Genomic DNA, 55371 nt, shown 5'->3' on the forward strand with positions numbered 1-55371 from the left:
ATCGCCGCGTCATCAACCGCAACAATCGTTTGAAGCGTTTGATGGAGTTGCGCGCGCCGGAAATTATCACCCGCAATGAAAAGCGGATGTTACAGGAAGCAGTCGATTCCTTGCTGGATAACGGCCGTCGTGGCAAAGCGATGACTGGCGCCAACAAGCGACCGCTGAAATCGCTAGCTGAAATGATTAAGGGCAAGGGCGGTCGCTTCCGTCAGAACTTGCTGGGCAAACGCGTCGATTACTCCGGTCGCTCCGTTATCGTGGTGGGACCGCAGCTGAAATTGCATCAGTGCGGCTTGCCGAAACTGATGGCACTGGAACTGTTCAAACCGTTCATTTTTAATAAGCTTGAACTCATGGGCTTGGCGACCACGATCAAGGCGGCTAAAAAACTGGTTGAAATTCAAGAGCCTGTGGTATGGGACATCCTTGAAGACGTAATTCGTGAACATCCGGTGATGCTGAACCGTGCACCGACACTACATCGTCTGGGTATTCAGGCGTTCGAGCCGGTGTTGATCGAAGGTAAGGCGATTCAATTGCATCCGCTGGTGTGTGCGGCGTTTAACGCCGACTTCGACGGCGATCAGATGGCGGTCCACGTGCCATTGTCGATCGAAGCGCAGATGGAGGCGCGCACGTTGATGCTGGCTTCCAACAACATCCTGTTCCCATCGAATGGCGAACCGTCTATCGTGCCTTCGCAGGATATCGTGTTGGGCTTGTATTACGCGACTCGTGAACAGATCAACGGCAAGAATGAAGGCATGATGTTCCCGGACGTGTCTGAAGTGATTCGTGCCTACGATAACAAGGAAGTCGAACTGACATCTCGCGTTACCGTGCGCATTACCGAATATCCGAAAGATGCGACTACCGGCGAATTTGTCAAAACGGTAACACGTTATGAAACCACGATTGGTCGTGCGATCCTGTCGGAAATTTTACCGAAGGGCTTGCCGTTCTCAGTGCTGAATCGTGCGCTGAAGAAGAAAGAAATTTCGAAACTGATCAACACTTCATTCCGCAAGTGCGGGTTGCGCGCTACCGTTGTGTTTGCTGACCAGTTGATGCAGTCAGGTTTCCGTTTGGCAACGCGCGCCGGTATTTCGATTTGTATCGATGACATGTTGGTGCCGCCACAAAAAGCAACCTTGATTGCCGCTGCAGAGCATGAAGTCAAGCAGATCGAGCAACAGTATTCGTCAGGCTTGGTGACGTCCGGCGAGCGCTACAACAAAGTCGTGGATATTTGGGGCAAGACCGGTGACGAAGTCGGCAAGGCCATGATGGACCAACTCAAAGTTGAAGATGTCATTAGGCGCGATGGCACCAAGTCGACTCAGGAATCCTTCAATGCGATTTACATGATGGCGGACTCGGGTGCACGTGGTTCCGCAGCACAGATTCGCCAGTTGGCGGGTATGCGTGGCCTGATGGCCAAACCGGATGGCTCGATTATCGAGACGCCGATTACTGCCAACTTCCGCGAAGGCTTGAATGTTCTTCAATACTTCATCTCCACGCACGGTGCTCGTAAAGGCTTGGCGGATACAGCTCTGAAGACGGCGAACTCCGGTTACCTGACACGCCGCTTAGTCGATGTGACGCAGGATCTGGTTGTGATTGAAGATGACTGCGGTACTTCGAATGGCGCAGTCATAAAGGCCTTGGTAGAAGGCGGTGAAGTCATTGAAGCATTGCGCGATCGTATTCTGGGTCGGGTGGCTGTAATCGACATTATCAATCCGGAAACACAGGCTACCCTGTATGAATCAGGCACTTTGCTTGACGAAGACATGGTGGAAGAGATTGAGCGCCTGGGTATTGATGAAGTCAAGGTTCGCACGCCACTGACATGCGATACCCGTTTCGGCTTGTGCGGAAAGTGTTATGGCCGCGACCTAGGGCGTGGTGTGCTGGTCAACGCAGGCGAAGCAGTCGGCGTGATTGCTGCACAATCGATCGGTGAGCCAGGCACGCAGTTGACGATGCGTACGTTCCATATCGGCGGTGCGGCATCCCGTGCAGCTGTTGCATCCGGTGTCGAGGCCAAATCCAGCGGCACCATCCGCTTCACTGCAACAATGCGTTATGTCACCAATGGTAAGGGCGACCAGATCGTCATTTCCCGTTCCGGTGAAGTTTTGATTACCGACGATCATGGCCGCGAACGTGAGCGCCATAAGGTTCCGTATGGCGCCACGCTTGCAGTCAAGGATGGCATGGATATCAAGGCCGGTGTTTTGTTGGCGACCTGGGATCCACTGACGCGTCCTATCATCACCGAATATGCCGGTACTGTGCGTTTCGAGAATGTTGAAGAAGGCGTGACGGTAGCCAAGCAAGTCGATGAAGTGACAGGTCTTTCCACCCTGGTTGCAATTGACGGGAAGCGACGCTCCGTCATGAAGACGCTACGTCCGCAAGTCAAGCTGTTGAATGAGCAGGGCGAAGAAGTGAAGATCGCTGGTACCGAACATGCGGTGACGATTGGCTTCCCAAATGGCGCGCTGATCATGGTAAAAGATGGCCAGCAAGCGACAGTGGGTGAAGTGCTGGCACGTATTCCGACTGAATCGCAGAAAACGCGCGATATCACGGGTGGTTTGCCACGTGTAGCGGAACTGTTTGAAGCCCGTTCGCCGAAAGATGCCGGTATGTTGGCGGAAGTCACAGGTACCGTTGCGTTTGGTAAAGAAACCAAGGGCAAACAGCGTCTTGAAATTACCGACATGGATGGAAATAAGCACGAATTCTTGATTGTCAAGGAAAAGCAAGTGCTGGTTCATGATGGTCAAGTCGTGAACAAGGGCGAGATGATTGTCGACGGCCCACGCGACCCGCAAGACATTTTGCGCCTGCTGGGAATTGAAGAGTTGGCGCGTTATATCGTCGACGAAGTGCAGGACGTATACCGCCTGCAAGGTGTGAAGATCAACGACAAGCACATTGAAGTGATCGTCCGTCAGATGCTGCGACGGGTGCAAATAGTCGATCCAGGCGATGCCAACTACATCGTGGGTGAGCAGGTTGAACGATCCGAATTGCTGGATGAGAATGATCGGGTAGTGGCGGCAGGCAAGATCCCGGCAACATATGAAAATATTCTGCTCGGGATTACTAAAGCATCGCTCTCGACTGATTCCTTCATTTCGGCTGCTTCCTTCCAGGAAACTACGCGTGTGCTTACTGAAGCTGCCATCATGGGCAAGCGTGACGGCCTGCGCGGGTTGAAAGAAAACGTAATTGTTGGTCGTTTGATTCCGGCAGGTACAGGTTTAGCGTTTCACCGTGCACGCAAACTGAAAGAAACTTGGGAAGCTGAAGAGCGTACTGCACTTTTGCAATCTGAAAAGGCCGCGCGTATCAGCGAGGCCGAAAATGATATTACAGAAGTGAGCGACAGCGCAGACGGCGAAGCATAGTCTTGCGCATGCGTAATTAGGAGACGGCACTTGAGTTAAGCTCCGGTGCCGTTTTTATCATTAGGCCAAATTCTATTTACTTTTAAATGAAACGATCGAAACGGGATTGTATTTAACGGTATTTTTTGGCTTTGGAGAGTACTTCATTTCTGGGTTACACACACTGTAAGTGTCTAGTGCGTTTATTCGATATTGTAGATAAAGAAAACTCTAGCTAGTATTATATTTACCGCACAGTATATATGCGGTAAATGGCAATATTTTCATGATACTCCCTGCTATTTAGTTATTGATGCTTTGCGTTTCCGTTAAACACGCGGATGCATTCAATCTCAAGCTTACTTAAATTGATTGCGTGAAGCGTGGAATAAGTTGAAAGCACTAACGGAAATTATCGCGCGAAAATAATGCATTTGTTGACTAGCGTTTTACACTGGTTTACACTAGGCAGTTCTCGATTTTAGGCTGAGTGTATTTTGTCTTTGCCCACGCCTGCATTTTTGAGGTTATGAAATCAAGTGGCGTATTGCATGCGCTGTTGTACCAAGTATGCGTCCCTTAATTATAGATTTTGGGGTCATGTTATTAACGTTGTAATTTTGTTGGATTTATAACGATGCCAACCATCAATCAATTGATTCGCCAGCCACGCGTTTCTACGCGTGTCAAGAGCAAATCGCCGGCGCTGGAAAACAGCCCGCAAAAACGCGGAGTATGCACTCGCGTTTATACAACAACGCCAAAAAAACCAAACTCGGCGTTGCGTAAAGTAGCAAAAGTACGCCTCACCAATGGCTTCGAGGTTATCTCGTACATCGGTGGTGAAGGCCATAATCTGCAAGAGCACAGTGTTGTCCTGCTGCGCGGCGGCCGTGTCAAGGATTTGCCTGGTGTTCGCTATCACATGGTGCGCGGCGCACTGGATACGCAAGGCGTTAAGGATCGTAAGCAGTCACGGTCTAAATACGGTACTAAGCGCGCTAAAGCTGCCAAGAAGTAATTATTTCCGCAATGCTTGTTATTTGCGGAGTTGTTGTCGGTCCCGAATGGGCCGAGTAAGTGGGTGGTTATGATGGCCATTCGCGAATGCGCCTAGAGTGCATTCAACTGAAGAGATAAAGGAATCGAAATGCCACGTCGTCGTGAAGTCCCCAAGCGCGAAATCCTGCCGGATCCAAAATTCGGTAATGTTGATGTCGCAAAATTTGTAAATGTTTTAATGCTTTCCGGCAAAAAATCTGTTGCTGAAAATATCATCTACGGTGCTTTTGAGCATATTCAGAGCAAGTCTGGAAAAGACCCATTGGAAGTATTCGCTGCTGCGATTGGTAATTGCAAGCCGATGGTTGAAGTAAAATCCCGTCGGGTTGGTGGTGCTAACTATCAAGTCCCAGTAGAAGTGCGTCCAGTTCGTCGGATGGCGTTGTCTATGCGCTGGTTGCGTGAGGCGGCTAACAAGCGTAGTGAAAAATCCATGCCGCAACGTCTGGGTGGTGAGTTGCTTGAGGCTGCAGAAGGTCGCGGCGGCGCAATGAAAAAACGCGATGAAGTACATCGTATGGCTGATGCGAACAAGGCATTCTCGCATTTCCGCTTTTAACTGATTGAGCAATCGCTCCTTCAGGTGTGTGAAGGTTGCTATCTGCGTGTTTAATTTATTCGAAGCCGGGCACATTTTTTCAGAAAATGGCGCTCGGTTTTGTACATTAAAAATTTAGGATTGAATATGGCTCGCAAGACCCCCATAGAGCGTTACCGCAATATCGGTATATCAGCTCATATTGATGCTGGCAAAACAACTACGACTGAACGCGTTTTGTTCTATACCGGTGTGAATCACAAAATTGGTGAAGTGCATGATGGCGCTGCCACCATGGACTGGATGGAGCAAGAGCAAGAGCGTGGAATTACAATCACATCTGCTGCTACCACATGTTTCTGGAAGGGAATGGGCAATAATTTCCCAGAGCACCATATCAATATTATTGATACCCCAGGTCACGTTGATTTCACTATCGAGGTTGAGCGTTCGATGCGTGTACTTGATGGTGCCTGCATGGTGTACTGTGCCGTTGGTGGTGTGCAGCCGCAGTCTGAGACGGTATGGCGCCAAGCCAACAAGTACAAAGTGCCGCGTTTGGCGTTCGTCAACAAGATGGATCGCACCGGTGCAAATTTCTTCAAAGTCTACGAGCAGATGCGTGCACGCTTGAAGGCTAACCCAATTCCATTGCAAATCCCGATCGGCGCAGAAGAGAACTTTTTGGGTGTAGTCGATCTGGTCAAGATGAAGGCAATCTATTGGGATGATGCTTCGCAAGGTATGAAATTTGATTATCGCGAAATCCCGGCTGAACTCATGGAGTCAGCAAAAGAATGGCGCGAGAAGCTCGTGGAAGCAGCAGCGGAAGCTACCGAGGAGTTGATGAATAAATACCTGGATGAGGGTGATTTATCCGAATCCGATATTAAAGCTGCCCTGCGTCAACGCACCATTGCGAGTGAAATAGTGCCAATGATGTGCGGTACGGCCTTTAAAAACAAGGGCGTGCAAGCCATGCTGGATGGCGTAATTGAATATCTGCCGTCACCAGTGGATATTCCACCTGTCGGCGGGCTGGACGAAGACGATGAACCTACTACGCGCAGAGCTGCGGATGATGAGAAATTTTCAGCGCTTGCGTTTAAGATCATGACGGATCCGTTTGTCGGTCAACTGATTTTCTTCCGCGTATATTCAGGCATGGTGAAGTCGGGCGATACCGTATTCAATCCGGTTAAAAACAAGAAAGAACGACTTGGCCGCATCCTCCAGATGCACGCCAACCAGCGTGAAGAAATCAAAGAAGTGCACGCCGGTGATATCGCAGCAGCAGTAGGTTTGAAAGAAGCTACTACTGGCGAAACCTTGTGCGATCCAAGTGCGATCATTACACTGGAACGCATGGTGTTCCCTGAGCCCGTGATTTCACAAGCCGTGGAGCCAAAGACCAAGCAGGATCAGGAAAAAATGGGTCTGGCACTCAACCGCCTCGCGCAAGAAGATCCATCCTTCCGCGTCAAAACAGATGAGGAATCTGGACAGACCATAATCTCAGGCATGGGCGAGTTGCACCTTGATATTATCGTTGATCGTATGCGACGTGAATTTAACGTTGAGGCAACAGTGGGCAAGCCGCAAGTTGCTTATCGCGAAACGATTCGTAAAACTTGCGAGGAGATAGAAGGCAAGTTTGTAAAGCAGTCCGGTGGTCGCGGTCAATACGGACACGTTGTATTGAAGCTCGAGCCGCAAGAGCCAGGCAAAGGATTTGAGTTCGTTGATGCGATCAAGGGTGGTACCGTTCCGCGCGAATATATTCCGGCAGTCGAAAAAGGCGTCAGAGAAACATTAACTTCAGGTGTCATGGCCGGATATCCGGTCGTGGACGTGAAAGTGACATTGTTTTTCGGTTCATATCACGATGTTGACTCGAATGAAAATGCCTTCCGTATGGCGGCCTCTATGGCTTTCAAAGATGGTTGTCGTAAGGCGAGCCCAGTGATCCTTGAGCCAATGATGGCGGTGGAAGTGGAAACGCCAGAAGATTACGCCGGTACTGTGATGGGTGATTTATCTTCCCGTCGGGGTATGGTTCAAGGGATGGATGAAATTGCTGGTGGTGGCGGTAAAGTAATACGCGCAGAAGTTCCGCTTTCAGAAATGTTTGGTTACTCGACATCGTTGCGATCTGCAACACAAGGGCGCGCAACTTACACGATGGAATTCAAACATTACGCTGAAGCGCCAAAGAATGTAGCTGACGCAATCGTTACTGCTAAAAGCAAATAAGTATTTAATTGCATCTCTCACTCCACAAGGAGTGAGTTTCTAAACAAATATATAAATCGTTCTTTTTGAAGGAAAATTTGAAATGGCAAAAAGCAAATATGAGCGGACCAAGCCGCACGTGAATGTGGGCACGATTGGACACGTTGATCACGGCAAGACCACGTTGACGGCGGCGATTGCAACCGTATTGTCGAAGAAATTTGGTGGCGAAGCCAAAGGCTACGACCAGATTGACAATGCGCCGGAAGAAAAGGCCCGCGGCATCACCATCAACACCTCGCACGTTGAATACGAAACAGAAGCGCGCCACTACGCCCACGTAGACTGCCCAGGCCACGCCGACTATGTCAAAAACATGATCACCGGCGCGGCACAAATGGACGGAGCAATCCTGGTGTGTTCCGCAGCCGACGGCCCAATGCCGCAAACGCGCGAACACATCCTGCTGGCACGTCAAGTCGGCGTACCCTACATCATCGTGTTCCTGAACAAATGCGACATGGTTGACGACGAAGAATTGCTCGAACTCGTCGAAATGGAAGTGCGCGAACTGCTCGTCAAATACGAATTTCCTGGCGACGACCTGCCCATCATCAAAGGCTCCGCCAAGCTCGCACTCGAAGGCGACAAAGGCCCGCTGGGCGAAGAAGCCATCCTTGCCCTCGCCAATGCCCTCGACACCTACATTCCGACCCCGGAACGCGCGATCGACGGCGCCTTCCTGCTGCCGGTAGAAGACGTATTTTCCATCTCTGGTCGCGGCACCGTAGTCACCGGACGTATCGAACGCGGCGTCGTTAAAGTTGGTGAAGAAATTGAAATCATCGGCATCAAAGACACCGTCAAAAGCACTTGCACCGGCGTTGAAATGTTCCACAAGCTGCTCGACCAAGGTCAAGCCGGCGACAACGTAGGCGTACTCCTGCGTGGCACTAAGCGCGAAGACGTAGAGCGCGGCCAAGTACTGGCCAAGCCAGGCTCCATCAAGCCGCACAATCACTTTACTGGTGAAATCTACGTATTGTCCAAAGACGAAGGTGGCCGTCACACGCCGTTCTTCAACAACTACCGTCCGCAGTTCTACTTCCGTACTACCGACGTAACTGGCTCGATCGAATTGCCAAAAGACAAAGAGATGGTCATGCCGGGCGACAACGTCTCCATTACAGTCAAATTGATCAACCCGATTGCGATGGAAGAAGGCTTGCGCTTCGCTATTCGCGAAGGCGGCCGTACTGTAGGTGCTGGCGTCGTTGCAAAAATTCTTGAGTAAATAGCACTCTAGATTTGACGGGAATCGTCAAATCATATCGCCGCGAATGCAGTAGCTTTCGCGGCTCGTTCTTTTAAGGAATAATCATGCAAAATCAAAAAATCCGTATCCGCCTGAAATCGTTTGACTATAAATTAATTGATCAGTCTGCGCTTGAAATTGTTGAAACAGCAAAACGAACTGGCGCGGTAGTTAAGGGACCGGTACCATTGCCAACGCGGATTCAACGCTTTGATGTACTGCGTTCACCGCACGTCAACAAAACTTCCCGCGATCAATTTGAAATCCGTACGCACCAGCGATTAATGGATATCGTGGACCCAACAGATAAGACTGTAGATGCATTGATGAAACTGGATTTGCCTGCTGGTGTGGATGTTGAAATTAAATTACAGTAATTAAAGGCGGACATAACATAACTCGTTGTAAAAATAAAGTTATTGAGTTAAAATAATCGGCTTCAGTGTGAGTTCGCAGTTTTGCGTACTCACACATTATCAGTAGTACAAACAGTCAGCCCTGCCCAATCGTAGGTGGGAATGGAGAAAACAATGAGCCTAGGCCTTGTTGGTCGTAAGGTTGGTATGATGCGTATTTTTACGGATGATGGGAATTCAGTTCCTGTAACCGTTCTGGACGTATCAAACAATCGAGTAACACAAATTAAAACGCCTGCTATAGATGGTTATTCCGCAGTGCAAGTTGCATTCGGTCAGCGCCGTGCTTCCAGGGTTAATAAGGCAACTGCTGGTCATCACGCCAAAGCTGGTGTTGAGGCTGGTTCCTTCCTCAAAGAATTTCGTGTCGATTCTGCTAAGGCTTCAGAAATGAAGTCTGGCGATGTGGTGGCCGCTAGCTTGTTTGAGGTTGGCCAAAAAGTTGATGTGCAGGGCGTGACTATAGGTAAGGGTTATGCTGGTGTTATCAAGCGCTATCATTTCTCTTCAGGGCGCGCAACGCACGGTAACTCGCGTTCGCATAATGTGCCGGGATCAATTGGTATGGCACAGGACCCAGGTCGTGTATTTCCTGGTAAGCGCATGACAGGACATCTGGGTGATGCAACGCGCACAGTGCAGAATCTTGAAATTACGCGTATTGACGCTGAACGCCAACTACTGTTGGTTAAGGGTGCTATACCCGGTGCGAAAAATGGTCAGGTCGTTGTAACACCTGCTATTAAAGCGCAAGCTAAGAAGGGGGCGTAATCAATGGAACTTAAGCTCCTAAATGATCAAGGACAGGCTGGCTCAAATGTTGCTGCTCCAGATGCGGTATTTGGGCGTGACTACAATGAAGCCTTGATACATCAAGTCGTAGTTGCATATCAAGCGAATGCTCGTAGCGGCAATCGCAAACAAAAAGACCGTCAAGAAGTTCATCACTCGACTAAAAAACCTTGGCGTCAAAAAGGTACTGGGCGCGCACGTGCTGGTATGTCATCGTCGCCTTTGTGGCGTGGCGGTGGCCGTATTTTCCCAAATTCACCAGATGAAAACTTCACACACAAAGTTAATAAGAAAATGTATCGCGCGGGTGTTTGCTCGATACTTTCTCAGTTGGCACGTGAAGATCGTTTGCTCGTCATCGAAAATTTGACCTTGGAGGCACCGAAAACGAAACTTCTGTCTCAAAAGCTGAAAGCTATGGGTCTGGATTCGGTGTTGGTAATTACTGATTCTCTGGATGAAAATCTATTGTTGGCATCGCGCAACCTGCCGCATGTTTTGGTGGTTGAGCCGCACCAAGCTGATCCAGTTTCTTTGGTTCACTACAAGAAGATCGTGATCACAAAGTCGGCATTGGTCAAGATTGAGGAGATGCTGGCATGAACACGACAGTAAAACATAGCGAAGAGCGTTTATTGAAGGTGTTGTTGGCGCCTGTAATTTCTGAAAAAGCTACTTTCGTCGCAGAGAAAAACGAGCAAGTCATTTTTCTCGTAATGCCTGATGCTACTAAGCCAGAAATCAGAGCTGCAGTTGAATTGCTTTTCAAGGTTCAAGTGGAATCTGTGCAGGTCGCCAATCGCATTGGTAAGCAAAAACGCTCAGGTAAATTTAATGGCCGTCGCAATCATACCAAGCGAGCATTCGTATGCTTGAAGCCGGGCCAAGAAATCAACTTCTCCGAGGAGGCTAAATAATGGCGCTCGTTAAGGTAAAGCCAACCTCGCCTGGTCGTCGTGGCATGGTTAAAGTTGTAAATGCCGATTTATATAAAGGTCGGCCGTTTGCAGCGCTTATAGAAAAAAAATCGAAGAGTGCGGGCCGAAATAATAATGGTCACATTACGACTCGTCACATCGGAGGCGGTCATAAACAGCATTACCGCGTAATCGATTTTCGTCGTAACAAAGATGGGATCGTGGCAAAAGTAGAGCGTATTGAATACGATCCTAATCGTACGGCAAATATTGCGTTGTTATGCTACGCAGATGGTGAGCGTCATTACATCATCGCACCAAAGGGATTGTCAGTTGGTGATCAATTGATGAATGGCCCGCAGGCATCCATTAAATCGGGGAACTGCCTTCCCATTCGCAATATTCCTGTCGGTACAACCATGCATTGCGTTGAGATGCTGCCTGGTAAAGGTGCTCAGATGGCACGTACTGCAGGTGCAGGCGTTGTGCTAATGGCTCGCGACGGTACTTATGCTCAAGTGCGTTTGCGATCTGGTGAAGTGCGGCGCGTTCATATTGAATGCAGAGCTACTGTCGGAGAAGTCGGTAACGGCGAGCACAATTTGCGTAAGATTGGTAAGGCCGGTGCAATGCGCTGGCGTGGTGTTCGTCCTACAGTTCGTGGTGTTGTTATGAACCCTGTAGATCACCCGCACGGTGGTGGTGAAGGTAAAACTGCAGCCGGACGTCATCCAGTGTCGCCATGGGGTCAGCAGACCAAAGGTAAGAAGACGCGTCGCAATAAGCGCACGACTTCTATGATTATCTCGCGCCGTGGCAAGAAATAAGGGGTAGCACATGACACGTTCATTGAAAAAAGGGCCTTTCTGTGACGCCCACTTGGTTAAAAAAGTCGAGACAGCGCAAGCTAACAAAGACAAAAAACCAATTAAGACATGGTCTCGTAGATCAACCATCATGCCTGATTTTATTGGCTTGACAATTGCGGTGCATAACGGCAGGCAGCATGTACCTGTTTATGTTTCCGAAAATATGGTTGGCCATAAACTTGGTGAGTTTGCGTTGACACGCACGTTCAAAGGCCATGCTGCCGATAGAAAGGCTAAGAGATAAGGTCCATGATGGAAACTAAAGCAACCCTCCGTGGTGTGCGCTTGTCGGCCCAAAAAGGCCGCCTTGTTGCTGACCTAATCCGCGGCAAAAAAATTGACAACGCACTCAATATTTTGACTTTCAGCCCGAAAAAAGGTGCTGTAATCATCAAAAAAGTACTTGAATCGGCAATCGCAAATGCTGAGCACAATGATGGTGCAGACATTGATGAGTTGACAGTGAAAACTATCTTCGTCGAAAAAGGCTCGGTCCTAAAACGTTTTACTGCGCGCGCTAAAGGCCGTGGTGATCGAATTTCCAAGCAATCCTGTCACATATACGTGACTGTCGGCAACTAAGGAGTCACGATGGGACAGAAGATTCACCCTACCGGTTTTCGTCTTTCGGTTACCCGTAACTGGGGATCGCGTTGGTATGCTGGCAATAGCAATTTTGCCGCTATGCTCAGTGAAGATCTCAAGGCACGTGCCTACCTGAAGAGGAAATTGAAGAACGCGTCTGTTAGTCGTGTTTTGATCGAGCGACCTGCAAAAAATGCGCGTTTCACTATTTTTAGCTCACGTCCAGGTGTCGTAATTGGTAAAAAGGGCGAGGACATTGAAGTTCTCAAAACTGAATTGACCAAGATTATGGGCGTGCCTGTCCATGTGAATATCGAAGAAATTCGTAAGCCAGAAACAGATGCGCAATTGATTGCGGATTCAATTGCTCAGCAATTGGAAAAACGTATCATGTTCCGCCGTGCCATGAAGCGCGCAATGCAAAATGCTATGCGTTTAGGTGCTCTTGGCATCAAAATCATGTCATCCGGCCGTTTGAATGGTATCGAAATTGCACGTAAAGAGTGGTATCGCGAAGGGCGTGTACCTCTGCATACATTGCGCGCAGATATCGATTACGGCTTTGGTGAGGCACAGACAACTTACGGCATTATTGGTATCAAAGTATGGGTATACAAAGGCGATCGTTTACCTAGCGGTGAAACGCCTGTAATAGAAACTCCATTCGATGATGAGAAAAAACGCCGCGGCCCACGTCGCGATGACGGTAAGCCAGCAGGCCGACCACGTGCCAAGAGGGTTGACGGGCCAGTTGCTACAACAGCACCTTCCTCCGTAGCTAAGCGTGTTCACACCAAGAAGCCAGATGGCCTCGTTGATAGTGCAGTAGCGGTATCAGCTGAGAAACCAGGAGAATAATCATGCTGCAACCAGCGCGCAGAAAATATCGTAAAGAGCAAAAAGGCCGAAATACAGGAATCTCCCACTCGCGTGGTACAGCTGTATCTTTCGGTGAATTTGGATTAAAGGCAGTCGCACGCGGACGCATCACAGCGCGTCAAATTGAAGCTGCCCGTCGTGCCATGACTCGTCATATCAAGCGTGGCGGCCGTATTTGGATTCGTATTTTTCCGGATAAGCCAATTTCGCAGAAACCGGCGGAAGTTCGTATGGGTAACGGAAAAGGTAATCCGGAGTATTACGTTGCTGAAATCCAGCCGGGAAAAATGCTGTATGAGATGGATGGTGTAGACGAAGCGTTGGCCCGAGAAGCATTTCGTCTGGCAGCGTCTAAATTGCCGTTATTGACTACGTTTGTCGTGCGTCAAGTCGGCCAATAATAGGAGTGAAACATGAATTTATCTGAGCTCCGTGGCAAAGATCAAGCAGCGCTAACGAAAGAGCTGAACGACCTGCTGAAAGCGCAGTTTAGTCTGCGTATGCAAATCGCTACACAGCAATTAAACAATACTTCACAGCTAAAAAAGGTGCGCCGTGACGTTGCTCGCGTGAAGACTGTCATGAATCTGAAGGACGCCAAGTAATGAACGATCAAGTGAAGCAAACGCTTAAGCGTACTCTGATTGGCAAAGTTGTATCAGACAAGATGGATAAAACTGTCACCGTCCAGATTGAGCGCCACGTCAAGCACCCTTTGTATGGCAAGATCATTATGCGTTCGAACAAGTATCATGCGCATGATGAATCAAACCAGGCTAAAGAAGGTGATACTGTTGAGATACAAGAGGGGCGTCCAATTTCCAAAACTAAGGCTTGGACGGTTACTCGTGTCATACAAGTAGCACAATTAGTATAATTATCTCTTGCAGGCCAAGCAGTTAAATGTAATAATGCTTGGCTTCATTCATGAACTTGAATGAATTTTGCAAAGCCTAATATGGGTTTCGCAATTCAGCCAGTTTTTCTATAACGTCCACCCAAGCAGTGCGCTTAATAAGTGTTCTGGCGGGACCAAGACTGACCGTTTATGCGCTTGCGCTTTAACCGGGTTAAGTTGGAAAAGAGAATATTATGATTCAAACAGAAAGCCGTCTGGAAGTGGCCGACAATACTGGCGCAAAAGAAGTTTTGTGCATTAAGGTGTTGGGTGGTTCAAAACGTCGCTATGCAGGTATTGGTGATGTGATTAAGGTGACAGTTAAAGTTGCGGCCCCGCGCGGTCGTGTGAAAAAGGGTGAAATATACAATGCAGTAGTGGTACGTACTGCTAAAGGCGTTCGTCGTCAAGATGGTTCTTTGGTTAAGTTTGATAGCAATGCAGCTGTGTTGCTTAATGCAAAGCTGGAGCCAATTGGCACGCGTATTTTTGGGCCGGTAACACGTGAGTTGCGCACTGAGCGCTTCATGAAAATCGTGTCGCTTGCGCCTGAAGTCCTGTAAGGAGTCGTTATGGATAAGATTCGAAAAAGCGACGAAGTCATCGTCTTGACTGGTAAAGATAAAGGCAAGCGTGGAGTTGTTCAGCGTCGTGTGGATGCTGAGCATGTAGTTGTTGATGGTATTAACGTAGCTAAAAAAGCAGTTAAGCCTAACCCAATGACTGGCGCAACAGGTGGCATCGTTGATAAGTTGATGCCGATTCATGTGTCCAATATTGCTTTGTTTAATGTGGCAACTGGCAAGGCAGATCGTGTTGGCTTTAAAGATGTGGATGGTGTTAAGGTCCGTGTTTTCAAATCCAGTGGCGAAGTTGTTAAGGTTTAAGAGATCATGGCTCGACTCCAAGAATTCTATAAAGAAAAAATTGTCGCTGGATTGACGGAAAAGTTTTCATATAAATCCGCCATGGAAGTTCCGCGCATTCTTAAGATCACTCTGAACATGGGTTTGTCAGAGGCGGTGGCTGATAAGAAAATTATCGAACACGCGGTTGGTGATTTGACTAAAATTTCAGGTCAGAAGCCAGTTGTCACTAAAGCGCGTAAAGCTATTGCAGGTTTCAAAATTCGCGAAGGTTATCCAATCGGCTGTATGGTGACTTTGCGGGGGGCTCGTATGTATGAGTTTTTGGACCGTTTTATTACAGTTGCAATGCCGCGAGTGCGTGACTTCCGGGGTATTTCCGGTCGCGCATTTGATGGGCGTGGGAACTACAATATTGGCGTCAAAGAACAAATTATTTTCCCCGAAATAGAGTACGACAAGATTGACGCATTGCGTGGTATGAACATCAGTATCACGACTACAGCTAAGAACGACGAAGAAGCTAAAGCACTTCTGGTCGCCTTTAAATTTCCGTTCAGAAACTGAGGACGACATGGCAAAATTGTCACTGATTAACCGTGAGCAGAAACGTGCTGACTTGGTAAAGAAATTTGCCGGTAAGCGCGCAGAATTAAAGGCCATAGTTGATGATCAATCGAAGTCGGAAGAGGAGCGTTATGAGGCGCGTCTCAAGTTGCAAGCGCTTCCGCGCAATGCAAATCCGACGCGTCAGCGTAATCGCTGCTCGTTAACAGGTCGTCCACGTGGTACCTACCGTAAATTCGGTTTGGGCCGTATTAAGCTCCGTGAAATAGCCATGCGCGGCGAAATTCCCGGTATGACTAAAGCTAGCTGGTAATAGGAGTAGATGCAATGAGTATGAGCGATCCTATCGCCGATATGCTGACCCGCATTCGCAACGCACAAGGTGTGAGTAAGCCAACGGTATCAATGCCGTCATCCAAGGTTAAAGTTGCGATTGCTAGTGTCCTAAAGGACGAGGGTTACATTGAGGATTTCGCTGTATCCGAAACTGCGGGTAAAGCTGAACTCAAAATCGGTTTGAAATATTATGTAAATCGTCCCGTCATTGAACGTTTGGAGCGCGTTTCCCGTCCAGGGTTGCGCGTTTATAAAGGTAAAGACGAGATCCCTAGTGTAATGAATGGCCTGGGTGTGGCAATTGTTTCTACGCCAAAGGGCGTCATGACAGACCGCAAAGCACGCGCAACCGGTGTCGGTGGCGAAGTAATTTGCTACGTGGCCTAAGGAGTTTAAGATGTCTCGTGTAGGTAAAATGCCGATTGCTCTGACGGCCGGTGCTGAAGTCACCATTTCTTCAGACAAAATCGTAGTAAAAGGTCCTTTAGGGATGCTTTCTCAGCCTTTGACAGGTTTGGTAAAGGTTACCAACGACAATGGAGCATTGAAGTTTGATGTTTCGAACGATAGTCGAGAGGCAAATGCGATGTCCGGAACTCTGCGCGCTTTGGTCAATAACATGGTTAATGGTGTGACTAAAGGGTTCGAGCGGAAATTAAGCTTGGTGGGTGTTGGCTATCGTGCGCAAGCACAAGGAGATAAGTTAAACCTTTCACTAGGTTTTTCGCATCCGGTAGTGCATCAGATGCCAGAGGGCATTAAATGTGAAACACCAACTCAAACTGAGATTTTGATCAAAGGTGTCGATAAGCAGCGTGTAGGGCAGGTTGCTGCTGAAGTTCGCGCTTACCGCAGTCCTGAGCCTTATAAAGGCAAGGGCGTCCGTTATGCGGATGAAGTGGTAAAGCTTAAAGAAACCAAGAAGAAGTAATAGAGGCTGACGATGGACAAGAAAGAATCACGGCTGCGCCGCGGACGTCAAACTCGTGCCAAGATCGCAGAGTTAAAAGTAAACCGTTTATCCGTGCACCGTACCAATCTGCATATCTACGCGAACCTGATTGGCCCAGATGCAAAAATTCTTGCTTCAGCTTCTACTATGGAAGCAGAAGTGCGGCAAGAACTGTCTGGACAGTCTGGCAGAGGTGGTAATGCAGCAGCTGCGACTTTGGTCGGTAAGCGCGTGGCGGAAAAGGCACTTAAAGTAGGAATTACCGAAGTTGCGTTTGATCGCTCCGGTTTCCGTTACCATGGCCGTGTAAAGGCGTTGGCTGAAGCCGCGCGTGAAGCTGGTCTGAAGTTCTAAGGAAGAATCGTCATGGCAAAAATGCAGGCAAAAATGCAAAGCGACAAGCCCGATGATGGCATGCGCGAAAAAATGATTGCGATTAACCGTGTAACTAAAGTGGTTAAGGGTGGTCGTATCATGGGTTTCGCTGCGTTGACAGTAGTGGGTGACGGCGATGGCCGTATCGGTATGGGCAAAGGTAAATCGAAAGAAGTGCCAGTTGCTGTTCAAAAGGCGATGGAAGAAGCGCGCCGGAATATGATCAAGGTTAGCCTTAAAGACGGTACGCTGCAGCACACTATTACTGGTAAGCATGGCGCATCCAAAGTTCTTATGGCGCCGGCTAAAGAGGGTACTGGTGTTATCGCCGGCGGTGCGATGCGCGCAATCTTTGAAGTCATGGGCGTAACTAACGTTGTGGCAAAGTCTAACGGCTCAAGCAATCCATACAATTTAGTTCGCGCAACTCTTAACGGCTTGGCTAAGATGAGTACGCCATCTGAAATTGCTGCCAAGCGCGGCAAGTCAGTTGAAGAAATCCTAGGCTAAGGAAACTCTGATGACAAACACAGTAAAAGTGCAATTAGTCAAAGGCCTGATTGGTACGCGTGAATCTCACCGTGCGACAGTGCGAGGTCTTGGCTTACGCCGTATTAATTCGATTTCTGAGTTGCAGGACACGCCATCTGTGCGTGGCATGATCAACAAAGTATCGTATCTTGTAAAAGTTGTTGCATAAGGCGTGCAGCCTTACGAACGGAGTAAATCATGGAATTAAATACAATTCAACCTGCCGATGGAGCGAAACACGCAAAGCGTCGTGTTGGCCGCGGTATTGGTTCGGGTCTTGGGAAAACTTCCGGACGTGGGCATAAAGGTCAAAAATCACGCTCTGGTGGATTCCATAAAGTCGGTTTTGAGGGGGGGCAAATGCCACTTCAAAGACGGCTGCCAAAACGTGGTTTTAAATCTACAGCTACGCCATTTAAGGCCGAAGTGCGATTATCTGATTTAGAAGCATTGCCATTAGCTGAAATTGACATGTTATCGTTAAAACAGGCTGGTGTAATTGGACAGCTAGCAAAAGTAGTCAGAGTAATTTTTTGCGGTGAACTTACCAAAAAGATTACCACTAAAGGCTTAATTGTGACTAAGGGTGCAAAAGTTGCAATTGAAGCTCTTGGCGGCTCAGTAGCTTAAGTAGTTGGAGTAATCGGAGCATTATATTGGCGACTAGTCCAGCAATAGCTAAAGGAGCATCCGGAGGGTTCCCCTGGGGCCGTCTTTGGTTTCTTCTTTCGGCCTTAGTGGTTTACCGTGTTGGGTCTCATATTCCAGTTCCTGGCATTGATCCTACCCAGTTGGCGCAACTATTTAAACAAAACCAGGGTGGCATTCTTGGTATGTTTAATATGTTTTCTGGGGGGTCTCTTTCTCGCTTTACCGTATTTGCACTTGGTATCATGCCGTATATTTCGGCCTCGATTATTATGCAACTCATGGCGATTGTGTCGCCACAGTTAGAGGCTCTCAAGAAAGAGGGGGAGTCAGGTAGACGCAAGATTACACAATATACGCGTTACGGAACCTTGGTATTGGCCCTTTTTCAAGGTTTGGGAATCGCAGTTGCACTTGAGTCGCAAGCTGGGTTAGTAATTGATCCTGGCATGGCGTTCAGGTTCACCTCTGTGGTAACGCTGCTCACAGGCACAATGTTTTTAATGTGGTTGGGTGAGCAAATTACTGAGCGCGGCTTGGGTAATGGCATCTCGATAATTATTTTTGCCGGTATAGCGGCAGGATTGCCAGGAGCAGTTGCTGGCCTGTTTGAGTTGGTTCGTACGGGCTCCATGAATGCTTTGTCTGCAATATTTATTTGTTTAGTTGCAGTTGGTGTCACTTTTGTGGTTGTCTTCATTGAACAAGGGCAGCGCAAGATTTTGGTCAATTATGCAAAGAGACAAGTTGGTAACAAAATTTATGGAGGGCAAAGTAGTCATTTGCCGTTAAAACTTAATATGGCGGGTGTAATCCCACCAATTTTTGCTTCATCAATAATTTTGTTTCCCGCTACAATCACCAGTTGGTTTACGTCTGGGGATACTTCAAGCGGATTTGTTCGTTTTTTAAAAGATTTGGCGGCATCAATGGCGCCCGGCGAGCCAATCCACGCGTTATTGTATTCAGGCGCAATTATATTCTTTTGCTTCTTTTACACTGCTCTGGTTTTTAATAGTAAGGAAACAGCAGATAACTTGAAAAAGAGCGGTGCATTTGTGCCAGGAATAAGACCAGGCGATCAAACTGCTCGTTATATTGATAAAATCTTGATGAGATTGACTCTGGCGGGTGCTGTCTATATAACACTTGTGTGTTTATTGCCAGAATTTCTCATCGCAAGATGGAAAGTGCCATTTTATTTTGGTGGTACATCGCTATTGATCATTGTTGTAGTAACGATGGATTTTATGGCGCAGGTACAGAATTACGTCATGTCTCAGCAATATGAATCGTTGCTTCGTAAAGCGAATTTCAAGGGCTGAATTCCTTAGAGATAACCGCCCATTAGAAAGAGCAGACCGAATGGCAAAAGATGATGTTATACAGTTGCAGGGAGAAGTTCTTGAAAATCTTCCAAATGCAACATTTAGAGTTAAATTAGAAAATGGTCATGTGGTTCTAGGTCATATTTCCGGCAAGATGCGCATGAATTACATTCGTATATTACCGGGGGATAAGGTGACTGTGGAGTTGACGCCATATGATCTAAGCAGGGCACGGATTGTTTTCCGTACAAAATAGTTTTTAAGACAATCGAACCTAGAAGTGAAAGAAGAGGGCAAAAATGAAAGTTCTCGCATCAGTCAAGCGGATCTGCCGCAATTGCAAGATTATTAAGCGCAAAGGCGTTGTTCGTGTTATTTGCACAGAACCGCGCCATAAACAGCGCCAAGGTTAATTAACGTTATTGATCGAGGAATAACGAATGGCACGTATTGCAGGGGTTAATATCCCAAACCATCAGCACACTATCATCGGCTTAACTGCTATTTATGGTGTGGGTCGCCCACGGGCACAAAAAATTTGTGATAAAACAGGTGTCTTGACGACTAAAAAGGTCAAGGATCTGGATGATAACGAATTGGAAAAACTTCGCGACGAAATAGGTAAATTTATCGTTGAGGGTGATCTGCGTCGTGAAATATCGATGAACATCAAGCGCCTTATGGATCTTGGTTGTTATCGTGGTATGCGCCATCGCAAAGGCTTGCCTTGCCGTGGTCAGCGTACTCGTACCAACGCTCGTACCCGCAAGGGTCCGCGCAAAGCCGCTCAGTCGCTGAAAAAATAATCCGGCGTCAGCTTGATTAGTCTTCGGATTCAAGGAAATTATTATGGCAAAAGCACAGAATAGCGCCGCAGCAGCACGTGTGCGCAAGAAGGTTAAGAAAAACGTTGCTGAAGGTATCGCACATGTGCATGCCTCTTTCAATAACACCATCATCACTATTACAGATCGCCAAGGCAATGCGCTTTCATGGGCTACTTCTGGTGGCGCCGGTTTCAAAGGCTCGCGTAAATCGACGCCATTTGCGGCGCAGGTAGCAGCTGAAGCTGCAGGTAAGGTGGCGGTTGAATGTGGCGTTAAAAATCTGGAGGTTCGTATCAAGGGACCTGGTCCTGGTCGCGAATCAGCAGTGCGCGCATTGAATAATTTGGGGATTAAGATTACTCAGATTCAAGATGTGACACCCGTGCCGCATAATGGATGCCGGCCACCTAAGCGTCGCCGCATTTAATCTGCTGTTAATTTTTAAAGCAGATGCAATTACCCGCCAAATAATTTGGCGGTATTTTTTTAAGACCACCGTGTGATTGCAGAGTAATCATACTAGCGCTCGGCTAATCGAAGTTCGATTATGCTTTTGGAGCGTCAATAATTAAAAGGAAATTCCGTGGCACGTTATATTGGACCTAAAGCCAAGCTTTCACGTCGTGAAGGCACTGATCTGTTCCTCAAGAGCGCTCGTCGCTCATTGGATTCAAAATGCAAACTGGATGTGAAGCCTGGTCAACATGGCATCAAATCTGGCGCTCGCACCTCTGACTATGGCAATCAGTTGCGCGAGAAGCAAAAAGTTAAGCGCATGTACGGTATTCTGGAACGCCAGTTCCGTCGCTATTTTGCGGAAGCAGACCGTCGTAAGGGTAATACCGGCGAGAGTCTACTAACGTTGCTCGAATCGCGCTTGGATAATGTTGCGTATCGTATGGGTTTTGGCTCTACCCGCGCAGAAGCGCGCCAATTGGTCAGCCATAAAGCTTTTACGGTAAATGATATCGTTGTTAATATCGCCTCTTATCAAGTTAAGCCAGGTGATGTGATTGCTGTACGTGAGAAATCCAAGAAGCAAGTGCGCATTTTGGAAGCACTTTCTCTGGCAGAGCAAATCGGCATGCCGTTGTGGGTTTCTGTCGATAGCAAAAAAATGGAAGGCACTTTCAAGTCCGTTCCTGATCGTAGCGATATCGCTAAAGATGTCAATGAATCCTTGATCGTCGAACTGTACTCACGTTAATTAACAATTTGGTCGCATTTATCGCCTACCGGTTCACCGGTAGGTATTCTTCATTGTGCCATCAGCCTTATTGGTGTAACGAGCCGAGGGTATTGAAAAGGTCATTTCATGCAAAACAGTTTACTAAAGCCCCGTATTATTGATGTTGAAACCTTGGGTGCGAGTCATGCCAAGGTGGTGATGGAGCCATTCGAGCGGGGTTACGGCCATACACTTGGCAATGCATTGCGTCGTGTATTGCTTTCTTCCATGGTTGGCTTTGCACCAACGGAAGTAACGATAGCGGGTGTTGTGCATGAATATTCTTCCCTTGATGGTGTGCAGGAAGACGTTGTTGATTTATTGCTGAACTTGAAGGGGGTTGTATTCAAGGTTCATAACCGCGATGAAGTCACTCTGACTCTTAAAAAAGAGGGTGAAGGCGCTGTTCTGGCTTCGGATATCGATTTGCCGCACGACGTTGAACTCATTAACCCAGATCACGAAATTGCGCATCTTACTGCAGGTGGCAAACTGGACATGCAGATCAAGATTGAAAAAGGTCGTGGCTACGTACCTGGCAACGTTCGTCGATTGGCCGAAGATACAAATAAGACAATTGGCCGAATCATTTTGGATGCCTCTTTCTCGCCAGTGCGTCGGGTGTCATATTCAGTTGAATCGGCGCGCGTTGAGCAGCGCACGGATCTGGATAAATTAGTCATCAATATTGAAACCAATGGTGTAATTTCACCTGAGGAAGCGATTCGTCAATCTGCACGAGTACTGGTTGAGCAGTTGAATGTATTTGCCGCACTGGAAGGCACAGAAACTGCTGCAGAAGCGCCATCACGTACGCCTGCAGTCGATCCGATTTTGCTGCGTCCTGTTGATGATCTGGAGTTGACAGTGCGTTCCGCCAACTGCCTCAAAGCCGAAAACATTTACTATATTGGCGATCTGATACAACGTAGTGAAAATGAACTGCTCAAAACTCCGAATCTGGGTCGCAAATCCTTGAATGAAATTAAGGAAGTGCTCGCTTCGCGCGGTTTGACTTTGGGCATGAAACTTGAAAACTGGCCACCTGTCGGTTTGGAAAAGTAATAGTTGACGTAAAAATTAACGTAAATAATATTTAATTTATTTACGACTTGTTAGTATAATTACGCACTTAATTTTACCGGCCCGCGTAGTGGCGGATCAATGTCACTACGATAGAAGAGCTGGGATCAAACTTAACTAGAAAGGAATTACCATGCGTCATCGTCACGGTCTTCGCAAGCTCAATCGCACTTCTTCACATCGTTTGGCTATGCTGCGCAACATGACAGTATCTCTGCTGCGTCATGAAGCGATTAAAACAACACTGCCTAAAGCCAAGGAATTGCGCCGCGTTATTGAACCAATTCTTACTTTGGGTAAGACAGATTCACTGGCTAACAAGCGCCTGGCATTTAACCGTCTGCGCGACCGCGAAATGGTAGTGAAACTGTTTGCTGAGTTGGGCCCGCGTTATGCCAATCGTAATGGTGGCTACCTGCGCATCCTGAAGATGGGTTTCCGCGTTGGTGATAATGCGCCTATGGCCTTTATCGAATTGCTTGACCGTCCAGATACAACTGAAGCGGTAGAGATTGCTGATGCGGAATAAGTAGCTGCATTTTAAAAGCGCTTCATCATCAAAAGCCAGGCATAGCCTGGTTTTTGTTCGTTTGGGGGCGCGCAATCTTGACCTTGCTGATCGAACAACTCGGATTGAGTGGAAAATGACGGTAGGATAGCGTCTATCAATTATGTCGCTAAGGAACTATGGGATGCTGCAGTCTGACATTTTAACTGTGGAAAACCTGCATAAATCTTATGGCAAAGGTAATCTGAAAAGCGTCGTAGTAGATAAGCTGTGTTTTTCCTTGCGGCGCGGCGAATGCTATGGATTGCTGGGGCCAAATGGCGCCGGCAAGACAACCACGCTGCGTTTATGTCTTGGGTTGACAGCGCCCGACAGCGGCCGAATTACTCTGGCAGGACAAAGTATCCCATCGCATGCCCGGCAGGCCCGTTTGCGTGTAGGAGTAGTGCCGCAGTCAGACAATCTCGATCCCGACTTTACTGTGGCGGAAAACCTGCTGGTCTTCGGGCGTTATTTTGGCATTCCTGACGCGGTCATCAAGACACGCATTCCCGCCCTGCTTGAGTTCGCCAACTTGACTGCGAAAAAAAATGCGGGCATAGCGGCGTTGTCGGGCGGCATGAGACGGCGCCTTATGCTGGCCCGCGCACTGGTCAATGATCCTGACCTGATTTTCATGGATGAGCCGACTACGGGGCTGGACCCGCAGGCGCGGCACATGATTTGGGAGCGCCTGAAGACGCTTGTGAGTCAGGGCAAAACCATTCTATTAACCACCCATTTCATGGATGAGGCTGAACGTTTGTGTGATCGTCTGGCGGTGATCGATCATGGCAAGATGATTGCGGAAGGTTCCCCCAGAAATTTGATTGCCCTGCATATTGAGTCCGAAGTGGTCGAGGTGTACGGCGAAGGTGCCCGCCAATGGGGCGATAGTCTGGGGCGCCATCAATCGGTCCGGATCGAGATAAGCGGTGAAACGGTTTTTTGTTATACCAATGACGCGCAACAATTGCTGACCAGTTTGCATGCGACAACGGATGTTCGTTTTGTACATCGTCCGGCAAATTTGGAAGATTTGTTTCTAAAACTGACCGGTAGAGAAATACGGGATTAGGATGCATTCTTCAATCTACGCATTACCTTCGTTTTCGCTGCGTTTTCGGTCTATCTGGCAAAGAAATTTCCTGGTCTGGAAAAAGCTCGCCATCGCCAGCATTCTCGGCAATATCGCCGATCCATTGATTACTTTGGTGGCCTTTGGCTATGGACTGGGAAGCTTGCTCAAACAGATAGAAGGCATTCCTTACATCAATTATCTCGGCTCAGGCACGATCTGCATGTCGATCATGATGGCAGCCTCTTTCGAGGCGCTGTATTCAGCATTTTCGCGCATGCATGTGCAAAAAACCTGGGACGCCTTGCTGAATGCACCGCTGGGGCTGGATGACATCATTCTGGCCGAGATGCTATGGGCCGCTAGTAAAGCCTTGTTTTCAGGCTTGGTTATTCTGGGCGTGTTGCTGTTTTTGGGTATCGGCCAGAACCCGCATACAGCGCTGGTGGTGCCCTTGTCGATTCTCATTGGTATGACATTTGCATCGATGGGGCTGGTAGTCAATGCGCTGGCGCGGGGATATGATTTTTTTACCTATTACTTTACGATGGTACTCACGCCGATGGTGTTTTTGTCGGGAGTGTATTATCCGATTGCGCAATTACCGGACTGGTTGCAACTGGTTTCGCGGGTACTGCCGCTGGGCGCTGCGGTCAATCTGGTGCGGCCCTTGATTCTCGGCGCCTGGCCTGCAACGCCGGCGCGCGATTTGGCATTATTACTGGCGTATTGCGTGGTGGGATTTTATCTGGCGACAGTGCTGACGCGACGGCGCTTGCTGAAATAATCGTCTTTTCTGATGCGGCAAAGAAGGAATATTTGAATGTTGAAGTGCTTATCCCTAAATCCATTATCCAAGCAATCTGCATTTGCCTGGATGCTGTTAATTGCATTGCTGGGCATCTTGTCGCCGCGTGCATTCGCGAATGAAGATTTCCTGGAGCCGGAAGCGGCCTTCAAGTTTGCCGCCAAGATGCAGGACCCGAAAACGATCGTGCTGACTTTTGCCATCGCCGATGGCTATTACATGTATCGCGAGCGGTTCCAGTTCAAGGCTGCGGGCGCTACTTTGGGTACGCCTGAATTGCCGCGTGGGACCATTAAATACGATACGACATTTGAGAAAGATGTTGAAAGTTATCGCAAGCAGGTGACGATTACGCTCCCGGTTCAGGCCAGTGCACCGTTTGTGCTCACCGTGATTTCGCAGGGTTGCACGGACCTGGGATTATGTTACGCACCGATGGAGTCGGTCGCAAAATTGTCGCCGATGGGCAGCGGCGGTTTGCTGGCTGCGGTGGAGGCGATACAGGGCACTTTAGTGCAGAGTGATACAAGTAGCAACGTTCAGACTAGCCAGATAAATGCAGCGTCAACGCAGGCGGTTCCGGCTGCGGGCTGGCTGGATAGTGGCATGGGCGGTATCGAATCGTCGCTGGAAAGCCGTAAATTGCTGGTGATCCTGCCGTTATTCTTTCTGCTGGGCCTCGGTCTGGCATTCACCCCTTGCGTCTTGCCGATGGTGCCGATTCTGTCGTCGATCATCATGGGAGAGGGCGCCCAAGTGCCCCGTTCGCGCGCCTTTATTCTGTCGGTTGCATACTCGCTCGGCATGGCTATTGTGTATACCGCGCTTGGCGTGACCGCCGGTTTGATCGGCGAAGGCTTGGCTGCCACCTTGCAAAATCCCTGGGTACTTGGCATCTTTGCGCTGGTAATGGTGGCTCTGGCGCTGTCGATGTTTGGGGTCTATCAATTGCAGGTTCCCGCGGTGATTCAATCGCGTCTGATGCGGGCGTCCGAGCACCAGTCCGCCGGCAAGTTGTTCGGGGTCTTTGTCATGGGTGCCATTTCGGCCCTGATTGTCGGGCCTTGTGTGGCAGCTCCCTTGGCCGGTGCATTGGTGTATATCAGCCAGACCCGCGATGTGGTGATCGGCGGCGGCGCTCTGTTTGCGATGGCGGCAGGGATGAGCGTGCCGCTGCTGCTGATCGGAGTTTCTGCTGGCACGCTGTTGCCGCGAGCTGGTGCATGGATGGAAACGGTGAAACGCTTTTTCGGCGTGCTGATGCTGGCGCTGGCGTTGTGGATGGTGGTGCCGGTTCTGCCTGCATGGCTGGTGATGCTGGGCTGGGCGACACTGGGCCTGGGTTATGGCATCTTCTTGTTGCGCCCGCTTACCGGTGGATTTTCGATTGCGTCCGGCCTCGTGTTGGCGGTATTCGGTTTGGCGCAACTGGTGGGCGTTGCCAGCGGTGGCCGTAGTGCCTGGGCGCCGCTGTCGCATTTGGTCGGCAATGCCGAGCAACCGCTGCAATTTACCCGCGTGCGCTCGGTGGCGGAACTCGATGCGGTGCTGGCGTCAACGCAGGGCAAGACTGTGATGCTCGATTTTTACGCCGACTGGTGCGTTTCCTGCAAGGAAATGGAGAAGCTGACCTTTACCGACTCGCGCGTGCGTGCGCAGATGGCCACGCTGTTGCTGCTGCAGGTGGATGTGACGGCGAACAATGCGGATGACAAGGCGCTGCTCAAGCGTTTCAAACTGTTCGGCCCGCCCGGCATAATCTTCTTTACCGCGCAAGGTGCGGAGATCCAAGGCGCACGTGTGATCGGCTATCAGAATGCGGATCGATTTGCGCGTTCCTTGGCGCTGGTACTTTAATATAAATTTTATTGCAGTGTAGTATTTTTAGAGTCGCAATAAGGACAAGCGTAAAACGTATGTTTTTACTGCATACACCCTATTTATATGATATTGAAATATCTTTAGGTTATTTTGATGGCGGGGAGATGCAATCGCTTCTGTGGTGTCAGTTAGTGCGTCATTGCGTCAGCCGTCCAGGTCTGCGGCCACTTCCTGGTGCGTCACATCTAGCCAGAGCAAGCTTTTCGGCGGCAGCGACGCCGGTAGTGCGCTAATGCGTGTGACCTGACCCTCGGTTATCAGAAAGATATCCGAGGGTTGGTGCATGAGTTGAAAGGCGCGGTCGGCGCGTCGCTCAAGCCTGTTTCAGCAGGCGGGCGATGTCGCGCGCGAAATAGGTCAGCACGCCGTCGGCGCCGGCGCGTTTGAAGGCCATCATCGATTCCATCATGATCTTGTCGTGCTCCAGCCAGCCGTTGTGGGCCGCCGCTTTCAGCATCGCGTATTCGCCGCTGACCTGATAGGCGAACGTCGGGACCTTGAATTCATCCTTGACGCGCCGCACGATGTCCAGATACGGCATGCCCGGTTTGACCATCACCATGTCGGCGCCTTCGGCCAAGTCGAGTGCGACTTCGCGCAATGCTTCGTCGCTATTGGCAGGGTCCATCTGGTAGGTCGCCTTGTCGCTTTTGCCCAGATTGCCGGACGAACCGACCGCGTCGCGAAACGGGCCGTAAAAAGCAGACGCATATTTGGCCGAATACGCCATGATGCGGGTGTGAATATGGCGGTAGGTTTCCAGCGCGCTGCGGATGCTGCCGATGCGGCCGTCCATCATGTCGGACGGCGCCACGATGTCCACTCCGGCCTCGGCCTGGGTCAGCGCTTGCTTGGTCAGCATCGCGCAGGTTTCATCATTCAAAACATAGCCGTTGGCGTCCAGCAGGCCGTCCTGGCCGTGGCTGGTATACGGGTCGAGTGCGACATCGGTCAGGATGCCGAGCTCCGGAAAGCGGCGCTTCAGTTCCCTGACCGCACGCGGCACCAGCCCTTTCGGATTGGTTGCTTCGCTGCCGTCCGGCGTTTTCAGCGACGCTTCGATGACGGGAAACAATGCCATCACGGGAATCCCCAGCGCCACGCAATCTTCCGCCACTTCCAGCAGCAGATCGACCGAGAGTCGCTCCACGCCCGGCATTGAAGCCACCGCTTCGCGTTGCTGTGTGCCTTCCAGGACAAAGACCGGATATATCAGGTCGGATGCGCTAATACAATTTTCGCGCATCATATTGCGCGAAAAAGCATCCTTGCGCATGCGGCGCATACGAGTGGCGGGAAAGTGGATTGGTGTGGTTAAAAGTTTCATGGCATGGACCGAAAAAGTGGTTGAAATTGAATGAACTTTTTGCATGATAGGTAATCTTATTAACAGGCAGGTTCGCTTGCCTCCCGCTTCTCCTCCCTGAGCGGGTGCCGTATCGCGCCATGCGCGAAAAGGCTTTTATCCCTGGAGATCATTCCCCTTTCTCCAGGGATTTTTTATTTTTCGCCATTTTTTATGGCTGTATATATACTCATATTGGTATATTTTAAATCGCGCATTTAACATGCGGAAAGCAATGCTTTTTCTATCATACTCCTTATAATTTCATTATTCCTGAGGCGATGCAAGATCTGCCTCGTCGGGTATTTGCGCAGGACTTGCGATTGCCGTCAGACCACACAAGTCTATAATTTTCTGGTCTGCCTCTTCCATGCCAATGCGTTTCAGAGATGAAAACAATTGGGCGGTGTAAGGAAAGGGCTTGCCTTCGCTGTCAACATAACTTGCCAAAATGGAGTGCGTAAGGCGCAGCGCGTTGGCCGATTCATTGCGATTGAGCTTGTCGGCTTTGGTCAGCAGGCAATGCACCGGTTTGCCGGTGGTGGCGAACCAATCCAGCATCTGCGTATCGAGCGCGGTAAACGGCCGGCGCGCATCCATGATGAGTATCAGCGCCGCCAGTTGCTCCCGCCTGCGCACATAATCGCCGAGCAATTCCTGCCAGTGCAGCTTGGCCGAACCGGAAACTTCCGCATAGCCGTAACCCGGCAGATCGACCATCAGCGCGCGGATCTCGTCGACGATGGTTTCATCCTTGCGATGCTGGCCGACGCGGGCGCCGCCGATCGAAAAGTAATTGATATGCTGGGTGCGCCCCGGCGTTTTGGAAGCGAACGCCAATTTCTTCTGGTTGCACAAAAGATTGATGGCAGTGGATTTGCCTGCGTTGGAGCGGCCGGCAAAAGCGACTTCCGGGACGTGGGTATCCGGCAAATTACGGAGATGATTTACCGTGGTAAAGAAGCGGGCTTGCCAAAGTATGGACATAGGTTTAATGAATAAATGCAGCTAAAATGGGCAAAAACGCCAGAAAGCTATTGTACAATAAGGGGTTACGTATGGTTGCGCCGCAAATAAGCGAAGTCGCATGCCGAAGTTGCAAAAATAGCTGCAGCAATTTATGCAAACGTAGCAGGGTAACTGCCATTAGGGCAAATTTTAATATTCAGTCTCAAGGTGCTTGAATGAATCGTGTTTTTTTGCCAATTATAAAATCCCTGTTTGTTGTGGCTCTGGCCGCATCCACCGTTGCCAGCGCAAGTGCCGCTGAACAAAAGGTTGCAGCCAAAGCCGATCCAGCCAAAGGCGAAGCGCTTTACGCCAATGGCGACAGCGCCCGAAATATTATTGCGTGCGCTTCGTGCCATGGCGCAGCCGGCAATTCCAGCATTGCGCAGAATCCGAAACTGGCGGCGCAGCATGAAGCCTACCTGCACAAGCAGTTGGTCGATTTTACTGGGTCCACGCGCAATAACGCCGTCATGACCGGCTTCGCCAAGGCGCTGAGCGACGAAGACATGAAAAACATCGCCGCGTATCTGAGTGCGCAAAAGCCTAGCCCCGGTGCTGCAAAAAACAAGGATACCGTCGACATCGGCAAGAAAATTTTTCGCGCCGGGATTGCCGAAGCAAATATTCCGGCTTGCGCCGGTTGCCACAGCCCAAATGGGGCTGGCAATCCGGCTCAGTTTCCGCGCATTGGCGGCCAGCATCAGGATTACACCGCGGCGCAGTTGACCAGTTACCGCGCCGGCACTCGTAGCAACAGTGCGCAGATGACTGCTATCACCAAACGCATGTCCGATGATGAAATCAAAGCTGTGGCAGACTACGTGGCCGGCCTGCAGTAACGAGACATTCATCGTAATTCCATTCCTAAATCAACCGTGCACTTATCGGCTTCGCTTGCGGTACCTACGGACTGCCTGCACTTCGCTTTCGCGTTCACGATTGATGGCGAATAGGAATAAAAATTACAAAATGTACTGAAGGGGTGGCCACGGCTGCCCCCTTTTTTTTGTTTGAACGTGGCATTTTTTAAAGATGACGATCGCCTAGCATGAGCACAAGCACTGCCGGATTACAGATCAAGACCAACCGCCGCTGGCTCGCCGACGCGGTTGAACTCCTTTCCTCCATGCGCTTCGCAATCAGCCTGTTGACGCTGATTGCGATTGCTTCCGTGATCGGTACGGTGTTGAAGCAGAATGAGCCGATGACGAATTACGTCAACCAGGTCGGTCCGTTCTGGTTTGAAATATTCGGAAAATTCGGCTTGTACACCGTCTATTCGACCTGGTGGTTCTTGCTGATCATGGCTTTTCTGGTGCTGTCGACATCGCTGTGCATTTTCCGCAATGCGCCCAAGATGTTCAAGGACATGCGTAGCTGGCGCGAAAACGTGCGGGAAGAATCCCTGCGTAATTTTCATCACAAAGCCGAGTGGGCTTCCAGCGCATCCCGCGCCAGCCTGACGCAGCGCCTGGTCGCCCAGTTGGCCGACAAGGGGTACAAAACCAAAGTCGTCGAAAAAGAGCGGGCAACCCTGATTGCTGCCAAGCAAGGCGCAGCCAACAAATGGGGCTATATTTTCGCCCATAGCGCAATCGTCATCATTTGCGTCGGCGGCTTGCTGGATTCGGACATGCCGATCCGATTTCAGCAATGGTTCATGGGCAAGACGCCCTTTGCCGGCAACGGCATCATTGCCGATATCCCGGAGCAGCACCGGCTGGGTCTGGCCAATCCGACTTTTCGCGGCAATACGCTGATCCCCGAAGGCGCCACCAGCAATACGGCCATCATTCCGCAGCAGAATGGCGTGCTGATCCAGGACTTGCCGTTCTCGATTCTGCTCAAGAAATTCACTATCGATTTCTATTCCACCGGCATGCCAAAGCTGTTTGCCAGCGATGTGGTGGTGACCGATCACCAGAGCGGCAAGACTTTTCCGGCTACCATCAAGGTCAACGAGCCGCTGATTTACAAGGGTGTTGCCATTTATCAATCGAGTTTTGAGGACGGCGGCAGCAAGCTGGAACTGGCCGGTTATCCGATGGCAGGCAACAAAGCATATACGTTCCCGATGGCCGGCGTGGTCGGCAACACGACAGTATTGAGCAAGGCCGATCAGCCGGGCAGTGGCGGCGAATACACGGTGGAGTGGTCTGGATTCCGCCCGTTCAACATTGAAAACATGGGCCAGGGCCAGGATCTACGCTCGGTTGACAAGTCTTTTAACCAGAAATTGTCCAGCACGTTGGACAAGCATCTCGGCTCCGCTGCCAAAAATGCCAACGATAAGAACTTGAAAAACGCCGGTCCTAGCGTGCAATACAAATTGCGCGACAAGAACGGCCAGGCGCGCGAATTCCAGAATTACATGCAGCCGATACTGCTCGACGGCGCCTACGTGTTTCTGGCGGGCACGCGTGACACGCCAGCGGAACAATTCCGTTTTCTGCGGATTCCAGCCGACGATAACAATACCGTCCAGGAATGGATGCGCTTGCGCGCCGCCTTGCTCGACCCCGGCCTGCGTCAACAGGCTGCGCAACGTTATGCGCGGCGCGCATTGCTGGGCGTGCCCGACGGCGGCGATAAGTTGGGTCCCCAATTGCAACAGTCCGCGAATAAAAGTTTGTCGGTGTTCGCTGGCGACAGCGCGGCAGGCGGTTATGTTGCGGTATCGAAATTTCTCGATAATATTCCGCCTGCCGAACAGGAAAAGGCAGCAAATATTTTCATGAAGGTGTTGAACGGCAGCATGTGGGATCTGTGGCAGGCAGCCCGCGAAAAAGATGGTTTGAAGCCCATCGAAGCCACCGACAAGCATGCGCGTTTTCTGCAATTGAGCACCAGCGCGTTATCCGACGCATTCTTTTATGGCGCGCCGGTGTATTTGCAACTGCAGGGTTTCGAAGAAATCAAGGCTTCCGTGTTCCAGGTCACCCGCTCACCCGGTAAAAAAGTGGTGTATTTCGGTTGTCTGCTGCTGACGCTGGGGATATTTTCGATGTTTTATATCCGCGAGCGCCGCTTGTGGGTCTGGCTCAAAGATGGCGATACAGGTTCGGTCGCCTTGATGGCGATGAGCTCACAGCGTAAAACGCTCGATTTCGAGAAAGATTACCGCGCCATCAAGCAGCAAATGACGCAGCCGGACCCGCTTGTGCAGTAATGGCGGGATGACGCTACACTTCTGAATTGGTTATTGAACAGGTTGTCATGGTACTAACTTGGCAACAACGGAGAAACATCATGCAATTGACACAACACGCAATCTATTCGCCGCAACCCGGTTTTTTCAAGCGACTGTCGCCGCTCGACTGGCTGTATGCGGTAGCACTGGTCGCAGCCTCGCTGGTTGGTTTGGGCATGTACGGCCAGCACATGGATATCTACGAAAAGTCGATTCTGGTTCTGGCTGCGCCGACTTTCGCCTGGCTGGGTTGGAACTGGAAGCCGGTGCGATGGCTGTTTGCGTTGCTGGCGATTTTGAGTCTGTCCGCCATCGCACTGTACGGCGGTGCGCTCGAGATGGCTAACCAGAAATTTCTGCTCAAATACCTGTTGTCGAGCCAGTCGGCGATCCTGTGGATGGGAACTTTATTCCTGCTGTCGACCATCTTCTATTGGATCGGCTTAGTTGCCAGGTCGGATTTCGGTTCTTCGGTCGGTTCAATATTGTGCTGGGCTGCGGTGGTGATGGGTTTCACCGGCATGCTGGTGCGCTGGTACGAATCGTATCTGATTGGCGCTGACATTGGCCACATACCAGTGTCAAACTTGTACGAAGTGTTCATCCTGTTCTCGATGATTACCGCCTTGTTTTATCTGTATTACGAACAGCAATATGCGACCCGCCAGTTGGGGCCGTTCGTACTATTGGTGATTTCTGCTGCGGTCGGTTTCCTGCTCTGGTACACCGTGTCGCGCGATGCCGCCAATATCCAGCCGCTGGTGCCGGCGCTGCAAAGCTGGTGGATGAAAATCCATGTGCCCGCCAATTTCATCGGTTATGGCACTTTCGCACTGGCGTCGATGGTAGCGGTTGCCTACCTGCTCAAATCCAAAGGCATTCTGGTCGATCGTCTGCCGTCGCTGGAAGTGCTGGATGACGTGATGTACAAGGCGATTTCAGTCGGCTTCGCATTTTTTACCATCGCCACCATCCTGGGCGCGCTATGGGCTGCAGAAGCCTGGGGCGGCTACTGGTCGTGGGACCCGAAAGAAACCTGGGCGCTGATCGTCTGGCTCAATTATGCGGCCTGGTTGCACATGCGCCTGATGAAGGGCTTGCGCGGGCGGGTGGCGGCATGGTGGGCGCTGGGCGGCTTGGTGGTCGTTACATTCGCTTTTCTGGGCGTCAACATGTTCCTGTCCGGCCTGCATTCTTACGGTGAATTGTAAAAATTATAAATAATTCGCGCCGGATGGAATAAAGCCCAGGTCCCACTGTCAAAGCAGGGTGTGCTGCAGGTGTAGCGCACCCGACTGACCAGACTGATGAGGATCACCATGAAAATCATTCCATCTGCATATTCCCTTTTAGCCGCAGCGCTGTTGGCAGGATCGGCCTCCATGGCGGGCGCGCAAATGCCGGCTAAGACCACCGACGGCATTTTGACAAATGCTGCCGGCATGACCCTATATAACTTCGACAAAGATGCTGCGAACAGCGGCAAGAGCGCCTGTAACGGCCCCTGCGCGGCCAACTGGATACCACTCGCAGCGCAAAAAACCGATCAGGCAAAGGGTGATTACAGCATCATCATGCGCGATGACGGCCAGAAACAATGGGCTTTCCGGGGCAAGCCACTGTACTTGTGGAGCAAGGACCGCAAGCCCGGTGACAAGACCGGCGATGGCTTCAACAGCGTCTGGCACATCGCTAAATAAATCGTCGCCAGCCGATGTTGCCTTTGGCCGGATTGACTGGCAATACTGTTTCTGGCTAATAGGCTCGATTGCCCAGGCGCGCATGCGGCAAGCACCAATTCAAATAATTTAATAAAATTGCGTCAGTGTTCCCAAACACACCAACTTACCGCCAACATCGCGCTCTGGAGTCATCATGTTGATCAAGCGTAGCCCGAACGGAATCGAGATTCCCTTTTCTTCCGAAATTACCCCAAAGAATATTTTTGAATCGCGCCGCAGTTTCATCAAGCAGATCGCGGTCGGATCAATTGCCAGTGGTGCGCTGTTAGAGATGGCTGCGCGTCAGGCGCTGGCACAGAATGTCGCTCAGAAACTGGTCGGCAAGCCCAATCCCGCCTATGTCGTGATGGACCGGCAGAGCGCCTACAAGGATGCGACCACCTACAATAATTTTTATGAATTCGGCACCGACAAGGCGGACCCCGCCAAGTATGCCGGCAGCCTGAAGACGCGGCCCTGGAGCATCGCCATCGAAGGCGAAGTCAAAAAGCCCATGACGCTGGATCTGGATAGCCTGATGAAGCTGGCGCCGCTGGAAGAACGCATCTACCGTTTGCGCTGCGTGGAAGGCTGGTCGATGGTGATCCCGTGGATCGGCTACTCGCTGTCGGCGCTGATCAAAAAGGTGGAGCCGAACAGCAATGCAAAATTCATTGAATTCGTCACGCTGGCCGATCCGAAACAGATGCCCGGCTTGCGCAGTTCGGTGCTGGACTGGCCGTACGTCGAAGGCTTGCGCATGGACGAAGCCAATCATCCGCTGGCGCTGCTGACTTTCGGCATGTACGGCGAAGTCTTGCCGCACCAGAACGGCGCGCCGGTACGTGTCGTGCTGCCATGGAAATACGGCTTTAAATCCGCCAAGTCGATTGTCAAGATCCGCTTCGTCAAGGAACAGCCGAAGACCGCGTGGAATCTCGCCGCAGCGCAGGAATACGGCTTTTATTCGAACGTCAATCCTACGGTCGATCATCCGCGCTGGTCGCAAGCCAGCGAACGGCGCATCGGCGAAGACGGCTTCTTTACCAAAAAGCGCAAAACGTTGATGTTCAATGGTTATAACGAGGTCGCATCCTTATATACAGGGATGGATCTGAAGAAATTTTTCTAAGATTGCAACTACGATGAGCCCAGCCGGCAGCATGTCATTTCACCCGACGCCGAAGCAATTTAGCGGCATCAAGGTCAGCCTTTTCCTGCTGTGCCTGATACCGTTTTTGCGTTTGGTATTGTTTACACTGACCGACCGATTGGGTGCCAATCCGATTGAATTCATTACCCGCAATAGCGGCGACTGGACGCTGTATTTTCTCTGCATCACCCTGACCGTGACGCCGCTGCGCAAATGGTTGCAGTGGCCCTGGCTGATCAAGTTGCGCCGCATGTTCGGTTTGTTCGTCTTCTTTTACGCCAGCCTGCACTTTACGACTTTCATCTGGTTCGACCATTTCTTCGATCTGAGCGAAATGTTCAAAGACGTCATCAAGCGCCCTTTCATTACGATCGGCTTCATCAACTTCCTGCTGCTGATTGCGCTGGCGGCCACCAGCACCAACCGCATGGTGCGGCTCATGGGCGGCAAGCGCTGGCAATGGCTGCACCGTCTTATTTACCTGATCGCACCGCTGGCGATCGTGCATTTCTGGTGGATGAAGGCGGGCAAACACGATTTCGCCCAGCCGATCCTGCTGGGCCTGATCGTGGCAGCGCTGCTGCTGGTGCGGATCGTGTCCTATATCAGGCAAAAGCGGCCGCAAAAACGTTTCATCAAAATCTCGCCGATTTGAAGCGCTTGCGACTTACGTAAAGTATTGCTGTTGACAGTAGCGCCGGCCTCCGTGCCTGCACGACACACAATAATTCAAATTATAAATAACTTGGGGGTATGCCAAAAAACACTGGCATTCCCGCATAATTTATATGCGGCACATAAAAATACATGGCGCAGTAATTATCAGTGTGAGAATCAATCAGGCGATCAGGGTTTCCAGCGCGAACAGATCGGCCGCCGTTTCGCGCTTGCGGATCAGGTGAACCTGGTCGCCATCGACCATCACTTCGGCCGCGCGGGGGCGGGTATTGTAATTCGACGCCATCGTCATGCCATAAGCGCCGGCTGACATGATGGCCAGCACATCGCCAGGCTCCAGCGCCAGTGCGCGGCTGCGCGCCAGCCAATCGCCCGATTCGCAAATCGGACCGACCACATCAAAGATCTGGGTTTGCTGTTCGCGTGGCGTCACCGCTTGCACGCCGTGCCAGGCTTGATACATGGCAGGGCGCATCAAATCGTTCATGGCGGCATCGACTACCGCAAAATTCTTGCTTTCGCCGTGTTTCAAATACAGCGTCTGGGTCAACAGGACGCCAGCGTTGCCGACGATCGAGCGGCCCGGTTCGAACAATATCTTGATCGGCGCGCCGCCATGCTTTTCAGCGCGCCAGCCATCGATTCTGGCGAACAGGCGCGCCAGGTAGGCGCTAATCGGTACTGGCTGCTCATCGTCATAGGTGATGCCAATGCCGCCGCCGATGTCGAGATGATGGATTTTGATTCCTTCCTCCGCCAGCGTATCGATCAATTCCAGCAGCTTGTCGAGCGCTTCCAGCAGCGGCGCATCGTCCAGCAGTTGCGAGCCGATATGGCAGTCGATGCCGAGCACCGCCAGATGCGGCAATGCGGCTGCCGCGCGATAGGTAGCCAGCGCATCGTCATAGGCGACGCCGAATTTGTTGTCCTTCAAACCGGTCGAGATGTACGGATGGGTATTGGCGTCAACATTCGGATTGACGCGCAGGCTGACCGGCGCGGTTCTGCCCATCTCACCGGCGACTTCGTTCAACAGATGCAATTCGGGAATGGATTCGACGTTGAAGCACAGGATGCCGTGCCCAAGCGCCAGGCGCATTTCGGCGCGGGTTTTGCCGACGCCGGAGAACAGGCATTTGCCGGTGTCGCCGCCGGCCGCGATCACGCGCTGCAGTTCGCCGCCGGACACCAGATCAAAGCCGGCGCCCTGTTGGGCCAGCAGATGCAGGATGGCGAGATTGGAATTGGCTTTTACCGCATAGCACACCAGCGCATCGCGGCCGCTGCAGGCATCGGCGTAAGCGGCAAAATTCTGGCTTAGCGCGGCTTTGGAATAGACATAGGTCGGAGTTCCGAACTGCTCGGCAATGCTGTTTAAGGACGTGCTTTCGGCGCACAGAACGCCATTCTGATAAGAAAAATGCGACATAAGGAATGAGATTTGTAAGATTTATTGAGCTGCTGGAATCGGTGTGCTGGCGGGCTTAGTGGCCGGTGCAGCTTCAGGCGTTGCTGCTGGAATTGCGGCGGAAGTTGCTGCAGAATTTGTGACGGAAGTTGCTGTAGCAGCGGGCGCTGGCTTGGCCTGCAGATACAGCGGCCCTTTTTGACCGCAGGCGCTCAGCAGGCAGGTCAGGGTGGTAAAAGCGGCAATGGCGCCAAAGCGCGACAAACTGAAAGGGGAGTTCACAATGAGAATCACGATTAGAATCACGGTTACATAAACGCATGGGAGTGTAGCATGACCGAATCAGAATTTTTGGCGCTGGCCGAGTCGACATTGAGCGCAATCGAAGCCGCACTGGAACGCGCCACCGAGTCCGGCGATCTGGATGTCGAATGCAGTCGCAGCGGCAACGTGCTGGAAATCGAATTTATCGACAACGGCTCCAAAATCATCGTCAATAGCCAGGCACCGATGCAGCAGATGTGGGTCGCGGCGAAATCAGGCGGATTCCATTACAAACACGAGGATGAGCACTGGGTCAATACCCGCGACGGCTCGGAACTGCGCGCCGCCCTGTCGCGCATGGTGAGCGAACAAGGCGGCCTCGGTGTGACGCTGGACGGATTCTAAGGGGTGGCAAACTGCCGGCTTAGAACAGTTCGTTCTTGACTTCGTTGCCGGTCGGAGTGCCGGCCTCGTCCAGGCCCAGGCTTTGGACGCCGGTGCCGGGCGGATTTTCAGCATAGTAATAGTCGCCGTTGGCGGCGATGATGCCGTTCGGTATCGGGCGCTCTTCAATCGGCAAGGTGTTGACGACCTTTTGCATGTAATCGATCCAGATCGGCAGCGCCAGGCCGCCACCGGTTTCCCGGTTGCCCATATTCTTGGGTTTATCAAAGCCCATCCAGGCGATGCCAACCAGTTTCGGCTGGTAACCGGCGAACCAGGCATCGATCGAATCGTTGGTGGTACCGGTCTTGCCGGCCAGATCGGGGCGTTTCAGCACCAGTGCTTTGCTGGCAGTGCCATGACTGACCACATCCCTGAGCATGTTGTCCATCAGGAACGCATTGCGTTCGTCAATCACCCGATTGCTTTCGTCGCCCGCATTCTCAGGTACTACCTGCGACAACAGATTGCCGTCAGCATCGGTGATTTTCGAGATGATATAAGGACTGACCTTGTAGCCGCCATTGGCAAATACCGAGTAAGCGCCGGCCATTTGCAGCGGAGTGACCGCGCCGGCGCCCAGCGCGAGCGTCAGATACGGCGGATTCTTGTCGGCATCGAAGCCGAACCGGGTCGCGTATTCCTGCCCGTACTTGGCGCCGATCTTGTTCAGTATCCGTACCGAAACCAAGTTTTTTGATTTGGTCAAGCCCCGGCGCATCGTCATCGGGCCTTCGTATTTGCCGTCATAATTTTTCGGTTCCCACGACTGCCCGCCGGTCAGCCCGCCGCCGAAGGTGATCGGTGCATCGTTGATGATGGTGGCCGGCGACATGCCTTTTTCCAGCGATGCGGAATAAATGAAAGGCTTGAACGCAGAGCCGGGCTGGCGCCAGGCTTGGGTGACATGATTGAACTTGCTGCGGTTGAAATCGAAGCCGCCAACCAGCGAGCGGATTGCACCATCGTCGGTGCCGACCGAGACGAAAGCCGCCGACACTTCAGGCATGTGCGTAATGCTCCAGCCCTTGCCGCCTTGGGTCACGCGAATCACTGCGCCGCGTGTGATGCGGTGATTCGGCGCTGCCTTGCTGGACAGCCAGCTATTGGCAAAACTCAGGCCGCTGCCGGCAATGTCGATTTCTTCGCCGGAAGACAGCACCGCACGGACTTTTTGCGGTGTTGCGTCGAGTACGATCGCGGCCACCAGATCGTCGCTATCGGAATAGTCGGCCAGGGTTTTTTCGATCGCATCGTCAGCCTCGGCCTTGTTCGACGGGAGTTCCATGAAGCCTTCCGGCCCGCGATAGCCATGGCGCCTCTCGTAATCCATCACGCCGCGGCGCAGCGACAAATAGGCTGCGTCCTGATCGGTCTTGCGGATCGTGGTGTATACATTAAGACCGCGGGTATAGGTATCTTCCTTGTACTGTTCATAGACCAGTTGCCGGGTCATCTCGGCCACATATTCGGCATGCATGCCGAATTCGTTGCTGAAGCTCTTGATGCGCAGGGTTTCGTTTTTTGCCTGTTCCAATTGCGCGTCGTTGATGTAGCCGAGCTGGTGCATCCTGCTCAGGATGTATTGCTGGCGGGTTTTGGCGCGCTTGGGATTGACCACCGGATTGTTGGACGAAGGGGCTTTCGGCAGCCCGGCCAGCATTGCTGCTTCGGCGGTGGTGACATCCTGTAATTTTTTACCAAAATAAATCTGGGCGGCCGAGGCAAAGCCGTAGGCGCGCTGCCCCAGATAAATCTGGTTCATGTACACCTCAAGAATCTGGTCCTTCGACAGGCTTTTCTCGATTTTCCAAGCCAGCAGCGCTTCATATATCTTGCGTTTGAAAGTTTGTTCGCTGGATAGAAAGAAATTGCGCGCCACCTGCTGGGTGATGGTGGAAGCGCCCTGTCTGGCGCCGCCACTCAGGTTGTGGACCGCGGCCCGGATGATGCCCTGATAGTCAATGCCGCCATGTTCATAAAAGCGATCATCCTCGATCGCAAGAACCGCTTTTTTCATCACATCGGGAATATCCTTGATGCGCACCATGCTGCGCCGTTCTTCGCCAAACTCGCCAATCAGCACATTATCGGCAGAAAAGATGCGCAGCGGCATCTTTGGCCGGTACACTGTGAGCGCATCCAGCGCCGGCAAATTCGGGTATGCCAGCGCGATTGCAATGCCGAGCACCAGCACGCCAATCAGTACCAGGCCTATTACCAACCCTGTTGCTCCGATCAGGATTCGGGCAGTCCAGCCGAGTGGGCTTGAGGGTGATTTTTTTGTGGATTTTGCAGCGTTGTTGGATGTCATGCGCGGTGTCTGGTTGAAGTCGTTATCGGCGACATTATAGCGGCAGCCGTAAATAATCCCTCTCGAATGCAGGGGCGCCGCCGCGTGCCGGGCCAATTGTGTACGACCTGAGTTGCAGGTAAATCGGATTTTGGCAACGCATATTATTGTTTCTTTGTGGAAATTTCTTTACATATTCGGGCGCTTATTGCTACGATTTAAAGTAATTTTAAAAAGTTTGATCTAAATCACTACCTTAGAAGAAAAATAAATTTGCATTTTCATACTGCTCCGCAAGTTGGACAGCCATTTGGATGTTGCGTTCACACGGTGCGTCACGTTAAGTCACGTTAAGAGAGGCTGTCTTTGGCTATTGAAATTAGATCGTTATTCGGCGCCAGAAATCCGCCATTGATAGGCCTGGATATCAGTACTTCAGGGGTGAAGTTAGTCGAGTTGTCCGAGCTCAGTAAGGGCGAATTGCGACTGGAGCGTGCCGCATTTGAAGCATTGCCGCGCGGCGCCATCGTGGATGGCAATATTGAAAATATCGAGCAGGTTGCTGAGGCGGTACGTCGCCTCTGGAAGAAAAGCGGCACCCGCGCAAAAAATGTTGCATTGGGAATGCCGTCAGCTTCGGTCATCACCAAGAAGATTGTCTTGCCGGCAGGAATGTCGGAGCTGGAGCTGGAACTGCATGTCGAGTCGGAAGCCAGCCAGTACATTCCGTTTGCACTGGACGAAGTCAGCCTCGATTTTGATGTGATTGGCCCATCCGGCAATTCCCCCGACGATGTAGATGTCTTGCTCGCGGCCTCGCGCAAAGAAAAGGTGGAAGACCGGGTGGCGGTTGCCGAGTCGGCTGGCTTGAAGCCGGTAGTCATGGATATCGAATCGTACGCGGCCAGGTCCGCGCTACTACGCATCGATACGGTGCGGCCCAAGGCCGGCAAGGGACAAATCATCGCATTGTTCCAGATTGGTGCGCAGTTGACGCATATCTCCGTGGTGCTGGATGGACAGGTAATTTACGAGCGCGAGCAACCATTTGGCGGCAATCAGCTGACCCAGGATATCGTGCGCACCTATGGTTTGGCCTTTGAAGAGGCCGAGATCAAGAAGAAGGCGGGCACTTTGCCCGACAACTATGCGGCTGAACTGCTTATGCCGTTTCTGGAAAGTGCGGCGCAAGAGATCACCCGTGCGATACAGTTCTTTTTCACCTCGACGCCGCATGCCCGCATCGACCGGCTGTTTCTCGCCGGGGGCTGCGCCACCATCCCCGATCTGGTCGATATCGTTGCCAACAGGACAAAGATTGCCAGCGCGGTCGTCAACCCTTTTGCCGGCATGAAACTGAGTGATGGGATACGTGAAAAACAATTGCGCATCGATGCGCCCGCTTATTTAGTCGCTTGCGGCCTGGCGCTGCGGAGGTTCGATCTATGATCAGGATTAACCTGCTTCCGCATCGGGAAGAAAAGCGTAAAAAACGCCAAAGTGAATTTTACGCAATGCTGGGTTTGGCCGGCACTGTGGCGGCGCTGATTGTGATTCTGGTGGGCTTTGGCATTGGAAATAAAATTTCCGTACAAGAGCAGCGCAATAACTTCATCAAGACCGAAAATGCCAGGCTCGATATCCAGATCAAGGAAATCTCTACGCTAAAACAGGAGATCGAGGCGTTGACGGCACGCCAGCAAGCGGTAGAGGATTTGCAGGGAGACCGCAACCAGCCAGTCTACCTGATGGATGAGTTGGTCAAGCAAACTCCCGAGGGCGTCTATTTGCGCGCCTTCAAGCAGGACGGACAGCGTGTGGTCCTGAATGGCTACGCACAGTCGAATGAGCGGGTTTCGGAGTTTTTGCGCAATCTCAGTAATAACTCTTCCTGGCTTAACTTGCCCGAGCTGATTGAAATCCGCTCCACCAACCTTGGGCAAGGCAAGGACGCCAAAAAAGTCTTCGAATTCACCGTCAATGTGGGTATCAAGCGGCCGCGTGACAAAGAGCCAGAGGCGGCAGCAAATGCCAGTGTCTCCCCCGCGCAATCCTGACAACAAAGCAAGAGAGACGCTTCATGGCAGATGTAAAACAAGTGATCGATTCACTCGCAGCACAATTCCAGGACCTCGATGGACGACAGCCAGGTCAGTGGCCGCTGGCGCCACGCCTGTTGTGCGCATTCGGGGCCCTGCTTGCAGTACTGGTGCTGGGTTGGTATTTTTACTGGAGTGACCAGATTACAGCGCTGGACGCCGGGGTCCAGCAGGAGCAAAAGCTCAGAGATGAATACCGCAGCAAGATCGCGCAAGCCATGAATCTTGACGGTCTGCGCAAACAAAAAGAGCTAGTGGGCCAATATGTCGCCACGCTGGAAAAGCAATTGCCGAACAAGGCTGAGATGGATGCGCTGCTGTCCGATATCAATCAGGCCGGCATTGGGCGGGGCCTGCAATTCGAACTGTTCAAGCCGGGTCAGGTGGCAGTCAAAGACTACTATGCCGAGCTGCCGATCAATATCAAAGTCGTCGGCAGTTATCACGATGTCGGTGCATTCACCAGCGATATCGCCCATTTGCCGCGCATCGTCACGCTCAACAGCATGAATCTGGTCGCAGGCAAGGATGGCGCATTAAGCCTGGAAGCGGTCGCCAAGACGTTTCGCTACCTGGACCCGGAAGAAGTTGCAGCCCAGCGCAAGCTGGCTACCGACAAGAAGGGTGGCAAAAAATGATGTGTTTCCGATGGGTAAAGAGTTTGCCGCTGGTGCTGCTGCTGACCAGCTTGGGCGGGTGCGGCGACAGTGAGCAACTGGAAGTCACGCAATGGATGAAAGATGTCAAGCGTGAAACAAAAATTATCATTCGCAAAATTGACGAACCCAAACAATTCACGCCGTTTGCCTACAGTGCCGCTGATGCGGTCGACCCTTACGACCCAATCAAGCTGTCCGTGGCGCTGGCGAAAATGCGGGCCAAATCGAATAGCATGCTCAAGCCTGATCTTGATAGGCGGCGGGAAGTACTGGAAGCTTATCCGCTGGACACGCTGAAAATGGTCGGCACTTTGCAAAAAACCGGGCTGAGTTATGCGCTATTGCAGGTTGATAAGGCGGTGTTCCAGATCAAGGTAGGCAATTATGTCGGTCAAAACTTCGGAATGGTGACCAAAGTGACCGAAACCGAATTGGAATTAAGGGAAATTTTTCAAGATGCGTCAGGGGAGTGGACTGAGCGCCAAGCCACGCTAGAGTTGCAGGAGAGTAAAAAATGAACGCATTAAAAAAACAATATAAAAGCTTGGATGCGATGGTGTCCGTAGTCATAGCCGCAAAGCGGGCAGCACAGAAGTCGGTAGTGCTCTGCCTGTGGTTAGTCAGCGGTTTCGCGCTGGCGCAAACACCTGCCGATAATGCGATTGAATCGGTCGTGGCCAATCAGCAGGGCGCCAACGTGATAGTCAAAGTGACGTTTAAAAAACCGCTGACCAAAGCGCCGCTCGGTTTTGCGATCACCAGTCCGGCCCGTATTGCGCTGGATTTCGCCGGTGTCAGCAATGCCACCGGCAAGTCGGCGCAGGACATCAACCTGGGCGATGTCACCAATGTCAACCTGGTGCAGGCAGCGACGCGTTCGCGTCTGGTGTTCAATCTGAAGCGGCCCTTGCATTACGCCACCGTGGTCGAAGGCAATATGGTCATTGTGACGATTGACGGTTCCGGCGGCATTGCCACCCCAACAGGCGCATCCGGCTTGCCGGTAGTGGTCGCAGCACCGGCGGTGGCCGGCAAGCAAGATATCCGTTACATCGACTTTCGTCGTGGGGTGGCAGGAGAAGGGCGCATTATCGTTGATTTGCCGAACAGCCAGATTGGTGTCGATGTGCGCCAGCAGGGTCAAACGATTGTGGTGGATTTTCTGAAAGCAAGTCTGCCGGAAGTGCTGCGCCGCCAGATGGATGTGGCCGATTTCGGCTCGCCCGTGCAAACCATCACGACGCTGCCGCAAGGAAACAATGTGCGCATGACCATCGAGCCCAAAGGATTGTGGGAGCACAGCGCCTATCAGAGCGAATCCCAACTGGTGATCGAAGTCAGGCCGATCAAGGAAGACTCCAACAAGCTTACCCAAGGAACGCAGGGCTACCGGGGTGAAAAGCTGTCGTTGAATTTTCAGAATGTCGAGGTGCGCGCGGTACTGCAAGTCATCGCCGATTTCACCGGTCTCAATATTATCACCAGCGATAGCGTCAATGGCAATCTGACCCTCAGATTGAAAGACGTGCCGTGGGATCAGGCGCTCGATATCGTGATGCAAGCCAAGGGCCTGGATATGCGCAAAAATGGCAGCGTGCTCTGGATTGCGCCCAAAGATGAATTATTGACCAAGGAAAAGCTGGAACTGGAGCAAAAGGCGCAAATCGCCGAACTGGAACCGCTGCGCTCGGAATCTTTTCAGTTGAATTACCAAAAAGCGGAGTCATTCAAGCTCGTTTTCGGCCTTGACGGTGCCGCCGACAGCAAAAACCGCATTCTGTCGAAACGCGGCAGCGCCGTCATCGACCCGCGCACCAATCAGTTGTTCGTCACCGATATTGCCTCCAAACTGGAAGATATCCGCAAATTGATCCAGAAGACTGATATTGCTTCACGTCAAGTTCTGATCGAGGCACGGATTGTGGAAGCAGACGATAAATTCAGCCGCAACTTGGGCGCCAAGCTTGGGGTGACTGATCTTCGAACCCTGCGCGGTGGAGACTCGGGTTATTCAGTCGGAGGCGATAATCGCCTTACCTTTACTGGCAATTATCTCGGGGTGGGCGAGCAGACTGGCCAAGCCAAGGTGACGGAGGGTAGTTATATTCCCAATTCCCAATTCGTCAATTTGCCGGCTGCCGGCATTGGCGGCCTCAATCCCGGCAGTCTTGCTATCAGCCTGTTCTCGGCCGCAGCCAACCGTTTCCTGAATCTGGAGTTGTCGGCACTGGAAGCGGATGGCAAAGGCAAGATTATCTCCAGTCCACGTGTGGTAACTGCCGATCAAATGAAAGCCTTGATCGAGCAGGGCACCGAATTGCCGTATCAGGAAGCATCCAGCAGCGGCGCCACTTCGGTCGCATTCCGCAAAGCCAACTTGCGCCTCGAAGTCACGCCGCAAATCACGCCTGACGGCAACATCATCCTCGATGTCGATGTCAATAAAGACAGCGTCGGCGTAGAAACCCGCGCCGGTTTCGCTATCGATACCAAGCATGTCAAAACGCAGGTGCAAGTTGAAAATGGCGGAACAGTCGTACTCGGCGGCATCTATCAGCAAACTTTGCGTAATTCAGAGACCAAAGTACCATTTTTCGGCGATATCCCGGTATTCGGCTACCTGTTCAAGTCAACCGGCCGTGTCGATGATAAAACCGAACTGCTGATCTTTATCACGCCAAAAATTGTGGAAGATCGCTTGACAACGCGTTGATTAAAAGTTTTAAAAACAGTAAGGGTAAGGAGAAAATAATGCGATTTGGTCTGAAAAATAGTTCGAGGAATATGCTTCTGAATATTGGTGCAGGCGCTTTGGCTGCAATCATGATGGCGGCTTGTGGCGGTGGCGGGGGATCGCCAGGTACGACTGGTGGAGCGGGCACAGGCGCAACAGGCGATCTGAGCGCAACCAAAGGCAAGATGACGGTGACGCTGATAGATCAGAATGGCAATCCGGCAAATTTAGTAAGCGGAGCCGTCGCATTGAGCGCCAAAGCCAAGGTGGTGGATTCGACGGGTAAACCCGTCGTGGGCGCAGTCGTGAAATTTTCAGCTGCAGATACCACTTTGGTCGGTGTCAGCCCGGCATCCGATTTGACCGATGCCAATGGTGTTGCGATAGTCACCATCACCGCAGCTAGTCCGTCTGCGGCAGGAGCCACCACGATTGCGGCAGAATCGGCATTTAATGATGCGGCGAATCCAGTGACGCAGATTTCCCTGTCCGGAACCACCAATTTGAAAGTTGGGGTTGCAGCCCAAGCCGCGCCATCGACAATTGAGCTGGTTTCATATATGCCTGCAGATCGTTCGATTCTGATTAAAGGCAGTGTAGGTACGGGGCGCAGCCAGGCGGCGCAAGTGATATTCAAGGTCACAGGTAACGGACAACCTATTGCCAATCAGAAAGTTAAGTTTGAGTTCCAGCCCGCGAATGCCGACTTGACGTTTGCCAGCAACAGCGGCGTGACCGGCCAAGGCGGGGAAGTTACGGCGATCGTAAATTCCGGCGAGACGGTCACTGTTGCTGCTGTGAAAGTAACTGTGCTTGATGCCACTGGCAATCCGACTTCAATTGTTGCTACCTCGGATCAAATCTCCGTAACCAACGATACCACTAGCTTAGGCGGCATTTCGCTTTCTGCCGACAAGTTCTTCTTCGAAGCCGGTAATTTTGATGGAAGTGAAGTCGCGATTACGGCAAGATTGACCGACAAGCAGGGCGGTCAGGTGACTGATGGCACCGTTGTAACCTTTATCACGGATGGTGGGGCAATTACTGGTCTAAACAATAGTGCAATGTGCCAGACCAAAGACGGCGCCTGTAGCGTGAAACTGGTCGGCCAGAATCCACGCCCCGCAAGTGGTATCGCCACAGTCACCGCGTCGGTTCAGGTGGATGGCAGTATCAAACCAACCAAAATCTGGATTGTCATGAGCGGCTCGTTGGCTACTTTTACCGGCAACTTCAATGCCGATGCGACGACAAGCTGTGATCCGCAAACCATTACCTTCAATGTGGCAGATGGAAGAGGGAATCCGATGCCGGAAGGATCGAAGCTAACGATCCTCACTTCGCAAAATGCAACAGCGAAAGTTGTCGGTGATACGGTTAAATATGGTTTTGTGCTGACAGGAGGAACCACTCATGATGTGGAAATCACGCCGGGGGATAAATGCTTCGGCGGTGGTGCAAACATTGCATCAGGAAGCGCAACCTTATTACTTACAACACCCAATGGTTTCGAGTCCACTCAAGTCGTGACAGTGAATTACAAAGCAAACTAGCCGTTCAGTCACCTTATAATGGCCGAAGAATTCTTTCGGCTATTTTTTATGAACAAAAACATCTTCCTCGTCGGCCTGATGGGCGCTGGCAAAACTACTGTCGGGCGCGCCCTGGCCAAGAAACTGAACAAGCGTTTCGTTGATTCGGACCATGAGATCGAGGCGCGCACTGGCGCCTCGATCCCGTGGATTTTTGAAATCGAGGGGGAGGGCAGTTTTCGCCGGCGGGAAGCGGAAGTGATTCGCGACCTGACGGCGGAGCAGGGCATCGTGCTGGCTACCGGCGGCGGTGCGATTCTCGATGCAGAGAGCAGGGCTTACTTGCATGCGCGCGGTACGGTGGTGTACTTGCGTACCAGTGTGCAAAATATTTTGCAGCGCACCGGGCATGACAAGAACCGGCCGTTGTTGCAGACTGCCGATCCGCGCAAACTGCTGGAAGAACTCAGTCGCCAGCGCGATCCCCTGTATCGCGAAATTGCCCATGTCGTCATCGATACCGGGCGACCAAATGTACAATTCATGGTGCATTCCATATTGCACCACTTGGGACTGTCAGTGCAGTTTGAGCAGACTGCACACTCTTGTGCGCTTGACGAACCCCAGAATAAACGGCAACAGATGAATACTTTGCAACACCATTCCATGCAACTGAAAGTCGATCTGGGCAACCGCAGCTATCCGATCATCATCGGCCAGTCGCTGCTGACCGACCCCATTCTGCTCGGGCGGCATATCCAGGGCCAGCGGGTGGCGGTGGTGACCAACGCCACTGTGGCGCCCTTGTATCTGGAGCCGTTTGCGCAGGCGTTGCAGGCGGCCGGCAAACAGGTAATGACCATCATCCTGCCCGACGGCGAGGAGTATAAAAACTGGGCCAGTCTGATGCAGATTTTCGATGCCTTACTGGGCGCAAAATGTGACCGCAAGACCACCCTGATTGCGCTGGGCGGCGGCGTCATCGGCGACCTGACCGGGTTTGCGGCCGCCAGTTATATGCGCGGCATACCTTTCATTCAAGTCCCAACCACGTTGCTGTCGCAGGTCGATTCTGCCGTCGGCGGCAAGACCGGTATCAACCATCCGCTGGGCAAAAACATGATTGGCGCGTTTTACCAGCCGCAGGCAGTGATCAGCGACACCAGTACGTTGGCCACCTTGCCGGCGCGCGAATTGGCCGCCGGTCTGGCCGAAATCATCAAGATGGCGGCCATCATCGATGCGCCATTCTTCGACTGGATCGAGAGCAATATCGCCAAACTGGTGGCGCGGGACACTGCCGCGATTACCGCGGCAATCCACCGTTCCTGCGAAATCAAGGCCGATGTGGTGCGCCAGGATGAGCGCGAGGGCGGTTTGCGCGCGATTCTCAACTTCGGCCATACTTTCGGCCATGCGATCGAATCCGGACTCGGTTACGGCAAGTGGCTGCACGGTGAAGCGGTCGGTTGCGGCATGGTGATGGCCGCCGATCTGTCGTACCGGCTGGGTTTTATCGATTACGTGACCAAGATTCGTGTCAATACTCTGGTGCAGGCAGCAGGTTTGCCGACGGTAGCGCCGGATCTGGGCCAGGCGCGCTGGCTGGAGTTGATGGAAGTCGACAAGAAAAACGAAGGCGGCCAGATCAAATTCATCCTCCTCAAGCCGCTCGGAAAACCCGCTATCATGAGCGTGCCGCCAGACATTCTGCTGGCAACGCTGCAAGCTGCAATTCATTAAATCACATTAAATTTGACTCCAGGCCCATGAACCTCAACGCCAATCTTGCTCCCTATGCAGCCCAGCCGGCCACATCGCAAGGCCGGCGTTTTGCGGAGCCGCCGCCTTCCTCGCGCACCGAGTTCCAGCGCGACCGTGACCGCATCATCCACTCTGCCGCCTTTCGCCGTCTGGAATACAAGACGCAAGTCTTTGTCAATTACGAAGGCGACCTGTTCCGCACCCGTTTGACGCATAGCCTTGAAGTGGCGCAAATCGCCCGCTCGGTGGCGCGTAATCTGCGCCTGAACGAAGATTTGATCGAAGCCATCGCGCTTGCGCATGACTTGGGGCACACGCCGTTCGGCCATGCCGGACAGGATGCGCTGAATGCCTGCATGCAGGGCTATGGCGGCTTTGAACATAATCTGCAAAGCTTGCGCGTGGTCGATGCGCTGGAACAACGGTATGGCGCTTTCGATGGCTTGAACCTGACCTTCGAGACCCGTGAAGGCATCCTCAAGCATTGCTCGCTGGAAAATGCGGCCAAGCTCGGTGCCATCGGCCAGCGTTTCATCGACCGCAGGCAGCCGTCGCTGGAGGCGCAGCTGGTCGATCTGGCTGACGCAATTGCTTATAACAATCACGATATCGATGACGGCTTGCGCTCCGGCTTGCTGACGGTCGAACAATTGGGCGAAGTCGATCTGTTCGCGCGTCATCGGCACGAAGTCGAAGCGGTATTTCCCGGCATCAGCGGGCGGCGGGCGATCTATGAAACGGTGCGTCGCATGATCAATGCGTTGATCGTCGATTTAATCCGGACTTCCGAGGCCCGCATCGCGCAGGCGCAACCGGCATCGATCGACGCGGTGCGCAGCGCCGGCACGCTGATCGCGTTTTCGGACCAGATGCGGCAGGATGCCGCCCTGATGAAGCATTTCCTGCATGAGAATCTGTACCGTCATTATCTGGTCAACCGCATGACGACCAAGGCGCGCCACATCATTACCGCGCTGTTTGAAGCCTTCATGGAAGAGCCGAGTCTGCTGCCGCCGGACCATCGCCTGCCTGCCGGGCAGAACGACTTGCAGGCGCAGGCGCGCAAAATTGCCGATTATATTGCCGGCATGACCGACCGTTATGCAACGCGCGAACATCGGCGTTTATTCATGGTGGAAGAACTCTGATAATTGGGGCATTAAAAAATACACCTCCAGGTATTTTTTAATACCGCATGTATAGCATGCGGAAAATCCACTGTTTTTAAATATACCCCCTGCTTATAAAGGTTTCCCGTAACTATTCAGCCGGCAAGGCAATTAAGAGCGGAATGGTACGATGTTGTAGGAGCGCACCCGGGCGCGATCAACGGCTGCAGTCAGGCGACTGCTTCCGCGCCCGGGTGCGCTCCTACAAAAAACCACTTCGGTTTGGAAGTTTCTTGATGCGGGCTGAATAGTTACGGTTATTCGAGGCTTCGCAGCGGATGCGCGTGCGGCGGCCAGACCGGCGCGAAGAAGCCGGCGATCATGTCCGGCGTTACCTCAGCCAGCGTGGCCGGATTCCACTGCGGCGCGTTATCCTTGTCCACCACCAGTGCCCGCACACCTTCGATGACTTCGCCCTGCTCGAAGCAATGACGCACCATGGTGCGCTCCATGCGCAGGCATTCGGCCACGCTCAGGGCGGCGCTGCGCCGGATCTGTTCCAGCGTCACGCACATCATCAGCGGCGAACGTTTTTGCATGAGGGCCAGAGTCTTTTGGGCGAACGGTGCTTGGTCCTGCGACAGCGATTTGATGATGTCTGGCACTGTATCCTGTGCAAAATGGCGATTGATCGCGTCCCGATGAACCGCCAGCATGCTGGCCTCGGGCGCAATGCCATTGTCGAAGTCGGCTGCGAAGTCGCAAATGGCCGTCCGCACCTCGATATCGTCGCCGGATTCGAGCATTTCTGTTAAGACCGGCAATTGCGACGACGGCAGGAAAAAATCGGCCAGGCCCGCATACAAGGCGTCCGCGGCGGTGATGATGTCGCCGGTAACGCCCAGATAGGTACCGAGTTGCCCTGCACATCGCGACAGAAAATAGCCGCTGCCGACATCCGGGAACAGGCCGATATTGACTTCCGGCATCGCCATTTTGGTGCGTTCGGTCACGATGCGCAGCCGGCTGGCAGGGCCGGCTTGCGCCACGCCCATGCCGCCGCCCATCACCACGCCATCCATCAGCGCGATATACGGTTTCGGATAATGATGGATCAGGTGGTTGAGCGCATATTCTTCGGTGAAAAAATCTTCCAGCAAAGCGCTGCCGCCACGCGGCGTTGCAATGCCGACATCGTAAAAGAAACGAATATCGCCGCCCGCGCAGAAAGCTTTTTCGCTGCTGCTGCGGATCAGCACCGCGCGGATGCCGGTGTCGGCGCGCCACGCCAGCAGCGTTTCAGTGAGAGTCCGGATCATCTCCAGCGACAAGGAATTGAGCGCCTTGGGACGATTCAGCGTGATGCAGCCGATCTGGTTTTCGGTCGAAATGTGAACGTGTTCTGTCATGGTGAAAGTGCGCCTTGGCTGGAATGGTGAATGGAGTTGCAATCGGGTAACAGTAGCAGATTGAACCGATGTATCAGGTACCAAAAAGGGCGCATCTTGCGCCCTTGATTGTTGCGAGTCGAATTGTTCGACTCTGCGTATCTCCTCTCAGGAAATCGCGGACGCTTCCGGCAACTCGGGTTCTCCGTCCCGGTGCTTGATGGCATCGTGTGGGTGGTCTTGTACCTTGCCCTTGTGCTTGATGATTTGGCGGTCGAGCTTGTCGATCATCGTATCGATGGCTGCGTACAGGTTTTGATCCGTGCTTTCAGCGTGCAGCGCTTTCCCGCTGAGATTCAGGTTGATTTCAGCGCGTTGCCGTTTTTCTTTTTCAGGGAGATTGTCAACGCTCAGGATGAGCGCGATATCAATGACATGATCGAAGTGGCGCGTAATGCGCTCGACTTTGGATTGTACATATTCGCGAATGGCGGGGGTTACTTCGAGGTGATGTCCACTGATGGTGAGATTCATAAAACACTCCTATGGAAATTATCGCTGCCTGCTTCGGGCCTGATGGGGCGGCCAGAGTCAAAATGCAGCAACAGTAACTGCATTGCAAGGACTTCAGACGACTGGACTACAAAGACTTTCGCAAATTGACAGGCGGGATTTTGAGCGCTTCGCGGTATTTTGCGACGGTACGACGGGCGATGACCATACCTTGCTCGCCCAGCATGTCGGCGATTTTACTGTCGGAAAGTGGTGTTTTCTGGTTTTCAGCTCCTATCAATTGTTTGATGAGTGCGCGGATTGCAGTGGAGGAAGCTTCTCCTCCGGTTTCGGTGGCGACATGGCTGCCAAAGAAGTATTTCAACTCAAACATACCATGCGGCGTGAGCATGTATTTTTGGGTAGTGACGCGGGAGATTGTGCTCTCGTGCAGGTTTAGTGTATCAGCAATTTCACGCAAGACAAGAGGCCGCATGGCGACTGCGCCGTGGCTGAAAAAATTCCGTTGCCGCTCGACTATCGCTTGTGCAACGCGCAAAATCGTATCAAAACGCTGCCGCATATTCTTGATCAGCCACTTCGCTTCCTGCAGCTGCGACGTCATCGAGCCGCTTCCCTTGTCTTGCTTAAGGATGTTGGCATACAGTGCATTGACCCGCAGGCGCGGCATGACTTCATGGTTCAAACTGACTTGCCAGCCATTTTTGCCGGGCCTGACTATGACGTCGGGCACTACATAATCGGCACTGCCGCTGCCGAATATGGCGCCCGGATGCGGGTTGCATTGCCTGATCAGCGCCTGTGCTTCGCGCAAATCCTCATCGTCGCAATCGAGCAGTTTTCTGAGTTTGCTAAAGTCGCGCTGCGCAAACAAAGCCAGGTGTTGTTCGACGATGGCCAGCGCCAGGCGACGCGTAACGAACGGTGCTTTAGGCAGGCGGCGGATCTGCAGCGCCAGACATTCCGACGGGTTGCGTGCGCCAACCCCGGCCGGGTCGAAACTTTGCAGCAAGGCCAGCGCGAACGTCAGATCTTCCGGCTCGATATCGAGTTCGGACGGCAAGCGAGCGTGGATGGCGTCAAGAGATTCTTCCAGGTAGCCATTGTCATCGAGCGCATCGATCAGCAATTCCAGCAACGCGCGGTCGCGCTGTTGCTGCAAGCTTAAATGGGCTTGCTCCAGCAGGTGCTCGCGCAGAGTGCATTCGTGGGCGCCGAGCTGGGCCCGGCCGTCGTCGTCTTCCGGTGCTTTGCTGGTGCGCGCCACATCGTCAAAACTCCAGTCCGATGCGGCCGTCTGTGCATCGGGCGTATCGAATCCGGCATCTGCTTCGGCGGCGCTGCCGTCTTGCATACTGGCTGGATCGGTTTCAGCTGAGGCTGTGGTGGTGGCAGGGCTGGTGCTGATTGCGCCATCGGCCAGCAAACGCACCGAATGGTCGAGCGGATCGTCCAGCCGTTCCAGCAGCGGGTTGTCGCACAGAATCTGTTCCAGTTCCTGGTGCAGCTCCAGCGTCGACAATTGCAGCAGGCGAATCGATTGCTGCAACTGCGGCGTCAGCGCAAGATGCTGCGAAGTGCGCAGCTGGAGTGATTGCTTCATACCGAAAGGACTTGTCGCATCAGGTGGTTTATCTTCACATGCGGAAATGTTCGCCCAGGTACACCCGCCGTACCGAGGCATCTTCAATGATGTCGTCGGGCTGGCCGCTGGCCAGCACCGCACCCTGGTTGATGATGTAGGCGCGGTCGCAGATGCCGAGGGTTTCGCGCACATTGTGGTCGGTGATCAGCACGCCGATGCCGCGCTCCTTGAGGAAACGCACGATGCGCTGAATCTCGATGACGGCAATCGGATCGATCCCGGCAAACGGTTCATCGAGCAGGATGAAGCGCGGGTTGGTGCCCAGCGCCCGGGCGATCTCGACCCGCCGGCGTTCGCCGCCGGAAAGCGACAGCGCCTGATTTTCGCGCAATTTTTCAATTTGCAAGTCGGCCAGCAGCTTGTTCAGGCGTTCTTCAATGGCAGCTTTCGAGAGCGCTTTGCCATTTTCTTTTTGCAACTCCAGTACTGCACGGATATTGTCCTCGACCGTCAGTTTACGAAAAACCGAGGCTTCCTGCGGCAGGTAAGACAGACCGAGTAACGCGCGGCGATGGATCGGCAGGCGCGAGATGTCGACGCCGTCGAGATCAATGGTGCCGGCGTCCGATGGCACCAAACCTACGATCATGTAAAACGATGTGGTCTTGCCGGCCCCGTTGGGGCCTAGCAAGCCAACCACTTCGCCGCTTTTTACTTCCAGCGAGATGTCGCGCACGACCAGCCGTTTGCTGTAACTTTTTTGCAGCCCGCGCACGCTCAGGGTACTGCCTGGGATACTGGATCGGCTCATCTTATTGGCCCTTTACAGTACGCGGCTGGATGGTCACCTTGATGCGCCCGTTGCCCGGCGTGCCGGCACCGCTGGCGCTGTTGGTAACGTTGAAGAATTCGCTGCCGCTGTTGTAGGAAATGAATTCGCCTTCGACTTCGTCGATGGTCTTGCTGCCATCGAGCCGCTTCAGCTTCGCGTGCGAAAACAATTTGGCTATTTCTGCCTTGGTATCGTATTCGATCCGCTCTGCCTGTCCTTCCACCCACAGGTTGGGACCGCCATCGCGCTTCTGGCGAAAGGTTGCCACTGCACCCGGTGCGCCGTACAAAGTGGCGAACTGATAGCCGGCCGGGTCTGTCGTGACGACCACCTTGCCCGCTTTCATCAGCAGCGTGCCGCGCGTTAAGACCACGTTGCCGATGAAGGTGTTGATCTGTTTGAGATCATCGTAAGCCATTTGGTTGGCTTCGATGTTGGTCGGCTTGTCTGCATCGGCTTTTTCGGCCAGCGCGCCCGCCGAAAAAATCATCCCGGCCAGCGTCAGGGACATCAGAAAAAACCGTTTCATAACGCTATTCCTATCAAAGAGGGTTGGTTGCCGCAGGCTCGGTGCAGTAAGCATCAATGCGCCGACGATGCCGGAAAGCTGCCGCGCACATTGCCCGATACACGCAATTCCCGGGTGGCGTTGTTGGCAAATAGGCCATTGCCCGAGAGCGTGGA

The 55371-nt window shown here is 52.1% G+C and carries 64 protein-coding genes (2 of these 64 running past the window's edge); 52 read left to right on the forward strand and 12 right to left on the reverse strand.

From position 1 onward, the window contains the following. The 37 genes from rpoC to dsbD all read left to right on the forward strand — a co-directional run. Positions 1 to 3428 carry the 3' portion of a DNA-directed RNA polymerase subunit beta' gene (rpoC, locus tag KGFNPO_RS01075; protein WP_472632717.1) on the forward strand. Its footprint begins 805 nt before the window's first position, so the window shows 3428 of its 4233 coding nt (coding positions 806-4233); the start codon falls outside the window, past its left edge; the stop codon is at positions 3426 to 3428. A 616-nt stretch (positions 3429 to 4044) separates the two neighbouring features. Continuing rightward, a complete protein-coding gene (rpsL, locus tag KGFNPO_RS01080; RefSeq protein ID WP_472614349.1) occupies positions 4045 to 4428 on the forward strand; it encodes a 30S ribosomal protein S12 in 384 nt (127 codons plus the stop codon). 129 nt (positions 4429 to 4557) lie between these two features. Then, a complete protein-coding gene (rpsG, locus tag KGFNPO_RS01085; RefSeq protein WP_472614350.1) occupies positions 4558 to 5028 on the forward strand; it encodes a 30S ribosomal protein S7 in 471 nt (156 codons plus the stop codon). 126 nt (positions 5029 to 5154) lie between these two features. Then, positions 5155 to 7260: an elongation factor G gene (fusA, locus tag KGFNPO_RS01090; protein ID WP_472632718.1), complete on the forward strand. Its 2106-nt coding sequence runs from the start codon at positions 5155 to 5157 to the stop codon at positions 7258 to 7260. An 82-nt stretch (positions 7261 to 7342) separates the two neighbouring features. Beyond that, entirely contained in the window at positions 7343 to 8533 is a 1191-nt protein-coding gene (tuf, locus tag KGFNPO_RS01095) for an elongation factor Tu (protein ID WP_472614340.1), read from the forward strand. Between the two features lie 86 nt (positions 8534 to 8619). Continuing rightward, entirely contained in the window at positions 8620 to 8931 is a 312-nt protein-coding gene (rpsJ, locus tag KGFNPO_RS01100) for a 30S ribosomal protein S10 (RefSeq protein ID WP_472614352.1), read from the forward strand. 141 nt (positions 8932 to 9072) lie between these two features. Beyond that, entirely contained in the window at positions 9073 to 9741 is a 669-nt protein-coding gene (gene rplC, locus KGFNPO_RS01105; RefSeq protein ID WP_472614353.1) for a 50S ribosomal protein L3, read from the forward strand. 3 nt (positions 9742 to 9744) lie between these two features. Next, positions 9745 to 10365, forward strand: a complete 621-nt coding sequence (gene rplD / locus KGFNPO_RS01110; protein ID WP_472614354.1) for a 50S ribosomal protein L4 — start codon at positions 9745 to 9747, stop codon at positions 10363 to 10365. Continuing rightward, positions 10362 to 10679: a 50S ribosomal protein L23 gene (gene rplW, locus KGFNPO_RS01115; protein WP_472614355.1), complete on the forward strand. Its 318-nt coding sequence runs from the start codon at positions 10362 to 10364 to the stop codon at positions 10677 to 10679. The genes rplD and rplW overlap by 4 nt, the downstream gene beginning before the upstream one ends. Continuing rightward, the gene (gene rplB / locus KGFNPO_RS01120) at positions 10679 to 11506 is read left to right on the forward strand and encodes a 50S ribosomal protein L2 (RefSeq protein WP_472614356.1); all 828 of its coding nucleotides are present in this window, start codon (positions 10679 to 10681) and stop codon (positions 11504 to 11506) included. The genes rplW and rplB overlap by 1 nt, the downstream gene beginning before the upstream one ends. Before the next feature lie 10 nt (positions 11507 to 11516). After that, the gene (rpsS, locus tag KGFNPO_RS01125) at positions 11517 to 11792 is read left to right on the forward strand and encodes a 30S ribosomal protein S19 (RefSeq protein ID WP_472614357.1); all 276 of its coding nucleotides are present in this window, start codon (positions 11517 to 11519) and stop codon (positions 11790 to 11792) included. 5 nt (positions 11793 to 11797) lie between these two features. Beyond that, on the forward strand, positions 11798 to 12130 hold the full coding sequence (gene rplV, locus KGFNPO_RS01130) for a 50S ribosomal protein L22 (protein WP_472614358.1): 333 nt from the start codon (positions 11798 to 11800) through the stop codon (positions 12128 to 12130). 9 nt (positions 12131 to 12139) lie between these two features. Further along, positions 12140 to 12991: a 30S ribosomal protein S3 gene (rpsC, locus tag KGFNPO_RS01135; RefSeq protein WP_472614359.1), complete on the forward strand. Its 852-nt coding sequence runs from the start codon at positions 12140 to 12142 to the stop codon at positions 12989 to 12991. A 2-nt stretch (positions 12992 to 12993) separates the two neighbouring features. Next, positions 12994 to 13413: a 50S ribosomal protein L16 gene (gene rplP / locus KGFNPO_RS01140; RefSeq protein ID WP_472614360.1), complete on the forward strand. Its 420-nt coding sequence runs from the start codon at positions 12994 to 12996 to the stop codon at positions 13411 to 13413. A 12-nt stretch (positions 13414 to 13425) separates the two neighbouring features. Further along, a complete protein-coding gene (gene rpmC / locus KGFNPO_RS01145) occupies positions 13426 to 13617 on the forward strand; it encodes a 50S ribosomal protein L29 (RefSeq protein WP_472614361.1) in 192 nt (63 codons plus the stop codon). Continuing rightward, a complete protein-coding gene (gene rpsQ, locus KGFNPO_RS01150) occupies positions 13617 to 13889 on the forward strand; it encodes a 30S ribosomal protein S17 (RefSeq protein ID WP_472614362.1) in 273 nt (90 codons plus the stop codon). Before rpmC ends, rpsQ begins: the two co-directional genes overlap by 1 nt. A 215-nt stretch (positions 13890 to 14104) precedes the next feature. Continuing rightward, the gene (rplN, locus tag KGFNPO_RS01155) at positions 14105 to 14473 is read left to right on the forward strand and encodes a 50S ribosomal protein L14 (RefSeq protein ID WP_472614363.1); all 369 of its coding nucleotides are present in this window, start codon (positions 14105 to 14107) and stop codon (positions 14471 to 14473) included. Positions 14474 to 14482: 9 nt separating this feature from the next. Then, positions 14483 to 14797 (forward strand): 50S ribosomal protein L24, encoded by a 315-nt coding sequence (rplX, locus tag KGFNPO_RS01160; RefSeq protein WP_472632719.1) that lies wholly within the window; start codon positions 14483 to 14485, stop codon positions 14795 to 14797. Positions 14798 to 14803: 6 nt separating this feature from the next. Next, the gene (gene rplE, locus KGFNPO_RS01165; protein ID WP_472614365.1) at positions 14804 to 15343 is read left to right on the forward strand and encodes a 50S ribosomal protein L5; all 540 of its coding nucleotides are present in this window, start codon (positions 14804 to 14806) and stop codon (positions 15341 to 15343) included. 7 nt (positions 15344 to 15350) lie between these two features. Further along, positions 15351 to 15656 carry a 30S ribosomal protein S14 gene (gene rpsN / locus KGFNPO_RS01170; protein ID WP_081801525.1) on the forward strand — a complete coding sequence of 102 codons (306 nt, stop codon included), beginning with the start codon at positions 15351 to 15353 and terminating at the stop codon, positions 15654 to 15656. Positions 15657 to 15670: 14 nt separating this feature from the next. Then, positions 15671 to 16066: a 30S ribosomal protein S8 gene (gene rpsH, locus KGFNPO_RS01175; protein WP_472632720.1), complete on the forward strand. Its 396-nt coding sequence runs from the start codon at positions 15671 to 15673 to the stop codon at positions 16064 to 16066. 10 nt (positions 16067 to 16076) lie between these two features. Next, a complete protein-coding gene (gene rplF, locus KGFNPO_RS01180; RefSeq protein ID WP_472632721.1) occupies positions 16077 to 16610 on the forward strand; it encodes a 50S ribosomal protein L6 in 534 nt (177 codons plus the stop codon). Positions 16611 to 16622: 12 nt separating this feature from the next. After that, positions 16623 to 16985 carry a 50S ribosomal protein L18 gene (gene rplR, locus KGFNPO_RS01185; protein WP_472614368.1) on the forward strand — a complete coding sequence of 121 codons (363 nt, stop codon included), beginning with the start codon at positions 16623 to 16625 and terminating at the stop codon, positions 16983 to 16985. A gap of 12 nt (positions 16986 to 16997) precedes the next feature. Beyond that, a complete protein-coding gene (rpsE, locus tag KGFNPO_RS01190) occupies positions 16998 to 17516 on the forward strand; it encodes a 30S ribosomal protein S5 (protein ID WP_472614369.1) in 519 nt (172 codons plus the stop codon). A gap of 10 nt (positions 17517 to 17526) precedes the next feature. Beyond that, positions 17527 to 17706 (forward strand): 50S ribosomal protein L30, encoded by a 180-nt coding sequence (gene rpmD / locus KGFNPO_RS01195; RefSeq protein WP_472614370.1) that lies wholly within the window; start codon positions 17527 to 17529, stop codon positions 17704 to 17706. A 29-nt stretch (positions 17707 to 17735) separates the two neighbouring features. Beyond that, positions 17736 to 18167 carry a 50S ribosomal protein L15 gene (gene rplO, locus KGFNPO_RS01200; protein ID WP_472614371.1) on the forward strand — a complete coding sequence of 144 codons (432 nt, stop codon included), beginning with the start codon at positions 17736 to 17738 and terminating at the stop codon, positions 18165 to 18167. A 26-nt stretch (positions 18168 to 18193) separates the two neighbouring features. Continuing rightward, positions 18194 to 19510, forward strand: a complete 1317-nt coding sequence (secY, locus tag KGFNPO_RS01205; protein ID WP_472632722.1) for a preprotein translocase subunit SecY — start codon at positions 18194 to 18196, stop codon at positions 19508 to 19510. 40 nt (positions 19511 to 19550) lie between these two features. Continuing rightward, positions 19551 to 19769, forward strand: coding sequence for a translation initiation factor IF-1 (gene infA, locus KGFNPO_RS01210; protein WP_472614373.1), 219 nt, complete (start codon positions 19551 to 19553; stop codon positions 19767 to 19769). Positions 19770 to 19812: 43 nt separating this feature from the next. Beyond that, the gene (gene rpmJ / locus KGFNPO_RS01215; RefSeq protein ID WP_014004415.1) at positions 19813 to 19926 is read left to right on the forward strand and encodes a 50S ribosomal protein L36; all 114 of its coding nucleotides are present in this window, start codon (positions 19813 to 19815) and stop codon (positions 19924 to 19926) included. 27 nt (positions 19927 to 19953) lie between these two features. Then, positions 19954 to 20319, forward strand: coding sequence for a 30S ribosomal protein S13 (gene rpsM, locus KGFNPO_RS01220; protein ID WP_472614374.1), 366 nt, complete (start codon positions 19954 to 19956; stop codon positions 20317 to 20319). A gap of 43 nt (positions 20320 to 20362) precedes the next feature. Then, complete coding sequence (rpsK, locus tag KGFNPO_RS01225; RefSeq protein WP_025917968.1) at positions 20363 to 20767, forward strand: 30S ribosomal protein S11; 405 nt, start codon at positions 20363 to 20365, stop codon at positions 20765 to 20767. Positions 20768 to 20923: 156 nt separating this feature from the next. Continuing rightward, positions 20924 to 21547 carry a 30S ribosomal protein S4 gene (gene rpsD / locus KGFNPO_RS01230; protein ID WP_472614375.1) on the forward strand — a complete coding sequence of 208 codons (624 nt, stop codon included), beginning with the start codon at positions 20924 to 20926 and terminating at the stop codon, positions 21545 to 21547. A gap of 108 nt (positions 21548 to 21655) precedes the next feature. Then, complete coding sequence (locus KGFNPO_RS01235; RefSeq protein ID WP_472614376.1) at positions 21656 to 22633, forward strand: DNA-directed RNA polymerase subunit alpha; 978 nt, start codon at positions 21656 to 21658, stop codon at positions 22631 to 22633. Positions 22634 to 22784: 151 nt separating this feature from the next. After that, positions 22785 to 23180, forward strand: a complete 396-nt coding sequence (gene rplQ / locus KGFNPO_RS01240) for a 50S ribosomal protein L17 (protein WP_472614377.1) — start codon at positions 22785 to 22787, stop codon at positions 23178 to 23180. Positions 23181 to 23343: 163 nt separating this feature from the next. Continuing rightward, the gene (locus tag KGFNPO_RS01245) at positions 23344 to 24276 is read left to right on the forward strand and encodes an ATP-binding cassette domain-containing protein (RefSeq protein WP_472632724.1); all 933 of its coding nucleotides are present in this window, start codon (positions 23344 to 23346) and stop codon (positions 24274 to 24276) included. Between the two features lies 1 nt (position 24277). Next, positions 24278 to 25063 (forward strand): ABC transporter permease, encoded by a 786-nt coding sequence (locus tag KGFNPO_RS01250; protein ID WP_472632725.1) that lies wholly within the window; start codon positions 24278 to 24280, stop codon positions 25061 to 25063. A gap of 36 nt (positions 25064 to 25099) precedes the next feature. Beyond that, positions 25100 to 26941, forward strand: a complete 1842-nt coding sequence (dsbD, locus tag KGFNPO_RS01255) for a protein-disulfide reductase DsbD (RefSeq protein WP_472632726.1) — start codon at positions 25100 to 25102, stop codon at positions 26939 to 26941. A gap of 168 nt (positions 26942 to 27109) precedes the next feature. Here the strand turns inward: dsbD and KGFNPO_RS01260 are convergent, their stop codons facing one another. The 3 genes from KGFNPO_RS01260 to yihA form a co-directional block, all read right to left on the reverse strand. Further along, positions 27110 to 27250 carry a hypothetical protein gene (locus KGFNPO_RS01260; protein WP_472632727.1) on the reverse strand — a complete coding sequence of 47 codons (141 nt, stop codon included), beginning with the start codon at positions 27248 to 27250 and terminating at the stop codon, positions 27110 to 27112. A gap of 28 nt (positions 27251 to 27278) precedes the next feature. Beyond that, positions 27279 to 28292, reverse strand: coding sequence for a porphobilinogen synthase (hemB, locus tag KGFNPO_RS01265; protein ID WP_472614381.1), 1014 nt, complete (start codon positions 28290 to 28292; stop codon positions 27279 to 27281). Positions 28293 to 28577: 285 nt separating this feature from the next. Further along, positions 28578 to 29297, reverse strand: coding sequence for a ribosome biogenesis GTP-binding protein YihA/YsxC (yihA, locus tag KGFNPO_RS01270; RefSeq protein WP_472632728.1), 720 nt, complete (start codon positions 29295 to 29297; stop codon positions 28578 to 28580). Positions 29298 to 29494: 197 nt separating this feature from the next. Here yihA and KGFNPO_RS01275 point away from each other — a divergent pair, with 197 nt between their 5' ends. The 6 genes from KGFNPO_RS01275 to KGFNPO_RS01300 all read left to right on the forward strand — a co-directional run bounded on the left by KGFNPO_RS01275 (position 29495) and on the right by KGFNPO_RS01300 (position 36040). After that, on the forward strand, positions 29495 to 30160 hold the full coding sequence (locus KGFNPO_RS01275) for a c-type cytochrome (RefSeq protein WP_472632729.1): 666 nt from the start codon (positions 29495 to 29497) through the stop codon (positions 30158 to 30160). 209 nt (positions 30161 to 30369) lie between these two features. Then, entirely contained in the window at positions 30370 to 32490 is a 2121-nt protein-coding gene (locus KGFNPO_RS01280; RefSeq protein WP_472632730.1) for a cytochrome c biogenesis protein ResB, read from the forward strand. 80 nt (positions 32491 to 32570) lie between these two features. Next, a complete protein-coding gene (ccsB, locus tag KGFNPO_RS01285) occupies positions 32571 to 33722 on the forward strand; it encodes a c-type cytochrome biogenesis protein CcsB (RefSeq protein ID WP_472632731.1) in 1152 nt (383 codons plus the stop codon). 108 nt (positions 33723 to 33830) lie between these two features. Continuing rightward, positions 33831 to 34211, forward strand: coding sequence for a COG4315 family predicted lipoprotein (locus KGFNPO_RS01290; RefSeq protein WP_472632732.1), 381 nt, complete (start codon positions 33831 to 33833; stop codon positions 34209 to 34211). A 175-nt stretch (positions 34212 to 34386) separates the two neighbouring features. Beyond that, positions 34387 to 35364 carry a protein-methionine-sulfoxide reductase catalytic subunit MsrP gene (msrP, locus tag KGFNPO_RS01295; RefSeq protein ID WP_472632733.1) on the forward strand — a complete coding sequence of 326 codons (978 nt, stop codon included), beginning with the start codon at positions 34387 to 34389 and terminating at the stop codon, positions 35362 to 35364. A 31-nt stretch (positions 35365 to 35395) separates the two neighbouring features. After that, a complete protein-coding gene (locus KGFNPO_RS01300) occupies positions 35396 to 36040 on the forward strand; it encodes a protein-methionine-sulfoxide reductase heme-binding subunit MsrQ (protein ID WP_472634536.1) in 645 nt (214 codons plus the stop codon). Between the two features lie 183 nt (positions 36041 to 36223). On the opposite strand, the gene lysA is transcribed toward KGFNPO_RS01300, so the two are convergent. Both lysA and lptM read right to left on the reverse strand, forming a co-directional pair. Further along, positions 36224 to 37492: a diaminopimelate decarboxylase gene (lysA, locus tag KGFNPO_RS01305; protein ID WP_472632734.1), complete on the reverse strand. Its 1269-nt coding sequence runs from the start codon at positions 37490 to 37492 to the stop codon at positions 36224 to 36226. Between the two features lie 21 nt (positions 37493 to 37513). Beyond that, positions 37514 to 37753 (reverse strand): LPS translocon maturation chaperone LptM, encoded by a 240-nt coding sequence (gene lptM / locus KGFNPO_RS01310; protein ID WP_472632735.1) that lies wholly within the window; start codon positions 37751 to 37753, stop codon positions 37514 to 37516. Positions 37754 to 37804: 51 nt separating this feature from the next. On the opposite strand from lptM, the gene cyaY reads away from it, so the two are divergent. Beyond that, entirely contained in the window at positions 37805 to 38140 is a 336-nt protein-coding gene (gene cyaY, locus KGFNPO_RS01315; RefSeq protein ID WP_472632736.1) for an iron donor protein CyaY, read from the forward strand. A gap of 19 nt (positions 38141 to 38159) precedes the next feature. Here cyaY and KGFNPO_RS01320 read toward each other — a convergent pair whose 3' ends face one another. Then, a complete protein-coding gene (locus KGFNPO_RS01320; RefSeq protein ID WP_472632737.1) occupies positions 38160 to 40493 on the reverse strand; it encodes a penicillin-binding protein 1A in 2334 nt (777 codons plus the stop codon). 345 nt (positions 40494 to 40838) lie between these two features. Here KGFNPO_RS01320 and KGFNPO_RS01325 point away from each other — a divergent pair, with 345 nt between their 5' ends. The 8 genes from KGFNPO_RS01325 to KGFNPO_RS01360 are packed head-to-tail and all read left to right on the forward strand — an operon-like array spanning position 40839 to position 50408. Then, complete coding sequence (locus KGFNPO_RS01325; RefSeq protein WP_472632738.1) at positions 40839 to 41921, forward strand: pilus assembly protein PilM; 1083 nt, start codon at positions 40839 to 40841, stop codon at positions 41919 to 41921. Further along, positions 41918 to 42529: a PilN domain-containing protein gene (locus tag KGFNPO_RS01330; protein WP_472632739.1), complete on the forward strand. Its 612-nt coding sequence runs from the start codon at positions 41918 to 41920 to the stop codon at positions 42527 to 42529. The genes KGFNPO_RS01325 and KGFNPO_RS01330 overlap by 4 nt, the downstream gene beginning before the upstream one ends. A gap of 23 nt (positions 42530 to 42552) precedes the next feature. Further along, on the forward strand, positions 42553 to 43209 hold the full coding sequence (locus KGFNPO_RS01335) for a type IV pilus inner membrane component PilO (protein ID WP_472632740.1): 657 nt from the start codon (positions 42553 to 42555) through the stop codon (positions 43207 to 43209). Beyond that, positions 43206 to 43748, forward strand: coding sequence for a pilus assembly protein PilP (locus KGFNPO_RS01340; protein ID WP_472632741.1), 543 nt, complete (start codon positions 43206 to 43208; stop codon positions 43746 to 43748). Before KGFNPO_RS01335 ends, KGFNPO_RS01340 begins: the two co-directional genes overlap by 4 nt. 35 nt (positions 43749 to 43783) lie before the next feature. Then, entirely contained in the window at positions 43784 to 45943 is a 2160-nt protein-coding gene (pilQ, locus tag KGFNPO_RS01345) for a type IV pilus secretin PilQ (protein ID WP_472634537.1), read from the forward strand. Positions 45944 to 45981: 38 nt separating this feature from the next. Beyond that, entirely contained in the window at positions 45982 to 47517 is a 1536-nt protein-coding gene (locus tag KGFNPO_RS01350; protein WP_472632742.1) for an Ig-like domain-containing protein, read from the forward strand. Positions 47518 to 47565: 48 nt separating this feature from the next. Next, the gene (gene aroKB / locus KGFNPO_RS01355; RefSeq protein ID WP_472632743.1) at positions 47566 to 49239 is read left to right on the forward strand and encodes a bifunctional shikimate kinase/3-dehydroquinate synthase AroKB; all 1674 of its coding nucleotides are present in this window, start codon (positions 47566 to 47568) and stop codon (positions 49237 to 49239) included. A 26-nt stretch (positions 49240 to 49265) separates the two neighbouring features. Then, positions 49266 to 50408: a deoxyguanosinetriphosphate triphosphohydrolase gene (locus KGFNPO_RS01360; protein ID WP_472632744.1), complete on the forward strand. Its 1143-nt coding sequence runs from the start codon at positions 49266 to 49268 to the stop codon at positions 50406 to 50408. A gap of 278 nt (positions 50409 to 50686) precedes the next feature. Here the strand turns inward: KGFNPO_RS01360 and KGFNPO_RS01365 are convergent, their stop codons facing one another. The 6 genes from KGFNPO_RS01365 to lptC all read right to left on the reverse strand — a co-directional run. Then, positions 50687 to 51778, reverse strand: a complete 1092-nt coding sequence (locus tag KGFNPO_RS01365) for an enoyl-CoA hydratase/isomerase family protein (protein ID WP_472632745.1) — start codon at positions 51776 to 51778, stop codon at positions 50687 to 50689. A gap of 147 nt (positions 51779 to 51925) precedes the next feature. Beyond that, positions 51926 to 52291, reverse strand: coding sequence for a ribosome hibernation-promoting factor, HPF/YfiA family (gene hpf / locus KGFNPO_RS01370; RefSeq protein WP_472632746.1), 366 nt, complete (start codon positions 52289 to 52291; stop codon positions 51926 to 51928). Between the two features lie 106 nt (positions 52292 to 52397). Next, the gene (locus tag KGFNPO_RS01375; RefSeq protein ID WP_472632747.1) at positions 52398 to 53873 is read right to left on the reverse strand and encodes an RNA polymerase factor sigma-54; all 1476 of its coding nucleotides are present in this window, start codon (positions 53871 to 53873) and stop codon (positions 52398 to 52400) included. Positions 53874 to 53907: 34 nt separating this feature from the next. Continuing rightward, entirely contained in the window at positions 53908 to 54666 is a 759-nt protein-coding gene (gene lptB, locus KGFNPO_RS01380) for an LPS export ABC transporter ATP-binding protein (protein ID WP_472632748.1), read from the reverse strand. Between the two features lies 1 nt (position 54667). Then, positions 54668 to 55216 carry a lipopolysaccharide transport periplasmic protein LptA gene (gene lptA / locus KGFNPO_RS01385; protein WP_472632749.1) on the reverse strand — a complete coding sequence of 183 codons (549 nt, stop codon included), beginning with the start codon at positions 55214 to 55216 and terminating at the stop codon, positions 54668 to 54670. 53 nt (positions 55217 to 55269) lie between these two features. Further along, positions 55270 to 55371, reverse strand: partial view of an LPS export ABC transporter periplasmic protein LptC gene (gene lptC / locus KGFNPO_RS01390; RefSeq protein ID WP_472632750.1) — the 3' end only. The gene runs 495 nt beyond the window's last position; 102 of the gene's 597 nt are visible here — the last part of the coding sequence; the start codon falls outside the window, past its right edge; the stop codon is at positions 55270 to 55272.

The organism is Gelidimonas diazotrophica (assembly GCF_055694025.1).

What these genes read in the sequence shown, in the direction of transcription:
- KGFNPO_RS01300 (WP_472634536.1), top strand. Translation starts at nt 35,396, where the DNA reads ATGTCATTTCACCCGACGCCGAAGCAATTTAGCGGCATCAAGGTCAGC.
- rplX (WP_472632719.1), top strand. Translation starts at nt 14,483, where the DNA reads ATGGATAAGATTCGAAAAAGCGACGAAGTCATCGTCTTGACTGGTAAA.
- rplV (WP_472614358.1), top strand. Translation starts at nt 11,798, where the DNA reads ATGATGGAAACTAAAGCAACCCTCCGTGGTGTGCGCTTGTCGGCCCAA.
- KGFNPO_RS01260 (WP_472632727.1), bottom strand. Translation starts at nt 27,250, where the DNA reads ATGCACCAACCCTCGGATATCTTTCTGATAACCGAGGGTCAGGTCACA.
- cyaY (WP_472632736.1), top strand. Translation starts at nt 37,805, where the DNA reads ATGACCGAATCAGAATTTTTGGCGCTGGCCGAGTCGACATTGAGCGCA.
- fusA (WP_472632718.1), top strand. Translation starts at nt 5,155, where the DNA reads ATGGCTCGCAAGACCCCCATAGAGCGTTACCGCAATATCGGTATATCA.
- rpsK (WP_025917968.1), top strand. Translation starts at nt 20,363, where the DNA reads ATGGCAAAAGCACAGAATAGCGCCGCAGCAGCACGTGTGCGCAAGAAG.
- rplE (WP_472614365.1), top strand. Translation starts at nt 14,804, where the DNA reads ATGGCTCGACTCCAAGAATTCTATAAAGAAAAAATTGTCGCTGGATTG.
- pilQ (WP_472634537.1), top strand. Translation starts at nt 43,784, where the DNA reads ATGGTGTCCGTAGTCATAGCCGCAAAGCGGGCAGCACAGAAGTCGGTA.
- rpsQ (WP_472614362.1), top strand. Translation starts at nt 13,617, where the DNA reads ATGAACGATCAAGTGAAGCAAACGCTTAAGCGTACTCTGATTGGCAAA.
- tuf (WP_472614340.1), top strand. Translation starts at nt 7,343, where the DNA reads ATGGCAAAAAGCAAATATGAGCGGACCAAGCCGCACGTGAATGTGGGC.
- KGFNPO_RS01275 (WP_472632729.1), top strand. Translation starts at nt 29,495, where the DNA reads ATGAATCGTGTTTTTTTGCCAATTATAAAATCCCTGTTTGTTGTGGCT.
- rplD (WP_472614354.1), top strand. Translation starts at nt 9,745, where the DNA reads ATGGAACTTAAGCTCCTAAATGATCAAGGACAGGCTGGCTCAAATGTT.
- hemB (WP_472614381.1), bottom strand. Translation starts at nt 28,292, where the DNA reads ATGAAACTTTTAACCACACCAATCCACTTTCCCGCCACTCGTATGCGC.
- infA (WP_472614373.1), top strand. Translation starts at nt 19,551, where the DNA reads ATGGCAAAAGATGATGTTATACAGTTGCAGGGAGAAGTTCTTGAAAAT.
- rplQ (WP_472614377.1), top strand. Translation starts at nt 22,785, where the DNA reads ATGCGTCATCGTCACGGTCTTCGCAAGCTCAATCGCACTTCTTCACAT.
- KGFNPO_RS01375 (WP_472632747.1), bottom strand. Translation starts at nt 53,873, where the DNA reads ATGAAGCAATCACTCCAGCTGCGCACTTCGCAGCATCTTGCGCTGACG.
- hpf (WP_472632746.1), bottom strand. Translation starts at nt 52,291, where the DNA reads ATGAATCTCACCATCAGTGGACATCACCTCGAAGTAACCCCCGCCATT.
- lptB (WP_472632748.1), bottom strand. Translation starts at nt 54,666, where the DNA reads ATGAGCCGATCCAGTATCCCAGGCAGTACCCTGAGCGTGCGCGGGCTG.
- KGFNPO_RS01350 (WP_472632742.1), top strand. Translation starts at nt 45,982, where the DNA reads ATGCGATTTGGTCTGAAAAATAGTTCGAGGAATATGCTTCTGAATATT.
- rpsE (WP_472614369.1), top strand. Translation starts at nt 16,998, where the DNA reads ATGGCAAAAATGCAGGCAAAAATGCAAAGCGACAAGCCCGATGATGGC.
- KGFNPO_RS01360 (WP_472632744.1), top strand. Translation starts at nt 49,266, where the DNA reads ATGAACCTCAACGCCAATCTTGCTCCCTATGCAGCCCAGCCGGCCACA.
- KGFNPO_RS01320 (WP_472632737.1), bottom strand. Translation starts at nt 40,493, where the DNA reads ATGACATCCAACAACGCTGCAAAATCCACAAAAAAATCACCCTCAAGC.
- rpmC (WP_472614361.1), top strand. Translation starts at nt 13,426, where the DNA reads ATGAATTTATCTGAGCTCCGTGGCAAAGATCAAGCAGCGCTAACGAAA.
- rplN (WP_472614363.1), top strand. Translation starts at nt 14,105, where the DNA reads ATGATTCAAACAGAAAGCCGTCTGGAAGTGGCCGACAATACTGGCGCA.
- KGFNPO_RS01290 (WP_472632732.1), top strand. Translation starts at nt 33,831, where the DNA reads ATGAAAATCATTCCATCTGCATATTCCCTTTTAGCCGCAGCGCTGTTG.
- lysA (WP_472632734.1), bottom strand. Translation starts at nt 37,492, where the DNA reads ATGTCGCATTTTTCTTATCAGAATGGCGTTCTGTGCGCCGAAAGCACG.
- KGFNPO_RS01330 (WP_472632739.1), top strand. Translation starts at nt 41,918, where the DNA reads ATGATCAGGATTAACCTGCTTCCGCATCGGGAAGAAAAGCGTAAAAAA.
- rpsN (WP_081801525.1), top strand. Translation starts at nt 15,351, where the DNA reads ATGGCAAAATTGTCACTGATTAACCGTGAGCAGAAACGTGCTGACTTG.
- KGFNPO_RS01235 (WP_472614376.1), top strand. Translation starts at nt 21,656, where the DNA reads ATGCAAAACAGTTTACTAAAGCCCCGTATTATTGATGTTGAAACCTTG.
- rplB (WP_472614356.1), top strand. Translation starts at nt 10,679, where the DNA reads ATGGCGCTCGTTAAGGTAAAGCCAACCTCGCCTGGTCGTCGTGGCATG.
- rplC (WP_472614353.1), top strand. Translation starts at nt 9,073, where the DNA reads ATGGAGAAAACAATGAGCCTAGGCCTTGTTGGTCGTAAGGTTGGTATG.
- rpsS (WP_472614357.1), top strand. Translation starts at nt 11,517, where the DNA reads ATGACACGTTCATTGAAAAAAGGGCCTTTCTGTGACGCCCACTTGGTT.
- rpsG (WP_472614350.1), top strand. Translation starts at nt 4,558, where the DNA reads ATGCCACGTCGTCGTGAAGTCCCCAAGCGCGAAATCCTGCCGGATCCA.
- rpmJ (WP_014004415.1), top strand. Translation starts at nt 19,813, where the DNA reads ATGAAAGTTCTCGCATCAGTCAAGCGGATCTGCCGCAATTGCAAGATT.
- dsbD (WP_472632726.1), top strand. Translation starts at nt 25,100, where the DNA reads ATGTTGAAGTGCTTATCCCTAAATCCATTATCCAAGCAATCTGCATTT.
- rpsC (WP_472614359.1), top strand. Translation starts at nt 12,140, where the DNA reads ATGGGACAGAAGATTCACCCTACCGGTTTTCGTCTTTCGGTTACCCGT.
- rplW (WP_472614355.1), top strand. Translation starts at nt 10,362, where the DNA reads ATGAACACGACAGTAAAACATAGCGAAGAGCGTTTATTGAAGGTGTTG.
- rplO (WP_472614371.1), top strand. Translation starts at nt 17,736, where the DNA reads ATGGAATTAAATACAATTCAACCTGCCGATGGAGCGAAACACGCAAAG.
- rpsM (WP_472614374.1), top strand. Translation starts at nt 19,954, where the DNA reads ATGGCACGTATTGCAGGGGTTAATATCCCAAACCATCAGCACACTATC.
- rpsL (WP_472614349.1), top strand. Translation starts at nt 4,045, where the DNA reads ATGCCAACCATCAATCAATTGATTCGCCAGCCACGCGTTTCTACGCGT.
- rplP (WP_472614360.1), top strand. Translation starts at nt 12,994, where the DNA reads ATGCTGCAACCAGCGCGCAGAAAATATCGTAAAGAGCAAAAAGGCCGA.
- KGFNPO_RS01245 (WP_472632724.1), top strand. Translation starts at nt 23,344, where the DNA reads ATGCTGCAGTCTGACATTTTAACTGTGGAAAACCTGCATAAATCTTAT.
- KGFNPO_RS01280 (WP_472632730.1), top strand. Translation starts at nt 30,370, where the DNA reads ATGAGCACAAGCACTGCCGGATTACAGATCAAGACCAACCGCCGCTGG.
- rpsJ (WP_472614352.1), top strand. Translation starts at nt 8,620, where the DNA reads ATGCAAAATCAAAAAATCCGTATCCGCCTGAAATCGTTTGACTATAAA.
- ccsB (WP_472632731.1), top strand. Translation starts at nt 32,571, where the DNA reads ATGCAATTGACACAACACGCAATCTATTCGCCGCAACCCGGTTTTTTC.
- yihA (WP_472632728.1), bottom strand. Translation starts at nt 29,297, where the DNA reads ATGTCCATACTTTGGCAAGCCCGCTTCTTTACCACGGTAAATCATCTC.
- KGFNPO_RS01335 (WP_472632740.1), top strand. Translation starts at nt 42,553, where the DNA reads ATGGCAGATGTAAAACAAGTGATCGATTCACTCGCAGCACAATTCCAG.
- rpmD (WP_472614370.1), top strand. Translation starts at nt 17,527, where the DNA reads ATGACAAACACAGTAAAAGTGCAATTAGTCAAAGGCCTGATTGGTACG.
- rplR (WP_472614368.1), top strand. Translation starts at nt 16,623, where the DNA reads ATGGACAAGAAAGAATCACGGCTGCGCCGCGGACGTCAAACTCGTGCC.
- rplF (WP_472632721.1), top strand. Translation starts at nt 16,077, where the DNA reads ATGTCTCGTGTAGGTAAAATGCCGATTGCTCTGACGGCCGGTGCTGAA.
- aroKB (WP_472632743.1), top strand. Translation starts at nt 47,566, where the DNA reads ATGAACAAAAACATCTTCCTCGTCGGCCTGATGGGCGCTGGCAAAACT.
- lptA (WP_472632749.1), bottom strand. Translation starts at nt 55,216, where the DNA reads ATGAAACGGTTTTTTCTGATGTCCCTGACGCTGGCCGGGATGATTTTT.
- rpsH (WP_472632720.1), top strand. Translation starts at nt 15,671, where the DNA reads ATGAGTATGAGCGATCCTATCGCCGATATGCTGACCCGCATTCGCAAC.
- KGFNPO_RS01365 (WP_472632745.1), bottom strand. Translation starts at nt 51,778, where the DNA reads ATGACAGAACACGTTCACATTTCGACCGAAAACCAGATCGGCTGCATC.
- KGFNPO_RS01250 (WP_472632725.1), top strand. Translation starts at nt 24,278, where the DNA reads ATGCATTCTTCAATCTACGCATTACCTTCGTTTTCGCTGCGTTTTCGG.
- msrP (WP_472632733.1), top strand. Translation starts at nt 34,387, where the DNA reads ATGTTGATCAAGCGTAGCCCGAACGGAATCGAGATTCCCTTTTCTTCC.
- KGFNPO_RS01340 (WP_472632741.1), top strand. Translation starts at nt 43,206, where the DNA reads ATGATGTGTTTCCGATGGGTAAAGAGTTTGCCGCTGGTGCTGCTGCTG.